This is a genomic window from Nocardia sp. NPDC005366 (assembly GCF_040606855.1).
Lineage (GTDB): Bacteria > Actinomycetota > Actinomycetes > Mycobacteriales > Mycobacteriaceae > Nocardia.
This window is the reverse complement of the sequence record NZ_JBEXFQ010000016.1, coordinates 1-57,284: the sequence shown is the minus strand read 5'-3', so window position 1 is coordinate 57,284 and position 57,284 is coordinate 1. Positions and strand designations below refer to the sequence as shown.

55 protein-coding genes and 1 pseudogene (1 of these 56 running past the window's edge) are annotated in these 57,284 nt (G+C 64.8%); 45 read left to right on the top strand and 11 right to left on the bottom strand.

All coding sequences use genetic code 11. The annotated features are described in order from the left end of the window. Together ABZS43_RS19545 and ABZS43_RS19540 are read right to left on the bottom strand one after the other, a co-directional pair. Positions 1 to 777 carry the 5' portion of an acyl-CoA dehydrogenase family protein gene (locus ABZS43_RS19545; RefSeq protein WP_355037330.1) on the bottom strand. The gene continues 351 nt to the left of window position 1, outside the view, so only the first 777 of its 1,128 coding nucleotides appear in the window; it begins with the start codon at positions 775 to 777; its stop codon lies beyond the left edge, outside the window. A 27-nt stretch (positions 778 to 804) separates the two neighbouring features. After that, positions 805 to 2,040 carry an acyl-CoA dehydrogenase family protein gene (locus ABZS43_RS19540; protein ID WP_355037329.1) on the bottom strand — a complete coding sequence of 412 codons (1,236 nt, stop codon included), beginning with the start codon at positions 2,038 to 2,040 and terminating at the stop codon, positions 805 to 807. 178 nt (positions 2,041 to 2,218) lie between these two features. Between ABZS43_RS19540 and ABZS43_RS19535 the strand changes: the two genes are divergently transcribed. The 6 genes and pseudogenes from ABZS43_RS19535 (at position 2,219) to ABZS43_RS19510 (ending at position 6,549) form a co-directional block, all read left to right on the top strand. Next, positions 2,219 to 2,443, top strand: a complete 225-nt coding sequence (locus tag ABZS43_RS19535) for a hypothetical protein (protein WP_355037435.1) — start codon at positions 2,219 to 2,221, stop codon at positions 2,441 to 2,443. A 5-nt stretch (positions 2,444 to 2,448) separates the two neighbouring features. Beyond that, positions 2,449 to 3,564, top strand: coding sequence for an acyl-CoA dehydrogenase family protein (locus ABZS43_RS19530; RefSeq protein WP_355037328.1), 1,116 nt, complete (start codon positions 2,449 to 2,451; stop codon positions 3,562 to 3,564). Positions 3,565 to 3,650: 86 nt separating this feature from the next. Further along, the gene (locus ABZS43_RS19525) at positions 3,651 to 4,934 is read left to right on the top strand and encodes a MaoC family dehydratase N-terminal domain-containing protein (RefSeq protein WP_355037327.1); all 1,284 of its coding nucleotides are present in this window, start codon (positions 3,651 to 3,653) and stop codon (positions 4,932 to 4,934) included. 41 nt (positions 4,935 to 4,975) lie between these two features. Then, positions 4,976 to 5,941: an LLM class flavin-dependent oxidoreductase gene (locus tag ABZS43_RS19520; protein WP_355037326.1), complete on the top strand. Its 966-nt coding sequence runs from the start codon at positions 4,976 to 4,978 to the stop codon at positions 5,939 to 5,941. Between the two features lie 112 nt (positions 5,942 to 6,053). Further along, positions 6,054 to 6,248 (top strand): annotated as a pseudogene (locus ABZS43_RS19515) (SDR family NAD(P)-dependent oxidoreductase); the annotation flags it as partial. Between the two features lie 7 nt (positions 6,249 to 6,255). Then, on the top strand, positions 6,256 to 6,549 hold the full coding sequence (locus ABZS43_RS19510) for an SDR family NAD(P)-dependent oxidoreductase (RefSeq protein WP_355037427.1): 294 nt from the start codon (positions 6,256 to 6,258) through the stop codon (positions 6,547 to 6,549). Here ABZS43_RS19510 and ABZS43_RS19505 read toward each other — a convergent pair. After that, a complete protein-coding gene (locus tag ABZS43_RS19505; protein ID WP_355037325.1) occupies positions 6,522 to 6,743 on the bottom strand; it encodes a hypothetical protein in 222 nt (73 codons plus the stop codon). The genes ABZS43_RS19510 and ABZS43_RS19505 overlap by 28 nt on opposite strands. A gap of 72 nt (positions 6,744 to 6,815) precedes the next feature. Between ABZS43_RS19505 and ABZS43_RS19500 the strand changes: the two genes are divergently transcribed. Further along, a complete protein-coding gene (locus ABZS43_RS19500) occupies positions 6,816 to 7,676 on the top strand; it encodes an acyl-CoA thioesterase domain-containing protein (RefSeq protein ID WP_355037324.1) in 861 nt (286 codons plus the stop codon). A gap of 12 nt (positions 7,677 to 7,688) precedes the next feature. On the opposite strand, the gene ABZS43_RS19495 is transcribed toward ABZS43_RS19500, so the two are convergent. Then, entirely contained in the window at positions 7,689 to 9,236 is a 1,548-nt protein-coding gene (locus ABZS43_RS19495) for an AMP-binding protein (protein ID WP_355037323.1), read from the bottom strand. A gap of 10 nt (positions 9,237 to 9,246) precedes the next feature. Continuing rightward, positions 9,247 to 10,248: a nitronate monooxygenase family protein gene (locus ABZS43_RS19490; protein ID WP_355037322.1), complete on the bottom strand. Its 1,002-nt coding sequence runs from the start codon at positions 10,246 to 10,248 to the stop codon at positions 9,247 to 9,249. A 74-nt stretch (positions 10,249 to 10,322) separates the two neighbouring features. Between ABZS43_RS19490 and ABZS43_RS19485 the strand changes: the two genes are divergently transcribed. Next, positions 10,323 to 10,760 carry an HAD family hydrolase gene (locus ABZS43_RS19485; RefSeq protein ID WP_355037321.1) on the top strand — a complete coding sequence of 146 codons (438 nt, stop codon included), beginning with the start codon at positions 10,323 to 10,325 and terminating at the stop codon, positions 10,758 to 10,760. Positions 10,761 to 10,980: 220 nt separating this feature from the next. Next, positions 10,981 to 11,787 (top strand): enoyl-CoA hydratase-related protein, encoded by an 807-nt coding sequence (locus ABZS43_RS19480; protein WP_355037320.1) that lies wholly within the window; start codon positions 10,981 to 10,983, stop codon positions 11,785 to 11,787. Between the two features lie 23 nt (positions 11,788 to 11,810). Here ABZS43_RS19480 and ABZS43_RS19475 read toward each other — a convergent pair whose 3' ends face one another. Beyond that, a complete protein-coding gene (locus ABZS43_RS19475) occupies positions 11,811 to 13,316 on the bottom strand; it encodes an FCD domain-containing protein (RefSeq protein ID WP_355037319.1) in 1,506 nt (501 codons plus the stop codon). 189 nt (positions 13,317 to 13,505) lie between these two features. Next, the gene (locus tag ABZS43_RS19470; RefSeq protein WP_355037318.1) at positions 13,506 to 13,787 is read right to left on the bottom strand and encodes an enoyl-CoA hydratase-related protein; all 282 of its coding nucleotides are present in this window, start codon (positions 13,785 to 13,787) and stop codon (positions 13,506 to 13,508) included. A 143-nt stretch (positions 13,788 to 13,930) separates the two neighbouring features. Between ABZS43_RS19470 and ABZS43_RS19465 the strand changes: the two genes are divergently transcribed. The 27 genes from ABZS43_RS19465 (at position 13,931) to ABZS43_RS19335 (ending at position 40,478) form a co-directional block, all read left to right on the top strand. Then, positions 13,931 to 14,710 (top strand): enoyl-CoA hydratase-related protein, encoded by a 780-nt coding sequence (locus tag ABZS43_RS19465; protein WP_355037317.1) that lies wholly within the window; start codon positions 13,931 to 13,933, stop codon positions 14,708 to 14,710. Between the two features lie 48 nt (positions 14,711 to 14,758). Continuing rightward, a complete protein-coding gene (locus ABZS43_RS19460; protein WP_355037316.1) occupies positions 14,759 to 16,267 on the top strand; it encodes a class I adenylate-forming enzyme family protein in 1,509 nt (502 codons plus the stop codon). Between the two features lie 124 nt (positions 16,268 to 16,391). Next, positions 16,392 to 16,538, top strand: coding sequence for a hypothetical protein (locus tag ABZS43_RS19455; protein WP_355037315.1), 147 nt, complete (start codon positions 16,392 to 16,394; stop codon positions 16,536 to 16,538). 103 nt (positions 16,539 to 16,641) lie between these two features. Next, entirely contained in the window at positions 16,642 to 17,778 is a 1,137-nt protein-coding gene (locus ABZS43_RS19450) for an amidohydrolase family protein (RefSeq protein WP_355037314.1), read from the top strand. After that, positions 17,775 to 18,971, top strand: coding sequence for a CoA transferase (locus ABZS43_RS19445; protein ID WP_355037313.1), 1,197 nt, complete (start codon positions 17,775 to 17,777; stop codon positions 18,969 to 18,971). Before ABZS43_RS19450 ends, ABZS43_RS19445 begins: the two co-directional genes overlap by 4 nt. A 3-nt stretch (positions 18,972 to 18,974) precedes the next feature. Beyond that, positions 18,975 to 19,907, top strand: coding sequence for an alpha/beta hydrolase (locus ABZS43_RS19440; RefSeq protein ID WP_355037312.1), 933 nt, complete (start codon positions 18,975 to 18,977; stop codon positions 19,905 to 19,907). After that, positions 19,907 to 22,243, top strand: coding sequence for a CoA transferase (locus tag ABZS43_RS19435; protein ID WP_355037311.1), 2,337 nt, complete (start codon positions 19,907 to 19,909; stop codon positions 22,241 to 22,243). Before ABZS43_RS19440 ends, ABZS43_RS19435 begins: the two co-directional genes overlap by 1 nt. Continuing rightward, positions 22,240 to 23,103, top strand: a complete 864-nt coding sequence (locus ABZS43_RS19430) for an aldo/keto reductase (RefSeq protein ID WP_355037310.1) — start codon at positions 22,240 to 22,242, stop codon at positions 23,101 to 23,103. The genes ABZS43_RS19435 and ABZS43_RS19430 overlap by 4 nt, the downstream gene beginning before the upstream one ends. Positions 23,104 to 23,149: 46 nt before the next feature. After that, positions 23,150 to 23,401, top strand: a complete 252-nt coding sequence (locus tag ABZS43_RS19425; protein ID WP_355037309.1) for a hypothetical protein — start codon at positions 23,150 to 23,152, stop codon at positions 23,399 to 23,401. Positions 23,402 to 23,478: 77 nt separating this feature from the next. Beyond that, positions 23,479 to 23,784, top strand: a complete 306-nt coding sequence (locus ABZS43_RS19420) for a hypothetical protein (RefSeq protein ID WP_355037308.1) — start codon at positions 23,479 to 23,481, stop codon at positions 23,782 to 23,784. Between the two features lie 253 nt (positions 23,785 to 24,037). After that, on the top strand, positions 24,038 to 24,814 hold the full coding sequence (locus ABZS43_RS19415) for an SDR family NAD(P)-dependent oxidoreductase (RefSeq protein ID WP_355037307.1): 777 nt from the start codon (positions 24,038 to 24,040) through the stop codon (positions 24,812 to 24,814). A 14-nt stretch (positions 24,815 to 24,828) separates the two neighbouring features. After that, positions 24,829 to 25,995, top strand: coding sequence for a thiolase family protein (locus ABZS43_RS19410; RefSeq protein ID WP_355037306.1), 1,167 nt, complete (start codon positions 24,829 to 24,831; stop codon positions 25,993 to 25,995). 57 nt (positions 25,996 to 26,052) lie between these two features. Continuing rightward, positions 26,053 to 26,589 carry an HtaA domain-containing protein gene (locus ABZS43_RS19405; protein ID WP_355037305.1) on the top strand — a complete coding sequence of 179 codons (537 nt, stop codon included), beginning with the start codon at positions 26,053 to 26,055 and terminating at the stop codon, positions 26,587 to 26,589. 121 nt (positions 26,590 to 26,710) lie between these two features. Continuing rightward, the gene (locus ABZS43_RS19400; protein WP_355037304.1) at positions 26,711 to 27,535 is read left to right on the top strand and encodes an enoyl-CoA hydratase-related protein; all 825 of its coding nucleotides are present in this window, start codon (positions 26,711 to 26,713) and stop codon (positions 27,533 to 27,535) included. Next, positions 27,535 to 28,521 (top strand): nitronate monooxygenase family protein, encoded by a 987-nt coding sequence (locus tag ABZS43_RS19395; protein WP_355037303.1) that lies wholly within the window; start codon positions 27,535 to 27,537, stop codon positions 28,519 to 28,521. Before ABZS43_RS19400 ends, ABZS43_RS19395 begins: the two co-directional genes overlap by 1 nt. Before the next feature lie 21 nt (positions 28,522 to 28,542). Next, a complete protein-coding gene (locus ABZS43_RS19390) occupies positions 28,543 to 29,397 on the top strand; it encodes an alpha/beta hydrolase (protein WP_355037302.1) in 855 nt (284 codons plus the stop codon). 16 nt (positions 29,398 to 29,413) lie between these two features. After that, positions 29,414 to 30,181, top strand: a complete 768-nt coding sequence (locus ABZS43_RS19385; protein ID WP_355037301.1) for an enoyl-CoA hydratase-related protein — start codon at positions 29,414 to 29,416, stop codon at positions 30,179 to 30,181. A gap of 182 nt (positions 30,182 to 30,363) precedes the next feature. After that, a complete protein-coding gene (locus tag ABZS43_RS19380) occupies positions 30,364 to 30,966 on the top strand; it encodes a PaaI family thioesterase (RefSeq protein ID WP_355037426.1) in 603 nt (200 codons plus the stop codon). Next, positions 30,963 to 31,394, top strand: coding sequence for an acyl-CoA thioesterase (locus ABZS43_RS19375; protein WP_355037300.1), 432 nt, complete (start codon positions 30,963 to 30,965; stop codon positions 31,392 to 31,394). The genes ABZS43_RS19380 and ABZS43_RS19375 overlap by 4 nt, the downstream gene beginning before the upstream one ends. Positions 31,395 to 31,554: 160 nt before the next feature. Beyond that, positions 31,555 to 33,822: an acyl-CoA dehydrogenase family protein gene (locus ABZS43_RS19370; RefSeq protein ID WP_355037425.1), complete on the top strand. Its 2,268-nt coding sequence runs from the start codon at positions 31,555 to 31,557 to the stop codon at positions 33,820 to 33,822. 19 nt (positions 33,823 to 33,841) lie between these two features. After that, the gene (locus ABZS43_RS19365) at positions 33,842 to 34,351 is read left to right on the top strand and encodes a DoxX family protein (protein WP_355037299.1); all 510 of its coding nucleotides are present in this window, start codon (positions 33,842 to 33,844) and stop codon (positions 34,349 to 34,351) included. Positions 34,352 to 34,463: 112 nt separating this feature from the next. Next, positions 34,464 to 35,513, top strand: coding sequence for an aldo/keto reductase (locus ABZS43_RS19360; RefSeq protein ID WP_355037298.1), 1,050 nt, complete (start codon positions 34,464 to 34,466; stop codon positions 35,511 to 35,513). Continuing rightward, complete coding sequence (locus tag ABZS43_RS19355) at positions 35,510 to 37,123, top strand: AMP-binding protein (RefSeq protein WP_355037297.1); 1,614 nt, start codon at positions 35,510 to 35,512, stop codon at positions 37,121 to 37,123. The genes ABZS43_RS19360 and ABZS43_RS19355 overlap by 4 nt, the downstream gene beginning before the upstream one ends. Positions 37,124 to 37,193: 70 nt before the next feature. Further along, positions 37,194 to 38,729, top strand: a complete 1,536-nt coding sequence (locus tag ABZS43_RS19350) for an acyl-CoA synthetase (RefSeq protein WP_355037296.1) — start codon at positions 37,194 to 37,196, stop codon at positions 38,727 to 38,729. Positions 38,730 to 38,792: 63 nt separating this feature from the next. Next, positions 38,793 to 39,161 (top strand): hypothetical protein, encoded by a 369-nt coding sequence (locus ABZS43_RS19345; protein ID WP_355037295.1) that lies wholly within the window; start codon positions 38,793 to 38,795, stop codon positions 39,159 to 39,161. Further along, on the top strand, positions 39,158 to 40,021 hold the full coding sequence (locus tag ABZS43_RS19340; RefSeq protein WP_355037294.1) for an alpha/beta hydrolase: 864 nt from the start codon (positions 39,158 to 39,160) through the stop codon (positions 40,019 to 40,021). The genes ABZS43_RS19345 and ABZS43_RS19340 overlap by 4 nt, the downstream gene beginning before the upstream one ends. A gap of 76 nt (positions 40,022 to 40,097) precedes the next feature. Next, entirely contained in the window at positions 40,098 to 40,478 is a 381-nt protein-coding gene (locus ABZS43_RS19335) for an SgcJ/EcaC family oxidoreductase (protein ID WP_355037293.1), read from the top strand. A gap of 186 nt (positions 40,479 to 40,664) precedes the next feature. On the opposite strand, the gene ABZS43_RS19330 is transcribed toward ABZS43_RS19335, so the two are convergent. Next, entirely contained in the window at positions 40,665 to 41,426 is a 762-nt protein-coding gene (locus ABZS43_RS19330) for a 3-hydroxyacyl-CoA dehydrogenase (RefSeq protein WP_355037292.1), read from the bottom strand. Between the two features lie 747 nt (positions 41,427 to 42,173). Here ABZS43_RS19330 and ABZS43_RS19325 point away from each other — a divergent pair. Further along, positions 42,174 to 43,232 (top strand): phosphotransferase family protein, encoded by a 1,059-nt coding sequence (locus ABZS43_RS19325; RefSeq protein WP_355037291.1) that lies wholly within the window; start codon positions 42,174 to 42,176, stop codon positions 43,230 to 43,232. Continuing rightward, entirely contained in the window at positions 43,229 to 44,404 is a 1,176-nt protein-coding gene (locus tag ABZS43_RS19320) for an acyl-CoA dehydrogenase family protein (RefSeq protein WP_355037290.1), read from the top strand. Before ABZS43_RS19325 ends, ABZS43_RS19320 begins: the two co-directional genes overlap by 4 nt. Before the next feature lie 248 nt (positions 44,405 to 44,652). Here ABZS43_RS19320 and ABZS43_RS19315 read toward each other — a convergent pair whose 3' ends face one another. Further along, on the bottom strand, positions 44,653 to 45,486 hold the full coding sequence (locus ABZS43_RS19315; protein WP_355037289.1) for an enoyl-CoA hydratase-related protein: 834 nt from the start codon (positions 45,484 to 45,486) through the stop codon (positions 44,653 to 44,655). A gap of 70 nt (positions 45,487 to 45,556) precedes the next feature. Between ABZS43_RS19315 and ABZS43_RS19310 the strand changes: the two genes are divergently transcribed. The 4 genes from ABZS43_RS19310 to ABZS43_RS19295 all read left to right on the top strand — a co-directional run bounded on the left by ABZS43_RS19310 (position 45,557) and on the right by ABZS43_RS19295 (position 49,599). Beyond that, complete coding sequence (locus ABZS43_RS19310) at positions 45,557 to 46,366, top strand: enoyl-CoA hydratase (protein ID WP_355037288.1); 810 nt, start codon at positions 45,557 to 45,559, stop codon at positions 46,364 to 46,366. A 213-nt stretch (positions 46,367 to 46,579) separates the two neighbouring features. Next, positions 46,580 to 47,362 (top strand): enoyl-CoA hydratase/isomerase family protein, encoded by a 783-nt coding sequence (locus tag ABZS43_RS19305; protein ID WP_355037287.1) that lies wholly within the window; start codon positions 46,580 to 46,582, stop codon positions 47,360 to 47,362. A 43-nt stretch (positions 47,363 to 47,405) separates the two neighbouring features. Continuing rightward, entirely contained in the window at positions 47,406 to 48,593 is a 1,188-nt protein-coding gene (locus tag ABZS43_RS19300) for an acyl-CoA dehydrogenase family protein (protein ID WP_355037286.1), read from the top strand. A gap of 175 nt (positions 48,594 to 48,768) precedes the next feature. Continuing rightward, on the top strand, positions 48,769 to 49,599 hold the full coding sequence (locus ABZS43_RS19295; RefSeq protein ID WP_355037285.1) for an SDR family NAD(P)-dependent oxidoreductase: 831 nt from the start codon (positions 48,769 to 48,771) through the stop codon (positions 49,597 to 49,599). 149 nt (positions 49,600 to 49,748) lie between these two features. On the opposite strand, the gene ABZS43_RS19290 is transcribed toward ABZS43_RS19295, so the two are convergent. Both ABZS43_RS19290 and ABZS43_RS19285 read right to left on the bottom strand, forming a co-directional pair. After that, positions 49,749 to 51,158, bottom strand: coding sequence for a sialidase family protein (locus ABZS43_RS19290; RefSeq protein ID WP_355037284.1), 1,410 nt, complete (start codon positions 51,156 to 51,158; stop codon positions 49,749 to 49,751). Positions 51,159 to 51,287: 129 nt separating this feature from the next. Further along, complete coding sequence (locus tag ABZS43_RS19285) at positions 51,288 to 52,721, bottom strand: hypothetical protein (RefSeq protein ID WP_355037283.1); 1,434 nt, start codon at positions 52,719 to 52,721, stop codon at positions 51,288 to 51,290. A 1,206-nt stretch (positions 52,722 to 53,927) separates the two neighbouring features. Between ABZS43_RS19285 and ABZS43_RS19280 the strand changes: the two genes are divergently transcribed. From ABZS43_RS19280 to ABZS43_RS19270, 3 genes are all read left to right on the top strand, one after another. Beyond that, positions 53,928 to 54,779, top strand: a complete 852-nt coding sequence (locus ABZS43_RS19280) for an IS630 family transposase (RefSeq protein ID WP_355037424.1) — start codon at positions 53,928 to 53,930, stop codon at positions 54,777 to 54,779. Continuing rightward, a complete protein-coding gene (locus tag ABZS43_RS19275; protein WP_355037282.1) occupies positions 54,716 to 54,955 on the top strand; it encodes a transposase in 240 nt (79 codons plus the stop codon). The genes ABZS43_RS19280 and ABZS43_RS19275 overlap by 64 nt, the downstream gene beginning before the upstream one ends. 617 nt (positions 54,956 to 55,572) lie before the next feature. Further along, positions 55,573 to 57,201, top strand: a complete 1,629-nt coding sequence (locus ABZS43_RS19270) for a sialidase family protein (RefSeq protein ID WP_355037281.1) — start codon at positions 55,573 to 55,575, stop codon at positions 57,199 to 57,201. The last annotated feature ends 83 nt before the right edge of the window (positions 57,202 to 57,284 follow it).

Below are 57,284 nucleotides of genomic sequence, written 5' to 3'. Positions count from 1 at the left end.
GACCCGCTCCTTGAGGTAGCTCAGGGTGAGGGTCAGTGTTCGCTCGGCGAGGCCGAGGCTGTCGCACGCGGTCGCGAGTGCCGCACGCTCGTTGATCAGGGTCCCTGCGGCGGTGGCGTCTGCTCCTGTGCAGAGCACTGCGTCGGCGGGGAGGGCAACTCCACGAGCGTCGACCTTGCCGAATCGACGCGTCTGGTCGTGCATCTCGGTTGCCGTGCGGGTCAAGCCTGCCGCATCGCCGAGGACCAGCACCAGGGCGTCGCCTCCGGCCGCGTCGGTTGCGTGCACAACCAGAAAATCGGCTTCAGGGGCATCAGGGACGTAGGACCACGACCCGTCGAGGATGACCTGGTCGTGCTCTATTCGTAGTCGGCCGCCGGCGGGCGCGCTGCGCTCGGCCACCGCCGCCGTGCCGACAACGCTGCCCTCGGCGAGCAGCGGCAGCCAGGCGGAGCGCTGGGTCTGCGAGCTCCCGGCGAGCAGCGCAGTGGCGGCCAGGACGGAGGAGGCGAGTAGCGGTCCGGGGCTCAGATGGGAGCCTATCTCGACCAGCACCACGGCCAGGTCGGCGAATGAGGCGCCGGCTCCGCCATATTTCTCGGGGATGTCGATCCCGGTCCAGCCGACCTGCGCGATCTGGTCGCGGAAGACGCGGAGGGCGACCGGATCGACCGGATCGACCATCGCGCGGACGGCTTTACTGCTCGATGCGCTACCGAGTACCTGCTGGACGGCTGCCCGCAACTCGTCACGGTCGATTTCGAGACTATCGGTCACAGTGAGTTCCATTTCGGACATGACAGGTCAAGCCTGCGGTTCGCGAGGGAGCCCGAGGACCCGCTCGCTGATGACGTTGCGCTGGATGTTGTTGGTGCCGCCGCCCGTGATCCAGGTCCAGGAGCCGATGTACTCCAACATCCACGAGCCCGGCTCGGAGCCTTCGGTGGTGGTCTGCTCGACCAACTCCTGGGTCGGCAGTCCGGCCAGTTCGGTACCGAACTCGGCGATCTGCTGTACGAGTTCGCTGTAGGACACCTTGATGATCGACGCCTCGGGTCCGGCGCCACCGCGCCGGACCAGATCGTTGACGACCTTGTGACACAGTCGCTGGATGATCGTCACCCGGGTACGCAGGTCGGCCAGGCCCTCGCGGATCGAGAGATCGTCGATGGCCTTGCATCCGGGGACGATCTCACGTGTTCCGGCCTTTCGGACCAGCTGATCCATCGATTGGCCGAGGCGAGCGGCGAGCTCGAGCAACGTCGGCCCGCGCTCAGCGGTCAGGGTGCTCTGGGCGATCCGCCAGCCGTTGTTCTCCTCGCCGACGCGCATCGAGACCGGGACGCGGACGTCGGTCAGAAAGATCTCGCAGAACTCGGATTCGCCGGTGGACTGCTTGATCGGGCGAATCTCCACGCCCGGAGTGCGTAGGTCGAGCAGAAGGAACGTGATGCCCTTGCGCTTGGGCGCGTCTGGGTCGGTTCGAACGAGGAGCAGGCACCAGTCGGCCACGGTCGCGTAACTGGACCAGATCTTCTGGCCGTTGACGACGTACTCTTCGCCCTCGAGCACGGCCCGAGTGCGCAGCGCGGCGAGGTCCGAGCCTGCGCCCGGCTCGGAAAAGCCCTGGCACCAGATGTCCTCGCCACGCAGGATCCGCGGCAAGAAGCGTTCACACTGCTCCTGCGTCCCCCACTCGGTCAGCGTCGCGTAGCAATGGTTCAGCCCGACGAAGAAGTTCTTTGCCAACGGGGCGTCGGCACGCATCAGCTCCTCGAAGAGGACGACCTGATGCTCGAGGTCCAGGCCCGCGCCACCCCAGGTCGGCGACCAGTGCGGTGCTGCGACGTTGCCGCTCTGGGCGGTCCGGATCCACTGCCGTTGAAAGTTCGCGTACTCCTTCCGGGAGGCGTGCGCGAACTCTTCGGCCCACCCGGAGGGGACGTTCTCATCGAGCCATGCCCGGGTGCGTGCCCGGAACTGCCCGAGGCTCCCCGCCTCGGTGCCGAGGTGGTTACGCGGGGTCTGGGTAGCCGTCACTGCTGATTCCTCCGCATGGCGTTGTGTGTAGGGGGTGTTCTCCACTGCCCTGGCTAATTAGGTGCACTGAAAATAGAATAGAACCTTTTTTCATGGGAGACTAGCGCCAATCTATCTAATTGGGGATACTTAATTGCGGGATGCAACGATGCGTACCCTTGGCGGGCTGGGAGGCCACGTGACGACCCCACGCGAGAGCGCTGACACCGATCTCGAGACGTTCCGCGCTGGTGCGCGGCGGTGGCTCGCCGGCAACGCGACGCAGAACAGCTGGCTGCGTGGTGCCGATGATGTCCTCAGGAACATCATCGAGGAGCGCGTGCTCGGATTGCCCCGTGAGCCACAGGTCGATCGTGACCAGCCCTTTCGTGAGCTGGTCACCGCAGAAGGGATAGGCCGATAAGCCTCGTGTTGAACGCAGAGCAAGAGGAACTGGCCACCTCGGTGCGCCGATTCTTCGAGTCCACATCCGACAGCGGTGTCGTGCGCGCGCTGATCGAGAAGCCCAGCGGCAATGACGCCACGTTGTGGCGCCGGATGGCGAATGAGCTGGGCTTGCAGGGCCTGGCGATCCCGGAGAAGTTCGGCGGAGCCGGGGTCGGCTTCAACTTCCAGACCATCGTGTTCGAGCAGATGGGCCGGGCCTCGGTGGTGGCGCCCTACTTCGCCACGATCGGGCTCGCCGCCAGCGCACTCCTGGCTGCCGACGACGACAACGCGGCGACTGCGTACCTGCCCGGCATCGCCGACGGCACCATCACCGCGACTCTCGCCTTCGTCGAGGACGGCGGCCGATGGGATCTCTCCGAGAACACCACCGTCGCCACGGCCGACGGCGGCGGGTTCCGCCTGCACGGTCACAAGAACTTCGTCACCGACGGTGCCCACGCCGACGTGATCCTGGTGCTCGGCGCCACCGGGGACGGGCCGACCGTCTTCGCCGTCGAACAGGACGCCGCAGGTCTGACCCGTACGGCGCTGGACACCCTCGACCTGACCCGCCGACAGGCTCGCCTGCAGTTCGAGGACACCCCCGCCGTGCTCGTCGGGGCGAGTGGGCGCGGCACGGAGATCGTCACCGCGGCCCTCGACGTCGCTGCCGTCGCCCTCGCCGCCGAACAGGTCGGCGGCGCCCAGCGCTGTCTCGACATGAGCGTCGAGTATGCCAAGGTCCGCACCCAGTTCGGCCGCAAGATCGGCAGTTTCCAGGCGATCAAGCACAAGTGCGCCGACATGCTCGTCGCGGTGGAATCGGCTCGATCGGCCGTCTACTATGCCGCCTCCCTGCTCGAGGACGGCATCGAGGGCGGGCCTGAGCTCGGTATCGCCGCGGCGATGGCCCAGGCGGTTTGCTCCGAGGCGTTCGTCGAGGTCGCCCAGGAGACCATCCAGATCCACGGTGGCATCGGCTTCACGTGGGAGCACGATGCCCACCTGTACTACCGACGTGCCCAGGCCTCCGCCGTACTTCTGGGCGACGCGGTGTATCACCGCGAGTCGCTCGCCCAGCGACTCGGATTCTGAGCAAAGAGTTCTCAGCATTACCGGCCCGGGCGCCCACGCCCGCGGACGTTGATCCATCCACCAGACGAGAGATGTGAGGGACCGCCATGGTCGACATCGACAAGGAATTCGCGGAAGCGACGAACTATACGTTCGACGACAAGGACATCGAGCGCGCCAAATTGCTGATCGGCGTCGACACCGCCAAGAAGCAGCTGGAACACATCAGCACCGCCTCCTACGATTCCATCCGCAACTTCGCGTGGGGCCTGGGCGACGACAACCCGCTCTACTGCGACGAAGAGTACGGCGACAACACCCGCTGGGGCTCGCAGATCGCGCCCAATTCGATGGCTCAGATCATCGGCGCGCCGATGCTCGGCGACCGGATGCCGGAGGAGATCAAAAGCCAGACCAAGGGCCTCTTCCGCGGCATCCACGTCTTCGTCTCCGGCGGCTCCACCGAATGGTACCGCCCCGTCTACCCCGGCGACCGGCTCTACGCCTTCAGCGGCCAGGAGACCCTGGACGTCAAAGAGTCGGAATTCGCCGGCCAGTCGATCATCCAGGTCAACCGCGAGGTGAAGGTCAACCAGCGGGGTGAGGTGGTCTACGTCCACCGCGTGCTGAGCGTCCTCACCGAGCGCAAGGCGGCCCGCGATCGCGGCAAGTACAGCCAGATCGAGCCGACCAGTTACACCGACGAGGACATCGAGAAAATCGATGAGATCTACGCGGCCGAACAGCGTCGCGGCGCCGAGCCCCGCTACTGGGAGGACATCACGGTCGGCGACGCGCTGCCGGCGATGGTCAAGGGTCCGCTCACCACGACCGAGGTCGTGGCGTTCCATGCCGGTGGCTACGGCTTCGTGCCGTACGGCCTGAAGTCGTCGCGACTGGCCTACCTCAATCGCAAGCGGATCGCCCCGTTCTTCATCAAGAACGAGCAGGGCATTCCCGACGTCGCCCAGCGATTGCACTGGGACTCCGCGTGGGCGAAGGCGATCGGCAACCCCATGGCCTACGACTACGGTGTGATGCGCGAGACCTGGTTCCACCACTACGCCACCGACTGGGCCGGCGACGACGCGTTCGTGATCAAGCAGAGTGACTCGATTCGCAAGTTCAACTACCACGGCGACGCGCAGTTCCTCTCCGGCGAGGTCACCGGTAAGCGCGAGGAGAACGGACTGACCCTGGTCGACATCAAGGTGAAGATGGTCAATCAGCGCGATGTCGAGACCGCCTTCGCCGACATCACCATCTCGCTGCCCAGCCGCACGAGCGGACGGGCCGTGCTGCTCGACCCGCCGCTCGACCTGGCCCGCAAGTCGGGTGCGATGTGGGACCGCCACATCGAGCTCACCGCGCAAAAGCGCAACGCTCGCTGATCGATGGGCTCCAACCGTGGAGCCGACCGCAGGTGAGTCGGGTGAAGGTCGGGATCTATTTCGACCTGCGCAATCCGCCGCAGTGGCGCGGTGACTGGTCGCGCCTCTATGGGTTCACCCTCGAGATGTGCGAAGAGGCGGAGCGCCTCGGGGCCGACTCGGTCTGGTTCTCGGAGCATCATTTCTTCGAGGATGGCTACCTCCCGCAGCCGCTGACGATGGCCGCGGCCGCTGCCACCCGCACCCGCAGGGTGCGGGTGGGCACGGCCGTGGTCATCGCGCCTCTTCGACGCGCTGTGCAGCTCGCCGAAGAGGCGGCCATCGTTGATCTGATCAGCAACGGCCGACTCGAGCTCGGCGTCGGAGCCGGCTACCGGCCGGTCGAGTTCGAGGCGTTCGACGCCGACATGGAACAGCGCTACCGCACCACTGACGCCATGGTCGGCCGGCTCCGTGAGCTCTGGTCGGGTGGGAAAGTCCTGCCGCCACCGGCCCAGGACCGGATGCCGATCTGGCTCGGGTACGGCGGTCCGCAGGGCGCTCGGCGTGCCGGCCGGATGGGGGAGGGCCTACTCTCTGTGGACCGCGAGCTCGTCGAGCCCTACCTCGCCGGCCTGGCGCAGGGCGGACACCCGGCCGAGGCGGCCCGGATGGCCGGAAGCCTGCCGGTCTTCACCACCGACGACCCTGAGCGTGACTGGGCGACGGTGTCGCGTCACCACGCGTATCAGTGGGACTCCTACCGCCGCTACATGACCGAGGGCAGCGCCGCCGCGCCGCCGCGCGCGATCGATCCGGAGCGCTCCCGCGCCCACGGCCTGGCTCCCGGCATGGGGAACCTGCTCTACGGCACCCCGGAAGACAACGCGCCTGCGATCCGAGCCCACCTGGCGGGCATGCCTGTCGAGACGGTGTTCTTCTGGGTCTCGCTGGCCGGAATGTCCGAGGAGATGGTGGCAGCGCACGTGCGGACGATCTGCCGCGACCTGCGCCCCCTGCTCGCCTGATCCCGGATCCGGCGAGCAGAGTGCGGTCAGCGCGCAGGTCTTCCTATTGCCTCGTTCGAAACGAGGACACTGAAACAAACAGCCCGTGCGGGTTCGCGGTCAGGAGAGCTCGATGCGTTTGAAGGACAAGGTCGCTGTGGTGACCGGCGCGGGGACCTGGCTGGGTGCGGCCACAGCTCGGCTGTTCGCTCGCGAAGGTGCGGACGTGGTGGCTGTCGGGAGGCGGCAGGCGAAGCTCGACGAGCTGATCGCAACCTCGGCGGCGGAGGGGGCGGCGGGCACGATCGTTTCTCTCGCGGGCGATGTCGCGGGCCCTGCCACCGCCGCACGATGCGGCGAGATCTGCTCGGCCGTTTCTCTTCACGCGAGCATCGCTGCCCGCGATGCTCGCCCGTGGCGGCGGGGCGGTGGTGAACATCGGGTCGATGGTCGGCATGGTCGGGTTCGAGTACTCCGCCGCCTACTCGGCGTCCGGTGGTGGACCGCTCATCTCGCGGGTGGCTCACGTCGACGAGGTAGCGGAACTGGTTCTCTACCTGGCCGGCCCCCGGTCGGGATCGCTCACCGGCGCCGTGATCCCCTATGATGCCGGCTTCATCGCACACTGAGCATTGCTCAGGGCTGCGCTGTGAGTTCGTCGCTCCGCGCGGCGGTACACCATCGCGCCGATGAAGGTCGGCGGGGCCGGGACCCCATCGCGGAGATCGTCGAGCGCGCCGAGAGAGCGCTCGTCCGTCTCGCCGACAGCACGCGCGAATTGAAGGATGTGCCCCGCTTCGACGGGGAACCGCCTTGCAGTCATAAGGTGTACTCAATAGGCCGCTGGGATTGTTGGCGAGTGTCCGGCCGCATTGAGTTCGGAGAGGTGTCCGCGATGTCACGCATATCCAGGTTGCTCACGCTCGATCGGGTCGATGACGACCACTTTCGGGCTCACCCCGCCGCTGCCGGTCCGACCCGTGTATTCGGGGGCCAGTTGGCAGCACAAGCCTTGATGGCAGCCGGTCTGACCGTTGCCGACGATCGAGTCGCGCACTCGCTGCACTGCTATTTCCACGCGCCGGGCGACCCGGTAGCGGGAATCGACTACCTGGTCACCACGATCCGCGACGGCAGGTCCTTCTCCGGGCGTCGGGTCGAGGCCAGGCAGGGGGACAGGGTGATCTTCTCGGTGATGGCCTCGTTCCAACGGCCGACGCCGGGCCAACTGGAGCACCGGCCGGAGTCGGCTGACGTACGGCCGCCGGAGGAGTCGCCGCCGCCGGACGCGGCGTCGGTAGTCATCAGCGAGACCGCCCGTGCATGGTTCGCGGGGCTAGGCCGGCGGCACCCGATCGAGTTCCGCCTCGTCGAAGGCGCTCCCTTCGATCCGCGGCGTACCTCCGTGCCGAGGATGTGGATGCGGCTCAAGGAGTCCTTGGGTGCGGACGTGCTCGCCCACGCCGCTGCCGCGGCGTACGCCTCGGATCAGTTACTGCTCGGGGCTGCCGCCTTCCGGCACGGCATCGAGGTCGGGGATCCCGGCCTCGTCGGGGCCAGCCTCGACCACGCGGTCTGGTTCCATGAGTCCTTCCGCACCGACGAGTGGTTCCTCTACGAGGTGGACTCGGCGTGGGCGGCCGGTGGCCGGGCGTTGTCCACCGGGCGGATCTTCGATCGGTCCGGTCGGCTGGTGGTCAGCGCCGCGCAGGAGGGGGTCATGCGCCCGGTGACCGCGACCGCGGACCAGGTCTGAGCTCGTCCGGACTCAGCCGTCGTGCTCGGCGACTATCACCCGCCGCAACAGCTTGCCTGTGGGCGAGTACGGAAGCGCCTGACGGAACTCGATCGTGCGAAACAGCTTGAAGCGGGCCAGCGTTCGTGCGGCGTGCGCACGAAGCTCCTCGGCGAGACCCTCCCCGTCCGCGGTCCCGGACTCGGTGACGACGACGGCGTGGACCCGCTTGCCCCACTCCGGATCGGGCAGGCCGACCACCGCGACCTCAGCGACGGCCGGGTGGGAGATCAGCGCCCGCTCGACCTCGGCCGGATAGATGTTGACCCCGCCGGACAGGATCATGTCCGTGCGCCTGTCGGCGATGTACAACCAGCCCTCGGCGTCGATGTACGCCTGGTCGCCGGCGGTGTAGAAGCCGTCGCGCTGACTGCTGCGGGTCTTGGCCTCGTCGTTCAGGTATTCGGACAGGATGCCGCGAGGATTTCGGATCCACAGGGTGCCGATCGCACCGTGGGGGAGCTCTTGCCCGTTCTCGTCCAGCACCGTCATCTCCGCGCCGTCGGCATTGACATGGCCGACGGATCCCGGGTGCGCCAGCCACTCCTGCGCCGTGATACTGGTGCCGAAGCCCTCTGAGCTGGCGAAGTACTCATAGAGCACCGGCCCCCACCAGTCCATCATCGCCCGCTTGGTCTCCACCGGGCACGGCGCGCCGGCATGGCTGACGACGCGGAGCCGCTCATGTCCGTAGCGGGACCGTACGTTCTCGGGCAGCTGGAGGAGACGGTGGAAGTGGATCGGTGCCATCTGGGTCGTCGTGACGCCGTACATCTCGATGAGGCCGAGAACCCGTTCGCTGTCCCAGCTGCCGGCGAGCACGACGGTGTGACCGTTGTGTAGCCCCTGCAGACCCCAGGTTCCCGGTGCCCCGTGGTAGAGCGGCCCTGTCACCAAGGTGACACCGTCGGGGTCTGTGCTCATCCCGCGCCGGATCATCATCGGCTCGGTTCCTGCGAGACCCTCCTCCGGCAAGACCGGGACGGATGACATGGGGAAGGTGACGCCCTTCGGGCGACCGGTGGTCCCCGAGGTGTAGAGCATGACGTTGGACCAGATCCGCTGAGTCGGCGCGGTCGAAGCGTAGGCGTCGAGGAGTTGCTCGTAGTGGCGCGCCGCAGGGGCGTCGGGAGAGCCCAACACGACCCGTCGATCGGCCGGGTAGTCGATCGCGTCCAGGGCGGCCAGTCCCGTCTCGGTGAACGTCGCTTCGATGATGACCAGTCCGGCGTCGCAGTCACTCACGATGTGGGCGATCTCGTCGGGGGCGAGGTGGGTGTTGATCGGGACCGGATGGACCCCGATCTGCTGGGCGCCGAGGGCGAGCTCGAAGAACTCGTGGCGGTTGCCGACCAACAGGGCGATCCGCGAGTGCGGCGCGACGCCGCGAGAGCGCAGCAGGTGCGAGAAGCGATTCGCGCGCTGGGCCAGCTCGCCGGCGGTGATGGTGCTGCCGTCCGGGTTGATCACGGCGACATGCGCGGGGCGCCGGGTCGCCCATGCCCACAGGCCGTCGGTCACGGCGGCTCCCTCAGACGCCGGTCGCGCTGGCCTGCTCGGCGAGACGAGCCGCCTCGGCCAAGTCCGGTGTGGCGCAGGCCGCGATGTACTCGCGGCGCAACCTGCTGACCAGTTCGGCGACAGGCGGGATGTCATGGATGAGTTCGATGCCCTGGCCGGCGCTCCACAGGTTGCGCCATGGTTTGACAGCCTCGGGCAGGTGATCGTGGCGCATCGGGCCGTTGGGGACCGGCAGGTTCTCGGGGTCGAGGCCGTTGCGGCGCATCGACTCGACCAGCCAGTTGGCCGGTACGCCCGCAATCGCGGGGGTGTAGCTGAGCCCGGTCGCTGACTCGTCGACGAGCATCTGTTTGTACTCCTCGGAGGCGCCGGACTCCCGGGTCGCTATGAAGCGGGTGCCCAGGTAGGCCAAGTCGGCACCGAGCACCTCCGCCGCTCGGATCGCGGCGCCGGTCGAGACCGCGCCGGCCATCACGATGGTGCCGTCGAACATCTCGCGCACCTTGGGGATGAGGGCGAGGTGGCTGACCGTCCCGGAGTGGCCGCCGCCTCCCGCGCCGATGCAGTTCAGCCCGTCGGCACCGGCGGCGATCGCCGTCTCTGCGAAGCGCAGTGACGTCACGTCGTGGTAGACGACACCACCCCAGTCGTGCACCTGCTTGACGGTCTCGGTCGGGTCGCCGGTCGCGGTCACCACGATCCGCACGCCGTACTTGCTGAACAGGCGCAGGTGCCGGTTCAGCACCTCGTTGTCGAGTCCGTTCGGCAGATTCACGGCGATCGGACCGACCTGGGCGCCGGGGTTCGCGTCCCGGTAAGCCGTGAGGTCGGCGTCGATCTGTGCCAGCCATTGCTCGAACTGCTCGAAGCCCCGGGCATTATGTCGCGGCAGCGCCGCGACGATGCCTGCCTTGCAGGCTGCACTCACCAACTCCGGCGTGCTCACGAGAAACATCGGCGCGCAGAACGCAGGCAGGGTGAGCGAATCTCGGATGCTGGCGTCCAGAGCCACGTTTCCTCCACGGGTCATAAGCGGTAATATCTCACTATAGAGGATACTCAATACTTTTCGAAAGGCTCTGTTCGATGGAAGCGACCGTCAATGCGACCTCGGGTGAGGTGTGGGCCTTCGATGTCGACGGCTGTCTGATCGACCTCCTGGGAGGCGCCAGCCTGCGGCCTCATGCCCGGGAGCTCTTGACAGCACTGAATGAGCGCGGTGTTCGGTGCGTGCTGTGGAGCGGCGGAGGAGCCCGCTGGGCCCAGGGCAAAGCCACTCAGTTCGGTCTCGGTGAACTGCTCGACGGCTATTACGGCAAGCCGTCGCGCGGTCCCGATGGCCGCTGGCGCTTCGACCACCTGCCTCAGCGCCACAGGCCGGCGGTGTGCGTCGACGACTCGCCTGGCGAGGTGCCGCTCGGGGTGCGGATCATCGGGGTGAGTCCCTACACGGCACCGAACGATCACGATCAGGAGTTCGTCCGGTTGTGTGCACAGATCGCCGCGACAAGTTCGGTGTATTGATGACACTCAAAGGCGATTCATCGGCCGGTCCATCGGCGAACGCTTCTCCGTGAAGGCCAGGACGCCCCCCTGGCGTCCTCGGACATCACCACCTCGTCGTCGCTGTGGATGAGCGCCAATGATGGTCCTTCTCTTACGTCGATCTTAATAGAGGATACTTAAAAGAACTTCGGAGCGGTACTGTGTTGAGAGTTGGATTTCATCTCGTGAGGAGAGCGCAGTGGCTGTGGAGAGTTGTGATGGACTGAGGATCGAGTGGGGCGGGCCTGTCCTGAGGATCACGATCGACCGTTCCGACGCGGGCAGTACGCTGACCGGTGAGATGGTGGCGACCATGATCAGCGCCCTGAAAGAAGCTCCAGAAGACCCGGAGATCCGGGTCGTGGCGCTCGGTTCGAGCGGCAAGGATTTCTGCACGGGGGTAGATCTCCGGGCGGCGAACGCGAAGTCCGACGCGAGGCCGCGGATCGGACACCATCATCGCCGGATCGACGGAGGTGTCAACGAGATGATTCGGGCCTTGTCCGACGTCGAGTTGCCGGTTGTGGCGGGGGTGCGAGGCTGGGCTGCTGGAGCAGGCCTTTCGTTGGCCTTGTTCTCGGACTACATCGTGGCGAGCGAATCAGCCAAGTTCTGGGCACCCTTCACTCCGCGCGGATTCACTCCCGACAGCGGAACGACCTATCTGATCCCGCGCCTGATCGGCGTCGCTCGCGCCAAGGAGATGCTCCTACTCGGCAAGCCGGTGGGGGCAGCGAAGGCCGAGGCCTGGGGGATGATCAACGAGGCGGTCCCCGAGGCGGCGTTCGATCAGACGTTCCATGAGGCGGTGGGAATGTTCGCAGAGACCGCTACAGTCGCTGTCGGGCTGGCCAAATCATTGATCCGCCGCAACCTGGATCAGCCTCTCACCCAGGCGCTCTACAACGAGTCCTTCGCCGAGGAGGTCGCGCTGCGCAGCAGTGACTTCAAGGTGGGCATCGCGGCATTGATGAAGCGCGGGGACGCGAACTTCACCGGAAGCTGACCGATCCGAACGGACGCTGGTGGTCAAAGCCACCACTGGCCGAGCGCGCTGAGATGCCGCGCCATCCGGTGTCGGGCGAGCCCAGCGTCGCCCGCCTCGATCGCGTCGAGGATCGCGTCGTGCGCGCGGACCAGGTCTCTGCGCATGTCGGTGCTCGGGTCCACATTTACGTCCGGCGGCAGGTGGCGACGATAGAGCGAGGACAGGATTCGCAGAAACATGTTCAGTACGGGGTTTCCGCTGATTTCGGCCAACGTGTAGTGCAGGTCATGTTTTCCGAGAATCGGGCTCCCTGGCTTCAGCTTCTGTTGGTTGGCTGCCCGGGTGGCCTCGATCCAGGCCACGACGTCGGCATCGGTGGAGCGCTGGGCTACCCGTACGACGCACTCCAATTCGATCGCAGCACGAACCGCCCAAACCTGAGCCAGGGTGGTCCGTCGGTAGTCGAGCAGCAGTGCCATCGACTCGGTGCTCGCCCCCGGATTCGGCTCGGTCGCGATCAGTCCACCCCCTGGTCCCCGTCGCATCCGGGCAATGCCATGGTGCTCCACCAGCCGGATGGCCTCGCGCAGCACTGCGCGGCTGACACCGTAACGCTCCAGCAGGTCGGTCTCTGAGCCGATGAAGTCTCCGACCGCGACATCCTCGCCGATGATGTCGTCGCGGATCCGCAGCGAGACGTATTCGGCCAGCTTGGAGCCGGGTATGCGCTCCGTCGGGGTGCTCGTCCGGGCTCGCTTACGGGCCTGGCGGGTGGTGGTCACGCCCCCGGATTTCGATACCAGCCAGGTTGCCATCGCATGGAGATGAACCTCGGCCCGGTGCTGCGCCTGTCCGGGGTTGCCGCAGAGAATCGAGTCCACGATGGCGGCATGCGCAGCGCGTACCGCGGCGAGGATCTCGGACCGCTCGTCCCGCTGCACTGAGGGAGCTACACGGGCGTATCGCTCGGTCAACTGGGTGAGGACGTGGACGAAGATCTCGAGGACCGGATTGCCGCTCGCTCGCGCGATCGCCGCGTGGACGATATCCTCCTTCACCGAACCGTCGGTGGAATCCATGGGGCCTGCGCGCTCGTGCTCGGCGGTGAGAGCGTCCCGCAGATCGGCGATCTCGTCCTCGGTGAGCGCCTCGGCTGCCCACGCTGCAGCCACCGGTTCGAGAATCGTGCGCGCATCGATGATGTTTTCGTATGAGGTGCCGATGTGCTCGAGGAACATCGTCATGGCCGTGAGCGTCGGTGTCGCATCGGGCTCTTGCACGATCAGGCCGCCCGCTGGGCCGCGGCGCATCGTCGCCACTGTCTGGTGCTCGAGTAGTCGTACCGCCTCCCGGAGGATGGCACGGCTCACGCCGTACCGCTCCATCAGATCCTGCTCCGACCCGATGCTCTCGCCGATCGGCCAGCCTCGAGCGGCGATGTCTTCGCCGATCCTGCGTGCAACCGCGACGGCACGCTTCACCTCTGGTTTTTTGGTGGTCTCGACAGCGTGCGCGGTGGCTGCAGTCTGTTCTGGTACGACGGTCATCCAACGTCCCCTGGAGCTTCCGCCAGGGTTCGAGCCCACACACTGGTGATTTCGAGTCCGCTTGGCTTTCGTGAATGGAGCGTCTGTGCGGTAAAGAATAGCCGCAATACATGGCCTGCGACCAATTCAGATCTGTGGCGTGGTGCTCACTCGACGTCCGCCAAGGCCGGGAAATGTGGAGACCTTCGCTCACCGAAGGCGTGAAGCCCTTCCGTGAAATCTGGCGAGGCAAAGGCTACGCAGGTAGCGACTCCTGCTGTCGAGGACGCCCTTGGTGCCGCCTGCGGAATCGATGGCGTCGAGTACGGCAGTGTCGGCACCTGCGTAGAACGCGTCGCCCGATCCGGTGACCACGACCACGCGAACATGCTGGTCGACTCTAGCTCGCCGCAGGGCCCGCCCGTAGGCCGTCTCCAAGGCGTTGAGCCGCGCGGGCCGGTTGAGGGTGACGACGGTGACCCCGTCGCGCACGTCGTAGAGCAGGATGTCCTCGGGTTGGCTATGATATTAAGGATACTGAAAAGCTTCACGACTGGGCAACCGTCATGATAATTCTGGGGTTGCCCTGCCCGGCGCTGCGCCGGTGGATCGATACGGAAGCGAGAACGATCACCATGGAATCCCTCGAAGTGGAAAAGGCAGGCGGCATCGCTACCGTCACCTTCCACCGTCCGCCGGTCAATGCTTTGACGAGGCGGGTGATGCACGACCTCACCACGATCTTCGACGGTTTCGCGGATGACCGCGAGGTCATCGTCGCGGTGTTCCGCGTCGTGCCCGATCGGGCCTTCGTCGCCGGTGTCGACCTCAACGACGTCTCCGGCCCGGACGAGGAGTCGACGCCTGCCGCGATGACCGACCGCGGGAAGGTCGCGCGCGAGATGTTCCGGTCGATCCACGAGTGTGCGGTTCCGGTCATCGCGGCCGTCGACAAGGCGGCCATCGGGGGTGGGTTCGCGCTCGCGTCGTGCTGCGACATGATCATCGCCACCGAACGCGCAACTTTCGGGATGACCGAGATCAACATGGGCCTTCTCGGCGCGAGCTCGCACCTGGTCCGGATGCTCGGCCCGTACCGTGCTCGCGACATGTTCTTCACCGGCCGGATGGCGACAGCTGCCGAGCTCGCCGCGGCCGGAGTGATAGTTCGGGTCGTGGCCGACCCTGCCGACCTCGACGCGGTCGCAGACGAGTACGCGCGCGCCCTGGCGGGGAAGAGCCCGTTGGCGTTGCGTCTGGCCAAGGAATCGATGAACCGAACCGAGGACCTCCCCTTCCAGGAGGGCTACCGGGTGGAGCAGGACTACACCGCTCGGATGGTCACGTTCGAGGATTCGGCCGAAGCACGCCAGGCCTTCTTCGACAAGCGCGACCCTGTGTGGAAGTGGCGTTGAAACCGAATAGGTTAGCGCCCTGCTCTCATAGAGGATACTCTATTGCTCATGAGTCCTCTTCGACGTCTGCCCGATGTCCTCACCGTTCGCGCTCACACTTCCCCCGACGCAGTGGCGCAGGATGACACCCACCGCGCCATCACGTTCGCAGAGTGGGACGCCGAGGCGGCGGCGATCGGGGGCGGGCTGACGGCGAGCGGTGTCCAGGTCGGCGACCGGGTGCTGCTGCCTATCACCAATAACCACGGGGTCGACATGGCGGTGGTCTTCATCGCCGTGCAACGGGCGGGTGCCATCGCGGTCCCGCTCAACACGCGCCTCACCCAGGAGGAGATGAAGTACTTCGCTCAGCTGACCGGCGCCGCCTGGATCGTCACCGACGTGCCGGATAAACTGCCGGAGCTGCAAGTGAAAGCGATCTGGACGGTCGAGGACGTTCCGCGCGATGTGAGCAGTCTGTTGGACCAGAGCGCGCTCGACCCCGAGGGTGATCTCGATATCATCTCCACCTCCGGCACGACAGGCCGGCCGAAGGGCGTCGTCTTCACCCATGCGGACCTGGTCTCGAAGATCGGCGACGGCACTCGGACCACCACGTCGAAGGTTATTCTTCACGCGCTCCCGTACACCGGGTTCGGTGGTTGCCACGGGTTGATGCTCTCGCCCCTCAACTTCGGCAGTACGGTGATCGTGCAACCGCACTTCGACCCGGCGGGCATGGTCGAATTGATCGAGACCAAGCGTCCGGACACCCTGCATTTGGTGCCCTCGATGTTGCGCCTCATCCTCGACCAGCCAGGCATCGAAGACAGGGACTTCTCCAGCGTCCGCTTCGTCATCACCGGCACCGCGCCGCTGCCCGCCGACACCGTCGTTCGGGTGCACGACCTCTGGCCCGATATCCGCGTCGTCAACGTCTACGGTCAAACCGAGTCGCAGGCCCGGGTCGCGACCCGCTCGCAGGCCTCGGTGCTCAAGCCGGGCTCGGTCGGCAGTCCCGACGACCCGTCCACCGTCGAGATCCGCGATGCGAACGGCGTCGCGGTCGCCACGGGGGTCGACGGCGCGATCTGGACCAAGGCGGCCGTTCCCCGCCGGTATTGGGGCGATGAAGAAAATACCCGCAAGACGTGGACCGGTGGGTGGCTCGACACCGGCGACATCGGGCACTTCGATGAGGACGGCGACCTGATCCTCACCGGGCGTTCCAAGGAGATCATCATCCGCGGCGGTTACAACATCGGGCCCGGTGAGGTCGAGAACGTCCTGCTGGCCCATCCCGCGGTGGCCGATGTCGCGGTAGTCGGTGTTCCCCACTCGGTGCTCGGGGAGGACGTGGCCGCTGCCGTCGTGTTCCACGACGGTCATGTCGCGACCGCCGAGCAACTGGCTGCGTTTGCAGGCGAGCATCTGGCAGCCAACAAGATTCCGAGGACTTTCGTGGTGATGGATGCGCTGCCGTACAACCAGAACCTCAAGGTGGTCAAGCGTGACCTGATTCCCGAGCTCACTGCGGCGGCCGACGCTGACCGAGCTCGCCGTGCGGCCGCCCGATGATGGACCAGCGGCCAGGGCCCGGTGGGCTGCCATCCTGGCTCGTGGCTACCTGCGGACCAGCTCCATCCGGAACTGGATGTGACCCGGGTCTCCCTTTCTGAGAAAATTAGAGTATCCTGAATTTATGACCGGACCACTCGGCGGATACACCGTCATCGAGTTAGCGGGCATCGGCCCAGGCCCGTTCCGCGACACGGAAGCCGTGCTCGGCGTTGCAGGCTGGACCGCCACCGGGGTCGGGAGCCCGAGGGCCTCGGGCGCGGTCACCTGAGAAAGCTGAGTTTCCGGCGCGGGGACGTGCGTTGTCCGAAATTAAGGATACTGCTTGATACGCGCCTATGGCGTGGCTCACATTACGAAGGGACTATGGGCACATGTACGAGCTGATCAGCGTCGATGACCACATCATCGAGCCCCCGAGCGTGTGGGTGGACCGCCTGCCTGCCAAATACAAGGATATCGGCCCGCACGTCATCGACGATGGCACCCGCGAGTGGTGGGTCTACGAGGACAAGCGCGTCGACACGATGGGGCTCAACGCCGTCGCCGGCAAGCCGTTCGAAGAGTGGAACATGGACCCGGTGCGCTTCACCGACATGATCCAGGGCTGCTGGGACCCGAAACAGCGCGCCAAGGACATGGAGATGGACGGCGTCGTCGGCACTGTCTGTTTCCCCACTCTGCCACGATTCGCCGGCACCCTTTTTCTGGACTTCCAGGACAAGGAGCTCGCGGACCTCAGCGTCAAGGCCTACAACGACTGGCTGATCGACGAGTGGTGCGCAGCGGCGCCCGACCTCTACATCCCGATGGCGATCACGCAACTGTGGGACCCCGAGAAGGCGGCCGCCGAGGTACGCCGCATGGCGGCGCGCGGGGCCCGCTGCATCACCTTCCCGGAGACGCCGGCGCCGCTGGGGCTGCCGTCGTTCTTCACCGATCACTGGGACCCCGTCTTCCAGGCTTGCGAGGAGACCGGCCTGGTGATCAACATGCACATCGGCACCAGCGGTTCGCTCGCCTCGCCGGCGCCGGACGCGCCGTTCCACGTGCTGATCATGCTCGCCCAGGCAAGTGCGTCGATCGGCATGGTCGGCATGCTCGAGAGTCCGGTCCTGCGCAAGTTCCCCGACCTGCAGATGGTCTTCTCCGAGGGCGGCCTCGGGTGGATACCCGCGCTGCTCGAGCGCTGCGACCGGATGTGGGAGCGCCACCGCATGTGGTCCGGCCTGGACGACCTGCGACCGTCGGATCTCTTCAAGCGCAACGTGTACGGCGCTTTCGTCGACGACCAGGTGGGTCTCGAGCTCCGCCACCGCGTCGGCGTCGACCGCATCTTGTGGGAGAGCGACTTCCCGCACGTCGAGTCGGTCTGGCCGCACTCGCAAGAGATCGCCAAGCGGGTGGCAAAGGATCTGCCCGAGGACGAGGTCCGCAAGGTGTTCGCCGAAAACGCGCGGAAGCTCTACAACTGGCCGGCCAAGGTCGACGCCAAGGTCGCCGTCGCGTGATCAAACTCCTCGAAGGCGTTCGCGTCGTCGAGTGTGCTGTCCTCTTCAATGGTGACCAGACCGGACGGCTCCTCGCCGATCTGGGCGCCGATGTGATCAAGGTGGAGGCCCCCGGGGTGGGGGACTATCTGCGCGACTTCCTCGGCCAGATCGTTCCCCACCACAGTCCGGCGCACATGTTCGTCAATCGCAACAAACGCAGCATGACGCTCAACCTGAAAGCGGAGGAGGGCCGCGAGGTCTTCTTCGACCTGCTGAAGACCGCGGACATCTTCATCGACGGATTCGCGGGGGATGCGTGCGCCCAGCTGGGCATCGGCTATGAGCAACAGAAGGCGGTGAAGCCCGACATCGTCTATGCCCAGTGCAGTGGTTTCGGTGCGTTCGGTCCGCTCTCGAACATCCCTACACATGGTCAGATGATGGGCTCGCTCGGCGGCGGGGCCAAGCTGAGCGTCGGTGACGATGGGCTCGTGCAGGAGCACGGGGGCCTCACCGACGGCACTGTTCCCGGTGCCCTGTTCACGGCTCTCTCCGCGGTGGCCGCGCTCGAACAGGTGCGTCGTACGGGTGAAGGTGTCTACATCGATGGTGCCGGCTCCGATGCGGTTCTGGGCACGCAGTGGATCGATGCCCTCTACCACTGGAACGCGAGTCGGCTCGTTGGAGGGACAGGTCTCGGCGGTGGCGAAAGCAACCCCAAGTACCACTTCTACGAGACCAAGGACGAGCGGTTCGTGCTCTTCTGCGCGATCGAGCCGAAGTTCTGGAGGAACTTCTGCCGGGCTGTCGAGCGCGACGATCTCTCGGGAACGGTCGACACCGCGACGCCTGTCGACTTCGGGGGCTCCGATGAGTTGTTGACCCAGGAGTTGGCCCGGATCTTCCGCGAGCGTACGCAGGCGGAGTGGGTCGAGATCGCCCGTGTTCACGACATCGCCATGGGGCCGGCCAACCAGGTCGGAGATCTCCGGGACGACCCGCAGTTGCGGGCCCGCGGCTCGATTCACGACTCTGTCCATCCTGTTGCCGGTCCGTTCACGGCACCCGGTTGGCCGGCGATGGTCTCGGGCCAGCCGTTCGACGTGATCAAGCCGGCGCCGTTGCTCGGTGAGCACACCGATGAGGTGCTGGTGGCGCTCGGATACGACGCCGAGAACATCGCGACGCTGCGCGCGGCCGGAGCATTCTGAGACATGTCCGCCGTACACCAGATCGAGTTCGGCGTCGGTGGGCTCACCCTCTCCGCGGTGGCCGGTGAGCCCTCCGGGGAGTGCCGGGGAGCGCTGCTGGCACTCCACGGTGGCGGTGCCCGTGCCGCGTACTGGGACTCACCCGTCAGCAGCGCCGACTCCCTGGTGAGGTTGGCCTCGGAGCTCGGGTGGCGGGTGCTCGCGCCCGACCGGCCGGGTTACGGCGCCAGTTACGGGATCGGTCTGGACACCGGGGCCCAGGCTGAGCTCGTCGAGCAGGTCGTGGCGACCTGGTTGGAGTCCGAGGCAGCCGCGATCCCGGAGACTCCGGTAGTCGTCGTCGGCCACTCGCTCGGTGCGATCGTCGCGTTGCGGGTCGCGGCGCGGGCCCGCATCGGCGGACTCGCCGGAGTGGCAGTCGGTGGCGTACCGCTGCTCTACACCAAGCAGCAGACCCTCGGGCTGCGGAGCGCGATCACCGATGGCGTTCATCTGCGTCACGAGCGCCCGCTTGAGGCGCGCAAGGTGTCCCCGGGGGACTGGTACGGCCCTGCGGGCAGCTTCGACGAGCGCATCCTGGAGTTCCGTGGCGACCTGGTCTCGTCGACGCCCAGCGCCGAATTCGTAGACGCCCGGGATGCGCCGGACCTGCTGCCGAGGCTGATGCGTGACATCTCCGTACCGGTGCAGTGGGCGGTGGCCGAGCACGAGCTGACCACAGCGCCCTCAGGCGAGCTACTGACCGCCGCGCAGTCCCACCTGCGGCGGGCCGCGTCGGTCGACTACGTCACGGTGCGCGGATCAGGCCACAACCTGTCACTCGGTGGCCGCGCTCGTTCGTACCACCTTCGCGTGCTGGCGTTCGCCGAGGCGGCACGCGCGAGCTTCCTCGGTGCGGGTTCTTCCTTTTCCAACAATGTGAAAGCAGTCTCGTAATGGGTCCTCTTGCCGGTTTGAAAATCATCGACTTCACCCGGGGTACCGCAGGTGCCTTCGCGACGGGCATGCTCGCCGACTACGGCGCGACCGTCATCCGGGTGGAGCCGCTCGAGGGCGACCCGTGGCGTGACGAGCTCAAAGTTGCCTACTCGGTCTACAACCGGGGCAAGTACGGGGTGAGCCTGGATGTGCATTCCGGCGCCGGCCGCGCGCGGCTCCAGGAACTGCTGTCCGGTGCCGACGTCCTCGTCGTCAGTGGCCGACCCGAGCTGCCGTCCTCACTCGGGCTCGACTTCGAGACGCTGCATCAGCAACTGCCCGGCCTCATCGTGGCGTCCATCACCGGCTTCGGCCTCGACGGTCCCTATGCCCACGTACCTGGTTACGAGTCCTTGGTTCAGTCGTTGGTCGGCACCTTCGGCGAGCAGCGAGGACACCGTGACACGCCCAACTACGAGGGCTGGCCATTCGCCGGCGTCGGTGCCGGCTACCTGACCGCCATCGCTGTCTTGGCTGCTGTGCATCGGCGCGCCGAGGACAGCGTGGGACGCCAGGTGGAGACCTCGCTCTACGACGGGGCCCTGGCCTATCTCTCGATGCTGTGGTCCGACGACGATGTCGATGCCCCGTTCGGCTCGGCCGGCGCTCGGCGACTGGTCTCGCGGGCCTTCCTCGCGGAGGATGGGGAGTACTTCGAAATCCACACCGGCGCGGTCGGCGCCTTCGACCGCCTGATGGAGGTGGTCGGGCTCACCGAACACTTCCAGGGCGAAGACGACAACGTCGGCTCCTGGCTGACCGACGCGCAGCGCGAGATCATCGAGTTCCGCCTGCCGGAGATCTTCGAGACCAAGACGCGTAAGGCTTGGCTCGACGTGCTGGAGAAGGCCGACATCTGCGCGATGCCCGAGCTCTACCCGACCCAGGTGTTCGACGAGCCCCAGGTCAAGCACAACAAGATGGTCGTCGAGATCGATGACCCGGTATTGGGCATGGTGGAACAGGTCGCCCCGGCCGCACGCTTCGGCGACGGCACCTACGACACGCCCGCGCCGGCACCGACCGTCGGTCAGCACAACGATCGGCTCGACCAGCTGATCGACCAGCAGCCCTGGCATGACCCGCGCCGGTCGCCGCCCGCGGTCGCCGCTGATGTGCCGCTGCTCGCCGGCGTCAAGGTGCTCGACTACGGCGCGTTCTATGCCGGTCCGTACGCCTCGCGGTTGCTGGCCGACCTCGGCGCCGACGTCATCAAGCTCGAACCGCTTCGCGGTGACCAGCTGCGCGGCCTCAAGCCACCCTTCGGATCGGCCCAGGCCGGCAAGCGCGCGATCGCGGTCGATCTGAAGAAGACCACGGCGCAGGAAATCGGTCAGGCACTCGGCGCATGGGCCGACGTGGTCCAGCACAACATGCGGCCCGGTGCGGCCGAGCGCATCGGCCTGGGCTACGAGGACATCAAGGCAGTCAATCCGGAGGTCGTCTACGCCTACTCACCCGGCTGGGGATCCACCGGTCCCGACCGGTTGCGCCAGTCCTTCGCCCCGCTGGTCTCCGGCTATGTCGGCATCAACTTCGAGGTCGCGGGCCGCTACAACCAGCCGATGTTCCCGGCCGGCAACGAGGACCCGGGTAACGGGCTGCTGGGCGCAGTCGGGATCCTGATCGGCCTCCTCCAGAAGCAGCGCACCGGCCGGGGCACCTACCTCGAGCACCCGCAGCTCAATGCCGCGATGGTCCATGCTGGACACATCGTTCGCACCGCCGATGGCGAGGCGGTCGGCGCAGGTCGCCTGGATCCCCTGGCCTACGGACTCGACGCGCTCGACCGCCTCTACGAGACCGATGACGGTTGGATCTGCCTCTATGCACGGCGCGAGGATCAGTTCGCGGCGTTGTCGACCGCGATCGCGCCGATTGCGGGCGTGGTACTCGCAGCGCAGGTCGAGTACGCGGACGCAGCCGCCCGTGCCGAGAACGACGACCTTCTCGCCTCGGTCATTTCCGACGCGCTGACGAAGGTCAGCACAGCGGAAGCCCTGCGGCTACTCGGGGGTGCCGGCGTACCTGCCGTCGAGCCGAAGCAGCAGCGTAACGACCGTGACTTCCTTCGTGATCCCGAAAACCAGCGCACGGGGCGCGCAGCCGTCATCCCGCACGCCGTGCGCGGCCACGTCGGCGAGCTCGACAAGCTGGTCCGGGTCAGCGATGCTCGGGTCCCGGAGCACCGCCTCGCACCCGAACTCGGTGAGCACACCGACGAGATCCTGCGTCTGATCGGCTTCGACGAGAGCCGGATCAGCGCGCTTCGGGCCGAGGGTGTCGTGGGATGAACGCGTCGGCCGTCCCGGCTCCGGCTCGTGTCACGCTGGGTGATCTCCAGGTCAACCGCCTCGGCTTCGGCACCATGCGGCTCGTCGATCACACCGGCTCCTGGCCGCGCGATGTCGATGCCGCGATCGCGGTGCTCCGCGGAGCAGCCGAGGCCGGGGTGACATTCTTCGACACTGCCGACATCTATGGTCTCGGAGTCGCGGAGGAACTGCTGGCCAAGGCGCTGGCACCCTACGACGGCCTGGTCATTGCCACCAAAGGCGGATTCGTCGGAGATTTCAGCAAGGGCATCCCACTGCCGGCCGACGGCAGGCCCGAGGCTCTGCGGACGGCCTGCGAGGGAAGCCTGCGCCGCCTCGACGTCGAGCGGATCGATCTCTATCAGCTGCACACCCCGGACCCCACGGTGCCGATCGAGGAGTCGATCGGCGCGCTGGCCGAACTGCAGCGGGAGGGCAAGATCCGCCATATCGGTGTCTCCAACGTCGGCTGTCGTCATCTGAAAGCCATCGAGGGGATCGCCGACGTGGTGTCGGTGCAGAACCGGTACGGCGTCGGTGATCGTACGGCCGCGGGGGTGTTGTCCTGGTGCACCGAGCGGGGCATCGCCTTCATCCCGTGGTCCCCGCTGAACTCGAGCGTCGCGGTCCGCGACGTCGTGACTCGGGTCGCCGCAGACGCCGAAATCACTGCGCAGCAGGCCGCACTTGCCTGGCTCCTCGCGCAGAGTCCGTGCATGCTGCCCATTCCGGGCACATCGAGTCTCCAGCATCTGAACGAGAATCTCGGCGCCTCAGGTATACAGCTCACCGACGAGCAGATCGCCCGCCTCGACGCGGCGCGGACCGCCGCAATGTGACCCTCATGATGCCGTAGTTCAACTCATCAATAGTGGAAGGAACCCCATGGCTACTGAGTTCGCAGAGCGTCCGCAGCATGATCCGGTCTCCGAGGACGCCGACCTGATGACCATCAAAGAAGGCGTCGCACGCGTGTACGACGGCCTCGAGATCGCGCGCAACAACGTCACGGCGCTGGAGGCGGCCGGTGCGCCGCAGGAAGACATCGACTTCGCGCGGCGCCGGGTGGAACTCTTCGTCGAGGGTCTGGAGCGCGCCCAAGAGCGTGTCGAACCGGACTACAAGCGCCGCGTATAAAAGAGTATCCTCTAGATAATTGTCGGCAGCACGCCGCAGGGCGTTCGCTCCGAGGTCGGCTAGCAAGGAGAAATATCATGGAGCTTCGGGTCGGACTGGCTCTCGCCAGCGCGGTCGACGCCACCAATGTCATCGTCACCAAAGTGGTTGCCGGCGACTACGACCTGACCTGCGGCGGTGTGGCCATGACACCCAAGGGGGCTCCTGCCGCGCAGGTCGTGGGTGATCCAGATGCCATGCGCGGCAGTCTGCTCGGCAAACGCTATGTCACCGAGGGCGGCACACTCGAGTTGCTCGTTACCAAGGCGGGCGAGGGCTCGCTGGCCGTGGGCGGGCAACTGCTGCAGCAGGCGGGCGCGAAGGCGCTGCCCGCCTCGGACTGAGACAGTCGCGAGCACGGTGCCGGACGAGATCGTCTTATGAGCCAAGTTTCCGCGCCTGGAGACCGGCAAGCTCGTGCGACGTGACGTCCTCGGGCAGTTCAATTCCGAGTCCGTCTGAGTCACATCCGACAGTCAGCGCCGAGACTGTCGAAAGTCTCGAATCCACCCGCCATAAGAGTATCCTGTATTGGTCCTGGTTTAGGGCCCCGAGTGTGGCACCTCCGCCCGCGGAGGTCGAAGAGGAGAAGTTTTCATGGATCTGACAGGCGTTTCAGCGATCGTCACCGGCGGGGCCGGCGGCTTGGGCGAGGGCACCGTTCGGCGTCTTGTGGAGGCGGGCGTGAAGGTCGTCATCGCAGACCTGTCCGACGAGCACGGGAAGGCGCTCGAAGCCGAGCTCGGCGCGGAGAACGCGAGGTTCGTGTCCACGAACGTCCTCGACAGCGACTCCTTGCAGAACGCGATCGACGTGGCCGCCTCCCTCGGTGCTTTTCGCATCGCCGCTGCGGCACACGGCGCCACCGAGGGCGGCCTTTCGCGCATCCTCGACCGCGAGTGCAACCCGTACGATCTCGACTCCTTCCGCAGGACGATCGACATCTACCTCACCGGTACGTTCAACGTCACCCGCCTCGCGGCTGCCGCGATCGCCAAGACCGAACCGATCGCCTCCGACCAGCGCGGTGTGATCGTCAATACCGCCAGCATCGCCGCCTTCGAAGGTCAGCCGGGCCAGTCGGCGTACTCCGCGGCCAAGGGTGGCGTCGTCGGCCTCGGCCTGGTGGCGGCACGCGACCTTTCCAAGCTGGGTATCCGCGTGATGACCATCGCGCCGGGCACGTTCTTCACTCCGGCTTTCCGGATGGAGCGAGAGGACGCCGAAGCCCGCTTCGGCACCGCGGTCCCCAACCCGCGCCGAATGGGCAGCCCTGACGAATACGGCCTGCTCGTGCGTCAGATCGCCGAGAACGACTATCTCAATGGCGAGTGCATCCGTCTCGACGGCGCGCTTCGCTTCGCGATGAAGTGACCAGGAGCGACCACATGACCGAAGCCGTCATCGCCAGCGCAGTCCGCACCCCTATCGCGACAGCCTTCAAAGGGTCCCTCCGCGACACACCGCTGGAGGACCTCGCACCTCTGGTGGTAATCGAGGCGCTGACCCGCTCGGGCCTCGACGCCGACCTGGTCGACGACATCATCCTGGCGGAGGCAGGCTATGGCGGCGGTGATCTCGCGCGCTACGCCGCAGTGCGCGCAGGGCTGACTCAGGCGCCCGGCCAAGCCGTCAACCGGCATTGCGCCGGCTCGCTCACGGCTGTCAGCAACGCCGCCGCTTCGATCCGTGCGGGCATGGATCGCGCGATCATCGCCGGTGGAGTGCACTCCTCGTCGATGACACCGCAGGTGCTGTGGCGGGTCCCCGGTCAGGAAGAGCTTGTCAAGCGGATGGCCTCGACCTTCCCGCACACCGACCGCGCGACCGACGATGTCACGATCACGACCGGTTGGAGCACCGCGCAGGAGGTCGGCCTGACCCGCGAGGACATCGATGCCTGGGCATTCCGGTCCCATCAGCGTGCCATCGCTGCCATCGATGCGGGCACGTTCAACGATGAGATCGTGCCGGTCAAGACCACGCTGGCGGACGGTTCGGTGATCGAGTTCGCGGTCGACGAGCACCCACGCCGCAACACCACCCTGGAGAAGCTGGGCTCGCTGAAGCCGTTGCACCCGGAGATCGCCGGCTTTTCGACCACGGCCGGAAACGCTTCGGGTATCAACGACGCTGCAGCAGCGCTGATGCTGCTGTCGTCCGAGCTCGCCGCCGCGCAGGGGATCGAAAGTCTCGGCAAGGTTCGGGCCTGGGCCTCGGTGGGTGTCGATCCGTATCGCACCGGTATGGGTGCCGTCGAGGTGCTGCCGAAGGTCCTGCAGCGCGCAGGTCTCACCGTTGCCGATGTCGATCTGTGGGAGATCAACGAGGCCTTCGCCTCGGTGCCGCTCGCCGCGTGCAGGGTGCACGACATCTCGGAGGAGAAGGTCAACATCTACGGCTCGGGTTGTTCTCTCGGCCATCCCATCTCGGCGTCCGGTGCGCGGATGCTCGCCACGCTCGTCCACGAGCTTCGCCGCCGTGGTGGTGGTATCGGTGTCGCCGCGATGTGCGCCGCGGGCGGCCAGGGCGGCGCCGTGGTCGTCGAGGTCTGATCGGCGCTGGCTCGGTCGGGCGAGATAGAGGTGGCAACGGACCGAAACGGTGAGTGCATGATCGAACTCGGCCTTGATTGGGGAATCAAACTCAGTTTTGTCCAGTACATCGCGAAGTTGCCTGACGGGCAGGCGTCTGCCAGCAGCGGAGTCCGTCCGACCGAGACCAATGGTCTGTTTTTCGAAGCCGACCCTGACACGCCGCCGACACCAGCCGGTGCCGACGCCGTCTACGCGTTTCGGGGCGATGTCAGGTTCGGTGGACATTTTGGAATGCTCTATGTGCGAATCGCCGATCCGTGGATCGTGCGCCGGGGAAACCAAGCGGAGCTGACTGTCCTCGATCCACACGAACCGAAGAAGGCGCCTCGTAAGCGTCTGGTGACATTCGCTCTGTCGCAGCCGCGTTCGGAAGGCGATATCCAGATCTGGGATGGCACCGACGTGATACTCACAGCCGAGGCGTGTTCGGTCTTCAACGATGTCTACGCGGCCGGTGAACGTTTCGAGTCGTTGGTCTTTGCTGTTCACCGGGGGGCCGCTGAGGGCTTCGGCGGCTGCGCGAGCGGATCTGGGTCCACTGGGTGCGTATAGACCGGTGCCCTGTGGGCCCTGCGGCGGAATGAACTGTGCGGGTGGATGACACCGCGAAGCTTGCTCCCGCTAACATAGTAAACTATGTTAGCTATGTGATAGTCATTCGAGGTTGCCGGTCGTGACCGGTGGAGAGGTGGGCAGCGTGGAAACGCTGAAAGTCGAACGTCGCGATGGTGTGGTCACGGTGGTCCTGTCCCGGTCCGAGAAGAAGAACGCCGGCAACCCGACCATGTGGCGAGAACTCGCCGAGACTTTTACCGAGATCGAGCGCACGCCCGGCGATCGCGTGATGGTAGTGACCGGCGCCGGCGGAGACTTCTGCTCGGGAGCCGATTTGGAGGGCATCTCCGGCGACGCTCTCGACTACATGAAGCGGGCAAGTCATGCGGCCGAAGCACTGTCGGCACTGACCATTCCCACCATTGCGAAGGTCGACGGGGTCGCTGTCGGCGCCGGGTGGAACCTCGCGCTGGGATGCGACCTCGTCGTGGCGACCGACCGTGCGAGATTTTCCCAGATCTTCATTCGCCGCGCGCTCTCGCTCGACTTCGGTGGCAGCTGGTTGCTGCCCCGGCTGGTCGGCCTACAGAAGGCCAAGGAACTCGCCTATTTCGGCGAGATCCTTTCGGCCGCGGAGGCGTCGGAGATGGGTTTGGTGACTCGTATCGTGGCTGTCGACGAGCTCGATACCGTCGTCGAGTCGATGGCCCGGCGCTTGGTTCACGCTCCTGCCCAGGCTCTCTCGTTGACCAAGCAACTGCTGGACGCGGCCGCCGACGGCGGCAGCGTCGAAGCAGCGCTGCAGCGAGAGAACCACGCTCAGGCGATCAACATGCTGGGCCCAGACGCTGTGGAGGCGAGAGCGGCGTTCGTGGAAAAGCGTGAGGCTGTCTACTATCGAGCCGATTCGGCATCGGCTCCCGCACCAGTTCAGGAGTCATGATGTTGAAGACCCGATTTACCGAAGAATTCGGCGTCGAGCACCCCATCGTCCAAGGCGGGATGATGTGGGTCGGTCGCGCTGAGCTCGCCGCCGCCGTCTCCGAGGCCGGAGGCCTCGGCGTCATCACCGGGCTGACACAGCCTACGCCGGAAGATCTCGTGAAAGAGATCGCGCGGGCCCGGGAGATGACCGATAAGCCGATCGCGGTCAATCTCACTCTGACGTTGTCGATCAATCCGCCGCCATACGAGGAGTACCGGCAGGCGATCATCGACTCCGGTGTGACGATCGTCGAGACGGCCGGTTCCAACCCTCAGGTGCACGTCGAGCATTTCAAGCAGCACGGCATCAAGGTCATCCATAAATGCACCAGCGTGCGTCATGCTTTGAAGGCGCAGAGCCTCGGCGTCGATGCCGTCAGCATCGATGGTTTCGAATGTGCCGGACACCCGGGCGAGGACGACGTTCCGGGCTTGGTCTTGATTCCGGCCGCGGCGGACAAGCTGACGGTGCCGATCCTGGCCTCCGGCGGATTCGCCGACGGCCGCGGACTCGCCGCGGCGCTCGCTCTCGGCGCGGACGGGATCAACATGGGTACGCGCTTCATGTGCACGGTCGAGAGCCCGATCCACGAAAAGATCAAGCAGCAGATCGTCGAGGCGAGCGAACTCGACACCCAGCTGATCTTCCGGCAACTTCGCAACACCATGCGAGCGGCGAAGAACTCGGTAAGCGAAGAAGTCGTCGAAATCCTCGGCAAGGGCGGGCGGTTCCGGGACGTGCAAGAACTGGTCGCTGGTACCCGCGGCCGCAAGGTCTACGAGAAGGGGGATCCCGAGGCCGGCATCTGGACCGTCGGAATGGTGCAGGGGCTGATCAACGACATCCCGACGGCAGGTGACCTCGTCACCAGAATCGCTGCTGAGGCCGAGACGGTTCTGCGCCGGAATGTGGCGTTGATCTCGGACCCTGTTGTGGTCGCCTGAGGCCGGCGAGCGAGTACCGAGATGAACGTCGCCATTGCCGGCCCGGCGCAACGTACAGAGTTCCGCGGCAGCGGCGGACTACGTCTGGCGGCCGATTGCTGGGGCAACGACGATAACCCGGTCGTGCTCCTGCTGCACGGCACGGGGCAGACCAGACATTCGTGGAAGTCGGCCGGTATTCGATTGGCTGCCAACGGGTTTCGCGTGGTCGCGCTCGACACCCGTGGACACGGCGACAGTGCGTGGGCTCCGTCGCCCACCGAATACGCGCTGGATACCCTCGCTGATGACGTCTGCTCGGTGATCGATGAAATCGGTGGAACCGTCACCATTGTCGGAGCGAGCCTCGGCGGTCTGACCGGGCTACAGGTTGCAGGTGAACTCGGCGCGGCCCGCGTCCGCAAACTTGTGTTGGTCGACGTTGTTCCGCGAATCGAGAAGGGGCGCGGGGCCCGGCGGATCCGATCGTTCATGGAGGGTAACCCGGACGGCTTCGCCAGTCTCGAAGAGGCGGCCGATGCGATCGCGGCGTATCTGCCGCATCGGACACGTCCCCATAGCCCCGAAGGCTTGCGGCGCAACCTCAGGCAACGCCCGGACGGGCGATGGCGCTGGCACTGGGACCCCCAGTTTCTGCGCAGACCTGAGCAGGATCTGCAGGTGTGGGTACGCGAGCTCGAAACTGCGGCAGGCGAACTCGGAGTGCCGATACTCGTCGTGCGAGGTGCGCTATCCGATGTGGTCAGCAGGGAGGCCGTCGAGCAGTTCTTGGCCGTCGTGCCGAACGCGCAGTTCGTGGAGCTGAACGGCGCCGGCCACACGGCTGCCGGCGACGACAACGACGCGTTCACGAAAGCCGTAGTCGAATTCGTCTGAGACATAAGGAGAACCGATGCCGGACAGCAACGACGATCCCGTCCTGGTAACCCGTGAGGACCATGTCGCGATTCTGACGCTCAATCGACCGGACCGTCGCAACGCGATCAATCGCGCGATGCGCAAGGCGATCAAACGTGAGCTGTGGAAGGCCGACGCGGACGAGGATGTTCGGGTTGTGGTGATCACCGGGGCCGGAACGGCATTCTCCTCGGGTGTCGACCTGCCGGAGGCGCTGGCCGGCCCACCGCCGCGAACCGAGGGGCCCACGCCCACCCAGATTCTGCGTGCGATCAGCAAACCGGTTATCGCGGCGGTGAACGGCCCGTGCTATACGGGAGCGTTCGAGTTCGCGGTGAATTGTTCGTTCATCATCGCTTCGGAACAGGCGGTCTTCGCCGATACGCACGCTTCGATCGGGCTGCTCAACGGGTGGGGCGGTAGTGCGATGCTGCCGCGAATCGTTGGGTTGCCCGCAGCTGTTCAGATCATTCTCAGCGGTGATCCGATCGATGCCGCGACCGCTTTGCGCATCGGACTGGTCAACGAGGTCGTTCCCGGCGAACAGTTGCTGGAACGCAGTCTCGCGATTGCCGGATCGATCGCGACCAGCCACCCCGCCGCGGTGCAGCGAATGTTGCGTCTGCTGAAGGAAGGTGCCGGCGCATCGGTCGCCCATGCGCTGGGGCTGGAGGCCGAGGCCGTGGCGTCCTGGCGGTCGGACGGAAAAGATATCGGTGACCGCTTCGGTAAATCAGCGGCGAAGCAGAGACCCGATGCCTGAAGTGGCTGTCCCGGCAAGTCGGGGCGACTGGATCTCGATGCCCAGGTCGTGGTGACCGCGCACGGGCGCGTCATCGCTGAGCGAATCCATCGATCACTGTGCGCATCCGGAGCAGCGCTATGATCGAATGGACAGTACCTGCCCGTCGCAAAACCCTGTCACGCCACACACCTGGCGAATCGGTGTTGACAGCACCCTCGATCGACGACCCGGTGAACGACGCATCGATCGCAGTCCGGCGCATTATCGACGCCTTGGCGCGGACCGCTCCTGGCGATGGCGGCTTGCCGCCTGTGGTCGCCCGTTTGGAAAGGATCGCGGAGGTCCTGGAGACCGGGGCTCATCCGGTGGAGACGCAGCTGACTCGAATCTGGCGCGGCGAGGGTGTAGCACGACATGATCCGGCGACCGGCCCCGAGAATCCGATCGCACCGCCACTGACAATGTACGACCGCGGCGATGGTTGGGCCGAGGGCACGGTCGAACTGGGACTCCCGTATCAAGGACCGCCTGCGGTCGTGCACGGTGGTGTCTGCGCTCTGTTGCTCGATGGCGCCCTGGCCGTGGCGAACCAACTGTCGGGCGTCGGCGGAATGACTGCCGAACTGACCGTGTCCTACCACCTGCCGACCCCGTTGTACGTTCCCCTGAAGGTTCGTGCCCGGCAGGTCCGCCGTGACGGACGCAAGCTGTTCACGGTCGGTGAGATCGTTGCGGGAGATCGGGTGACTTCCTCCGCGCGTGGGCTGTTCATCGTCGCGGCCGGCGTAGCGGAGCACGCATGATCGAGGCGCCATCGCTGGAAATGTATCCGTGTCAGCGTGAGATCAGCCTGATCTTCGGCGACATCGACAGCGTCGGTCACGTCAACAACGTCGCCATCGCGCGATTCTTCGAAGAGGGCCGAGTCTTGCTGCATCGCAGGATCGGCGAACTGCGCTGTGCGAGTGCAGCTTCGAGGATGGTGCTGGTCCACGTCGAAATCTACTACCTTGCCGAAGTCGAGTATCCGGGGCACGTTCTTCTCGGGGCCGGGCTGTGCCGTGTCGGGCGCACATCGATCGAACATCGCGCAGGACTGTTCCAAGACGGTAAACCGGTGGCGGTTTCCCGGTCGGTCGATGTCAATACGGCCGCCGGCCGAGTTGGCGCCGAACCGCTGGGCGAGCAGTACCGTAACGCCGCTCGAAGAATGATCATGCCCAGCTGCTGAGGCGATGCGCAGCGGGCCGCATCTGGCGAGCTGTGGCCTGTGCGCGAGCACTTCCGCTTCGCCGCTACTATCGGTAATCTATTACTAAGTTAACCTAGTGAGTTTGATGAATTGTCGAGGAGGCGTGGTGGAAGGATCGACGACGGACCTGGTGGAGGGGTTGGGCGGAACGGGCGACTGGTGTGATCGCTTGTCCGCACTGCTCGCGTCCTATGCGGAGCGGCCACGCCCGAGGACCTCGCGAGAACGAGCCGAGGCGGCCCGTGCCTTTCAATCGGAGATGGTCGATGCCGGCGTCGCCGCGCCGGGATGGCCGAAGTCTGCGGGTGGTCTCGAACTGGGGCTGGAGGATCAACTCGACTACTACCGGATGACGACCGCGGCCGGGATACCCAAACATCCGAATCCGCTCGCATTCATCGTCGCGCCGACGCTGATCGTCTACGGCACCGAAGCCCAGAAGGAACGCTTCCTCGGACCGCTGCTGCGTGCGCAGGAATTCTGGTGCCAGGGCTTCTCCGAACCGGGCGCGGGCAGCGACCTCGCGTCGCTGTCCACGAAAGCGGTACGTGACGGCGACAATTACCGCGTCACAGGCCAGAAGATCTGGACCAGTCAGGCTTCCCAGGCCGATTGGATGTTCACGTTGGTGCGAACCGGTCCGGCTGGACGAGGTACCGCGGGCATCAGCTATTTGCTGATTCCCATGAGTTCGCCCGGTGTAGACGTCCGGCCGCTCAGGGATGCCTCCGGCGGATATCACTTCGCCGAGGTCTTCTTCGACGATGTAGTGGTGCCCGTGGAGAACGTGGTCGGGGACGAGGGGGCAGGCTGGTCGGTCATGCGCACCTCGCTCGGACACGAGCGTGCGACAGCCTTCCTCGCCGACGAATTCCGTTACCGAGGTCTGGTCGACAAAGTGTTCGCGCTCGCGATCGACCAGGGCTACGCCGACGATGCGCTGATACGTCAGGAACTCGCCTACATCGAGACCGGCGTACGAGCGATCGCCGCGAACAGTGCCAGGGCGTTGGATGCTGTTCTGCGTCGAGCTGATCCCGGCGGGATGGCTTCTGTGAACCGATTGGTGAAGTCGGAGTTCGAGCAGCAACTGCATCGGCTCGCCCAACGGCTGACGGGCTCCGGGGCTGCATTGAGCAATCGGTCAGACGGTGCGGTGGACAAAGGTCGCTGGACGTACGGGTATCTGATGAGTCGGGCCACGACCATTGGTGCCGGAACAGCCGAGATCCAGCGCAACGCGATCGCCGAACAAGTTCTCGGACTGCCTTCACATCGTGGCGAGGGAACACGCCCCGCCGCGGTTGAGCCGGGACGTCCGCTGAGTGAGCCCAGCGAGGATGAACTCGCGCTGCGACAGGTACTGGGCAAGGCATTGGCCCCGCATACCAGTACTGAGCAGCTGTTGTCCTGGGAATCGAAGACTGGCGACTACGACATCGGGCTCTGGGATGAACTGGTGCGCTTCGGATTGCCGGGACTCGCGGTTTCCGAGCAGTTCGGTGGCGGCGGTGCGGACCTGCGGTTGTTGATCGCCGCGGTCGAAGAGGCCGGCTATGCGGCCGCCCCGGTACCTTTGGTCCCGACTCTCATCGCGCTGGAAGTAATGCTGCATGCCGAGGCGCTGGAGGCAGTCGAAGCAGTGTGCGACGGTGCTACAGCCGCGTTCGTCGTTCCGGTCGATGACGATGGCTGGGTCCTCGACGAGCGATTGCCGAAATTGGAAGGAACGCGCCTGTCGGGTTCGGTCGTGCGCGTGCCGGGAGCGCCGGTCGCCGACCGACTGGTGATGGTCGCGCGCGACGCCGCCAGCGGCGAATTGGTTCTGGGTTTGGTCAAACCGATCGAAGTCGAGATCGAACGTCAGGAGTCGATCGACGTTACGGGCACTATCGGTGCGGTGGTGCTGGACGGTGTCGTACCGGAGATCATCGCCCGAGGTGACAAGGTGAATCGAATTCTCGATGCATCACGCAGGGGCGCGGAACTGGTGCTGGCTGCGGACTCGGTCGGTATTGCGAACAGGGCACTGGCGCTCGCGGTCGACTGGGCTGGGCAGCGTGCACAGTTCGGTCATCTGATCGGCTCCTACCAGGCCATTTCCCATCGGTGTGCGGACATGTTGGTAGCTGCCGAAGGGGCGCGGGCGCAGGTGCTGTCCGCCGCTGAGTTCGAGGCCGAACACCCGGAGGCGAAGCTATCTGCTGAGGTCGCTTTGGCCTCTGCGATCGATGCTGCCGTGTCGACTGCGGAGCGATGCATGCAGATCCACGGTGGCATCGGCTTCACTTGGGAGCACCCGGTGCATCTGCTCCTCCGCCGAGCGACGGCCAATCAAGTCGCCTTGGGGCGGCCCGAGAATCTGCGCGACCGAGTCGCCGGCGCGGTTCTGGCTGGACTTTCCTGACGACCGGCTGGGAGATCTGATGACTTCGATTGATGTAGGCGCAGCCCTACTTCGGGTGTGTCTAGGGCTGACCATGGCGGCGCACGGCTACGGAAAGCTGTTCCGCGGCGGGCGAATTCCTGGAACGGCGCGCTGGTTCGACAGCATTGGCATGCGCCCGGGCTTGTTGCAAGCGTGGCTCGCCGTTACCACCGAGGTCGGCGCTGGCATTTTGTTCGCGCTGGGCCTGCTCACTCCCTTCGCCGCGGCCGCCTTCGTATCTCTGATGCTGGTCGCCGCGTGGACGGTGCACCGCGAGCACGGGTTCTTCATCGCGGGAAACGGGTGGGAGTACAACCTGGTCCTGGCCGTCGGAGCTGTGGCGGTGGCGGTCGGTGGCGCTGGCAGGTTGAGCGTGGACTGGGCTGTTTTCGGTTCCGACATTCTGACCGGATGGGCCGGGTTCGTAGTGTCGGCGGTACTCGGGGTCGGGGCGGCAACCGCACTGCTGGGGGCGTGCTACCGCCCTCGCGAAAAGGCGATGTCGTGATTGTTTCGGACAACTGCCCGGCTCGCGATCGCGGATTCGAAACCGATGAGAGAGAGCGCACCCGGCGCATGTGTGTCGAGGCGCGTGGATCCGATTGGAAGGGACAGTAAGCATGGAGTTCAGACACCTCGGGCGCACCGGCGTCTCGGTCTCACGGCTGTGCCTGGGCGCGATGTCGTTCGGAGCGATGGGCAATGCCGACCACGATGATTGTCGAAAGATCATCCACCGTGCGTTGGACGCCGGTATCAACTTCATCGATACCGCAGACGCCTACTCCCGGGGCGAGTCGGAGGAAATCGTGGGCAAGGCGATTGCCGGCCGCCGCGAGGATGTCGTTCTGGCTACCAAGTTCTTCAATCCTATGAGCAAGGACCCGAACCATCGGGGCGCATCGAGGCGATGGATCGTGAGGGCGTGCGAGGACAGCCTTCGCAGACTCGGCACCGACTACGTCGATCTGTTCCAGGTGCACCGACTCGACGAAGCCACCGATCTGGATGAAACGCTCGGCGCGCTCTCCGATCTGGTGCGTGCGGGCAAGGTGCGGATGGTCGGTACCTCGACGTTTCCAGCGGAATCGATCGTCGAGACCCAATGGGTTGCCACCGACCGAGGCCACATCAAGCCGAGATGTGAGCAGCCACCGTACTCGATATTCGTCCGGGGGGCGGAACGCGATGTGTTCCCCACCTGCCAGCGTTACGGCATCGGCACGATCGTCTGGAGTCCTCTCAACGGCGGATGGCTGACCGGAAAATACCGGCGCGGCTCCCAGATCGGTGATGAGATGCGCTTCAATCGGCTGGGGCGTGGGTCGTGGCGTATCGATTCCGAAGGCGCGCAGCGCAAATTCGATCTTCTCGATCGACTGGACGGTGTCGCCGAAGGAGCGGACATCGACTTGACAACGCTGGCGCTCGGCTTCACCCTCGCACATCCAGCGGTTACCTCGACGATCATCGGTCCACGCACCATGGATCAACTGGAAAGCCAGCTGAGGGGCGTCGGCAACGTGCTGTCCGATGACGTACTCGACCTCATCGACGACATCGTGGCCCCTGGTATGAACGTCGAGCGAACCGATATCTCCTACGAGCCGCGCGCGTTGCGGCACAAGCACTTGCGCAGGTCCTACCGCGAGGCGCGAGCCCAGCAGTGACTACCTCCGACATCACAACCTACGATCCGGCCGCGTTGCGCGCGAGATGGTACCGAGAGGGTTGGTATTCCGACCGCACCCTCGTCACCGCCTTCGCCGAAGGCGTTGAAAGGAATGCGAGCACGACGGTTGTGTTCGCCGAGGCCGACACCTTGATCGAGACCTCGGTCGGTGAGATCCATCGAGAGGCTCGACGGATCGCCGCCTGCTTGCAGGGTATGGGCGTCGGACCCGGTGACGCGGTGGTGGTGCAATTACCCAACCAGTTCGAGTGCGCCGTCGCGTATGAGGCCGTGCTCCTCACCGGTGCGACGTTGGTCCCGGTGGTGCATATCTATGGGACCGCGGAGCTGTTGTTCATCCTCGAGCAAACCGCCGCGAAGGTTCTGGTCATGCCGGAGCGGTTGCGATCGACCCGCTACGCCGACCGGATAGCGCGGTTGTCCAGTGTGACCACGCTCCAACGAATCGTGGTGGTCGGCGCAGACTGTGCCGACGCGACAGCCTGGTCGAAGCTGGATCGGCATGGCGAGTATCGCACGCCGCAGGTGAACTCCGACGACGTATGCCTGCTCGTCTATACCTCGGGTACGACCTCGGCACCGAAAGGTGTTCAGCACAGCCACAATTCGGTACTCGCTGAACAGCGCACCATGCCCGATCTGCAGGACACGGGTGTGGGAGCGGTGCATCTGGTGTCGTTTCCGCCCGGTCATATCGCCGGTTTCGCCGGTATGTTGCGGCCGATCCTGCACGGAACGGCAATTGTGTATCTGCAGGACTGGGATCCGCGCATCGCGGTGGAGCTGATCGCTCGCTACCGTGTCACATCGACCGTCGGAACCCCCTTCCATCTCACAGGTATCCTCGATCTCGAGGACAGAGCCGAGAAATTGGCCAGCCTGACCGAGTTGATGGTCGGCGCTGCGACGGTCCCCGACGAACTGGGCAGGCGGGCCGCGGCCGCCGGCATCTCCACCTATCGGTGCTACGGCGCCACTGAACATCCGACCATCACCGTGTGCGGCGTGGACGACCCCGAGGACGCTCGAATCCGCACCGACGGGGCACCACTGCCCGGTGTCGATGTGCGGATCCTCGATTCGGACGGCCGCGATGTACCGGTCGGGGTCGACGGCGAGATCGTCACCCGAGGTCCGGATCAATTTGTCGGATACCGGGATTCGACGCTGAACCTGTCCGCGTTCACGCCGGACGGTTGGATGCGGACAGGAGATCTGGGCCACCTCGATCTCGACGGCCGGCTCTCGGTTACCGACCGGATCAAGGACGTCATCATCCGGGCGGGTGAAACGATTTCCTCGGGCCAAATCGAAGACGTGCTCAGTGCCCATCCGGCAGTTGTCGAGTGCGCTGTTGTGGCCGCACCCGATCCGCGATACGGAGAGGTCGCCGCTGCGGTCGTGGTTCTCGCCTCCGATATGGAACTCGACCTGAGCGAGATTCGCCGTCATTTCGCGGCGTCCGGCCTGGCGAAGCAGAAGACGCCGGAAAAGCTGGCTACCGTCGAAACACTTCCGCGGACCGCGGTGGGCAAGATTCGCAAGAACGAACTGCGGACATTCTTCACCGAGGTGGGCAGTACATGATCAACTGGAACTCACTCCGCGAGAAAGCCGGGCGATTGGCGAAAGACGTTGCCGGACCGCGGGAGGCCACATGAATCTCACGGAACTGGCTACGCAGTACGAGGACAAGACTGCGATTGCGATGGAGAACAGTGGCGCGACCCTGACCTATCGAGAGCTCGAGGAACGCTCGAACCAGATCGCCCATCTGTTCCGCTCACGTGGCCTGGGACCAGGCGACCATATCGCAGTTCTGATGAAGAACCAGCTCGAGGTCTTTCCGGTGGTCTGGGCTGCACAGCGATCCGGTCTGTTCTATACACCGGTGAATTGGCATCTGAGCACGGCTGAGGCGTCGTACATAGTCGCGAACTGCGGTGCGCGGATGCTCATTCACTCGGAGTCGCTCGGCGAGTTGGCCGCGGCCGCAGAAGCTGCGTCACCTGCTCTGAACTCGCGCCTGGTGGTCGGTGGCGATTTGGACGAGGTCGAATCCCTGGAGATTGCCATCTCGCAGTTGCCGACAACTCCGATCTCGGACGAGTCCGAGGGCTATTACATGCTGTATTCGTCTGGAACGACGGGGCGTCCGAAAGGGATTCTTCCGACACTGACGGGGGAGTCCTTCGGCGCCGGACTCGGCATCGATCATCTGGTGGGTTCGGAATTCGGATTCGGGTCGGACACCGTCTACCTCAGCCCGGGACCGCTCTACCATGCGGCACCGCTCGGCTGGACGATGGGAACCGTGCGCAACGGTGGCACCGCGGTCGTGATGAAAAGGTTCGACGCGGAACAGGCACTCCAATTGATCGACGAGTTCGCGGTGACTCACGCTCAGTTCGTACCCACGATGTTTGTGCGGATGCTGAAACTGCCTCGAGCGACCAGGAATCGCTACGACATTTCGAGTCTGCGGCTCGCGGTGCACGCCGCGGCCCCATGCGCGGTAGAGGTCAAGGAACGAATGATCGATTGGTTCGGCCCGATCCTCACCGAATTCTATTCCGGCAGTGAGGGAACCGGCTTCTTCATGATCGACACTCCGGACTGGCTCGGTCATCGCGGATCGGTGGGCCGGGCTGTTCTGGGCGTGGTCCACGTCTGTGATGATGACGGCAACGAACTGGAGCCCGGCGAGGTGGGAACCATCTGGTTCGGCGACGTGCAGCGATTTGAATATCTCGGTGATGACGCGAAGACCGCGGAAGCCTTCAATGACAAAGGCTGGAACACCCTCGGCGATCTCGGCCACGTCGACGAAGACGGCTTCCTCTATCTTTCCGCCCGCCGATCCGACCTGATCCTGTCCGGCGGGGTGAATATCTACCCGCAGGAAATCGAGGACGCACTGATTCTCCACCCCGCCGTCGAGGACGTTGCCGTGATGGGGCAACCGGACGACGAGATGGGCCAACGCGTGCATGCTATCGTCCAGCCGTCACCCGATGCCACAGCAGGTCCGGAACTCGAACAAGAGTTGATAGAGCACTGCCGGGCAAATTTGGCACACTTCAAGGCCCCGCGCTCGATCACCTTCGGTGAGGTTCCTCGGTTGCCGAGTGGAAAAATCCTGCGGCGCGATCTGATCGGAATCACCGCTGCCCCTGGCGCGGCGGAACATTAAGGCTGAAGTTCGACAGCGGAGCAGGCAATCGAATGAGCCCGGAAGCCCGGAAGGTAGAGACCGATGTTTGACCGCTGGGTCGAGTTAGCACAGCAGGACCCGGATCTCGTTCACCGGGGCCGGTATGTCACTGCCGTCGTCCTGGTCGATCGTCTGGACGACAGCTTCGTGCTGTCGATCCGCGACGGTCTCGTTCTGTCGATCGAGCCGAAACCGCGGGTGATGCCCGAGTGGACTCTCACGCTGCGTGCGCCCGCAGGGGAGTGGGCGGCGTTCTGGCAACCCGAACCGGCGCCCGGTTCGCACGACCTGATGGCGCTGCTGCGCCGCCGGGTACTTGTGGTGGAAGGCAACCTGCACCCGTTCATGGCAAACCTGCGCTACTTCAAGGACATTCTCGAGATCCCACGCCGAAAGGAGGTACTCGCGTGAATACCGGCATCGAGCCGATCGTCGGCCGTTATATTCACCTGAGCATCGAGGGCCGGAACTATCGGACATATTACGAGGAAGCCGGCCAGGGTATTCCGCTGCTGTGCCTGCATACCGCCGGGGCCGACGGCCGCCAATATCGACACCTCATGAACGACGCCTCGGTGACCGAACATTTCCGGGTCATTACCTTCGATATGCCGTGGCATGGAAAGTCCTCGGCACCCGCGGGGTGGCGGGATACCGAGTACGAACTCACATCGGAGTTCTATTCGGCACAGATTCTCGCAGTGTGTGATCAGCTCGATCTGCACGATCCGGTCCTCATCGGCTGCTCCATCGGCGGGCGAATCGTCCTCGATATCGCCCGGTCGCACACCGATCGGTTCCGTGCTCTCATCGGACTCCAGTCGGGTCCGCGGGTGGCTCCCTATTACGACCGCGAGTATCTCCACCGCCCGGACGTGCACGCCGGTGAACTGTGTGCCGCGCTCATGTCCGGACTCATCGGGCCTGCGGCGCCTGCGGCGGATCGGGACGAAACGCTGTGGCATTACGCGCAGGGCGGGCCCGGTGTCTTCAAGGGCGACCTGCACTTCTACAAAGACGAGTCCACCTCGGACGCAGATCTCGCGGCGATCGACACCGCAGCGTGCCCGCTGTTCCTGCTCACCGGCGAATACGATTACTCGTGTATGCCGGAGGACACACTCGAGCTCGCATCGCGCATCCCCGGCGTCGAAGCGGTGATCATGAATGGACTCGGGCACTTTCCCATGAGTGAAGACCACGATACCTTCATGGCATACCTGCGGCCGGTCCTGGACCGGATCCGGACATCGACGGACGCGACCGGATGAATCTCCGGCTCAGCACACGACGAAGTCGCTCGCCCGCTCAGATGAACAGGTATTTCTACCAGAAGGAGAGTTGACGATGGCAACGGTAAACCAGGAAGCCGCGGTCCAGCGCATTATGGACCGGATGATTGCCGGCTACCGCGCTGCGGATGCGAAGGCGATTCTGTCTTGTTACGAGCAGCAAGCGGTCTATGCGCTCGATGCCGGTTCAACAGCGGCGGGAGAACCTCAGCTTCGCGGCCTCTTTGAGCAGATAGTCGCGATGAACCCGCAATTCACGTTCGACAAGCACGAGATCGTGATCAGCGAAGATATCGCCTTGCATATCAGCGCCTACAATGCCGCCCTGCCCGACGGATCGATCCACCGTGGCCTCTCAGCGGCGGTCCTGCGTCGTCAAACGGATGGCGAATGGCGAATGGTCATCGACCATCCGTCGGCCGAACGACTTTTGTAGAACAGCGATCTCGCAGTGCCTGACATGGTGGAGCTGAACGACCACAGCTGGCGAAAGTTGTCGTCGACAGCCAATGACGTTCGCCACGTGGGCCGTTCGACGCGGGCGTCGCCTGGCAATCGTTGCGGTGGTCGAGCAGCTGGCCCGTTTGCTCTCGGCAGGACCAGCTGCTGTCAACCCTTTTCGTCAGCGTGGGGCCATACGAATCGCGCCGTCGAGGCGGATGGTCTCGCCATTGAGCATCGGATTCGCGACGATGTGCGCGGCCAGGGCGCCGTACTCCGACGGGTCACCGAGCCGTGAGGGGTGGGGGACCTGCGCGCCGAGCGACTTCTGCGCCGGTTCGGGCAGGCTGCCCAGCAGGGGGGTCTTGAACAGACCCGGCGCGATGGTATTCACGCGGATGAGCAGCGAGGCGAGATCGCGAGCGATGGGCAGGGTCATGCCCACAACTCCTCCTTTGGAGGCCGAGTAGGCGGCCTGGCCGATCTGTCCCTCGAAAGCCGCGACCGAGGCCGTGTTGATGATGACGCCGCGTTCGCCATCGACGGGTTCGGTCTTGGCGATGCGTTCGGCGGCGAGCCGAATGACGTTGAACGTGCCGATGAGGTTGACGGTGACGACCTTGGTAAAGCCGTCTAGCGGGAACGCGCCATCCTTCCCGACGGTTCGATGGGCATTTCCGATGCCTGCGCAGTTGACCGCGATCCGCAGTGGACCGAGAGATTCGGCGACGTCGAGCGCTGCGGCGACGGCATTTTCGTCGGTCACATCGGCGGCGGCGAACCGCACTCGGTCACCGAGCTCTTTGGCGACAGTCTCACCATCAGACGAAGGGAGGTCGATGATTACGACGTGCGCGCCGTCGGCGATCAGCACTTTGGTGGTGGCCAGGCCGAGGCCCGAGGCGCCGCCGGTGACTACAGCGACGCTGTTGCTGATTCGCATCAGAATGTCCTTTCGAGACGAATGAGGTTCTATACAACATAGCTCACTATGTTCACTATTTGAAGCAGGGCGGCCTTGGCTGTGGTTACAGGAGCGACGGCAAGAAGCGCGTCGCGGCGGTGGCCCGTGTGGTGAATTTCGCGATTCGCAGAATTCGGCGCGCCACCGACAACTCCGCCAGTCAAGCGCCCGAGTGAACCCGGAGTCGCTGCGCCGAGGACGCAGCCGCCGACGATTTCGACCGGAGTCGACACGGCCGTCGGCAGGGTCGGTGTGCCGCCGGTCAACGCCCCGAAAGGGCACTCCACGGCGATGCCTGCGGCCGTACCGACTACCTGGCGACTATGGACGTGCCGGCCCGGGCGCGGTCATTCGGCAGCAGGCTCAGGTATGACGCGCATCACTGTTGGAACGTCCGGTCGATGGATGTCCGCACCTTGAGATAAGTCAATAAGTCAGCGAGGTACACTAAGTGCTCCTCAAGTGGCTCGGCTGTTGGATGTAGGAGGAAGCGAATGTGTCTCGAGGGTCCCGTGCCTCTGGGGGAAGTCGCCCTGCGTCCGCTGGTGATCGCCGGCCAGGAGTTTCTGCTGGGTGGCACTTATCGCGCGGTGGATGGCGGTGTCGGTCATGAGTCGATAGTCGGTCGCGAAGGGCGGGCACATCCGTTTCGGGGCGGCTCTGCTCGACTCGACGGACGTCCGTGCCCGCATCGGGTCGTGCGACATGGGTAATGGTGGTGGCCGAATGGGCGTCGGCGAAGCTGCCGGGCTGACCGCTACAGAGGCGCGAGCCGTCGCGATGTGGTTGGCCGACAACGGTTTCGGTTGGGGCGAGGTAGAGAAGTTGTGTGCCGTCGGTGGCGGAACACAGAACATCATGGCGAGATTCGACTACGCCGGAGAGTCGTACATCCTCAGGCGCGGCCCGCGGCACTTGCGTCCCCGCAGCAACGACACCATTCTGCGCGAATGTCGCGTATTGCGTGCATTGGATGGAGCCGATGTGCCGCACCCGCGACTGATTGCGACCTGCGAGGACGCGTCAGTACTCGACGGAGCGGTGTTCTATCTCATGGAACCGGTCGACGGGTTCAATCCGAGTGTGGAGTTGCCGCCACTGCATGCGGGCAGCGAGGCGGTGCGGCACGCGATGTGTCTGCATTTGGTCGATGCGCTGGCAGCCCTCGGTGCGGTCGACCATCGCGCTGTCGGGCTGGACGGATTCGGAAAACCCGAAGGCTTCCTCGAACGTCAAGTCCCACGATGGTTGTCCGAGCTCGACGGTTACCGTCGCTATGAGGGTTACCCCGGCGTGGCGATTCCGGGGGTCGATGGGGTGGCGAAGTGGCTCGACCAGAACCGTCCGCGTGCGTGGCGCCCGGGCCTGATGCACGGTGACTTCCATTTTGCCAACGCCATGTTCAAGCCCGACAGTGCCGAGGTCGCTGCGGTCGTCGACTGGGAAATGTGCACGATCGGTGATCCGTTACTCGACCTCGGTTGGCTCCTCGCCACCTGGCAGCTGCCGGCCGTACCGGGAATGTTCGGGGCAGGTCTGATGGGCACAACCGGCCTTGCCACCGCACACGAGCTGGCCGATCGCTACGCCCGCGCCAGTGACCGCGATCTGAATTCGCTGTCCTGGTACGTGGTTCTCGCCTGTTTCAAGCTCGGCATCGTTCTGGAAGGCACCCATGCCCGAGCCTGCGCCGGCCAAGCGGACAAACGCATCGGCGACGAACTGCATCGCACCACGCTGCTTCTTTTCGAGCGCGCGAACGATATTATCAAAGGAGACAAATGATCGACTTCACAGTCCCGTCCGACGTCACCGAACTGGCCGATGAAATACGCGCTTTCGTGACGGAGGAGGTCATCCCGTACGAGACCGACTCTCGCCTCACCCGGCACGGGCCTACCGACGAACTTCGCACCGAACTGGTGGAACTGGCGCGCAAACGTGGACTCCTGACCTTCCAGGCGCCCAAGCGCTTCGGGGGCCGCGAACCTTCCCATCTGGATCAGGCCGTGTTGTACGAGGCCGCCGGGTGGTCGACTCTCGGTCCGGTCGCGCTGAACTGCGCGGCGCCCGATGAGGGAAACATGTTCTTGCTGAACCGAATCGCGAACGACGCCCAGGCGCAGGAGTTCCTGCGGCCGGTGATCGATGGACATCAGCGATCGGTCTTCGCCATGACCGAACCCGACGGGGCGGGTTCGGATCCCGCGCAGCTTTTGACGACGGCGCTCTTCGACGGTTCGCAATACGCGATCAATGGGCGAAAGTGGCTCATCACCGGCGCGAATGGGGCTCGCACATGGATCATCATGGCGAATGTCGTGCCGAATGACTTCGGGCCGAGTGGACCCACACTGTTCCTGTGCTCCGGCGATACGCCAGGGATCCACATCGATCGGGTGATGTCGACGATGGACCGCAACTATGTCGAAGGACACGGTGTCGTGACCTTCGACGATCTCCGGTTGCCGACGTCCAGTGTTTTGGGTGAGGTCGGAAACGCACTTCGGTATGCGCAGATCAGACTGGCTCCGGCACGGCTGACGCACTGCATGCGCTGGTTGGGGGCTGCCACGCGCGCACAGAGCATTGCCGTGGACTTCGCGCGGACCCGCACTTCCTTCGGCAAGCCGATCGGCGAACATCAGGGCGTCGGTTTCATGCTCGCGGACAATGAGATTGCGTTGCAGCAATGTCGCCTCGCGATTTGGTGGGCGTGCTGGCGGATCGACCAGGGAGCACGGGGTCGGCATGAAAGCTCGATGGTCAAAGCGTCTGTCTCCGAGGAGCTTTTCCGTGTGGCCGATCGCTGCGTGCAGGTGCTGGGAGGAATAGGCATTTCCGATGAGACCGTGATCGGGATGATCTTCACTGATATGCGTGCCTTCCGGCTGTACGACGGGCCGACCGAGGTGCACAAGTTTGCGATCGCCCGCGAGCTGCTCCGCGCGCCGTGAGGTGCCACGAGGAAACGTGAGAGCCGAAAACCGATACGGAATTTTCGAGTTCGATGAGACCAGTCGGTGTTGTGCGGCGGTGGCCGAGCCGGCTGATTGATTCAGACGGTTCGGGCAGGTCGAGGATTTCCGGGGCGGTGTCGGCGGAGAAGCGGTGTGGGTAATGGACGTGAACGCCGACGATGTAGCGTCCCTTCACCGGGGCCGCGAGCTCGGTGATGGAGCGGCCGATGCCGCGTCCGGGGCACTCACCGATTTCGGTAGACGGGGGCCCGGCGTTCGACGTACGCGGCCATCGCCTCGGGCTGATCCGCCGTCGCGGTGGTGAGTACCTGCTGCCGGTTCTCCATTTCGATCGCGGTGTCCAGCGAGGGTATTTCCAGTGCCAGCCACATGCCACGCTTGGTCAGGGCCAGCGACATCGGTGGCGCGGCGAGTAGCGCGTCGATCGCGATGTCCACTCGTTCGAGCAGTCGCTCGCCCGGTACGACGTCGGCGAGCAGGCCGATGCGCAGCGCCTCGGCTGCGTCGAAACGTCGCCCGGTGAGCATCAGTTCGTGAGCTCGGCCCGCCCCGACCAGCCGGGGCAGCATCCACGAGGTGCCGATATCGCAGCCGGAGAAGCCGACGCGGATGAACGAGACCGCGAATACCGCACTGTCGCTTGCGATTCGGATATCACAAGCGCTCACGAGCGCGAGACCGCCGCCTGCCGCCGCGCCGTTTACCGCCGCCACGAACACCTGCGGCAAGCGGCGGATCTTCTGTACAAGGGTAGCGATCCGCGTCTGTGTCAGCATCGAGGTCTGGACGGTGCCGAGTCCCTCCGACCCGGGAACCTCGCCGAAACCGCCGAGGTCGAGGCCCGCGCAGAAACCGCGGCCGGCCCCGGTCAGCACAACCACCCGGGTTCGGTTGTCGGTGGTGAGCCGGTCCAGCTCGGCGTGCATGGCGTCCACCAGTTCGACCGTCAGAGTGTTGAGCCGGTCCGGGCGGTTGAGCGTCAGGACGATCACGCCGTCTCTATGCTGTTCGACCTTGATCGGCGGTTCGGGTGCGGTGTGCATGCGAACACGATACATAGATAACCTAGATATATTGGTACGGCTGAACTGGTCGAAGGAATCGGCCGGAGCTCATTGAGGAGCGCACATGTCACACGCCGAACCAGCGACGGAATCGACCCTGCTCACCGAACAACGTGGTGGTGTCCGCATCCTCACCCTGCATCGTCCAGGGGCGCGAAATGCGTTGACCAGCAGTCTGATCGATGCGTTGCGCCGCGCGCTCGCCGCTGCCGACGCCGATGATCGGGTAGACGTCGTCATCCTGACCGGGGCCGACCCCGCTTTCTGTGCGGGATTGGATCTACGGGAGCTGGGCGCGACCGGGGGTAATGCAGCCCAGATCGCCGATGAGGTGCCGGTCGGCCACCCCTGGCGTCCGCTGTCGAAACCGGTGATCGGCGCTGTCAATGGTGCGGCGATCACCGGGGGCTTGGAATTGGCGCTCGCGTGCGACTTTCTCATCGCCTCGGATCGTGCTCGGTTCGCCGACACTCATGCCAGGGTCGGGGTGCTGCCCGGCTGGGGTCTGACGGCCCGGTTGCCCGCGGCGGTGGGCCGCGGCTTCGCTCGCCGGATGAGTCTGTCGGGGGACTTCGTCGATGCCGCGACCGCGCTGCGCGTGGGCTTGGTGACCGAAGTCGTGTCGCACGACCAGTTGCTGCCGACGGCGATGGAGGTGGCGGTGTCGGTGGTCGGCAACGATCAGGCCGGCGTCCGTACGTTGCTGGAGTCCTATCGGCGCGCCGAGGATCATCTCGTCGATCCGGCGCTGGCCGTGGAGGATGCGACTTCGCGAGCCTGGATGGCGAATTTCGATCCGACCCGGGTTGCCGATCGCCGGGCCGCCGTCACCGATCGAGGGCGTGCGCAAATTCGGGGCGGGCACTGCGGGTAAGGGGCCGTGGCAAAGGACCGCCGTCCGCTCGGGCATTGTTTGCTGCACGCAGGGCTTGAAGGCCACGAGCCCGCATCGGGAAGGGATGACGCTGTGCGCGCTGCCGGCGGCGCCCGGAAGGTCTTCGTCGCGCGCGTAGCCCCGGCTACAGACAGTTGAAGGATAACTTAGTAAGCTTTGTGGATATCAACGGCGAATGCAGGAGGAGCAACGGTGGATCTGAACGAGTTGACCACGGTCATCGCGGAGCTGAAAGAGCACGTCCTGACCATCACGCTCAACCGGCCGGATCGGTTGAACTCTTTCAACGACGCGATGCGCGCGGAGTTCAAGGCACTCTGGCGATTCGCCGACGACACCGACGACGTGCACGCGATCGTGCTGCAGGCCAACGGTGATCGCGCCTTCTGCACCGGAGTGGACGTGAAGGAGGGGACCTTCCTTGCCGACAACCCGTTCAGCAGGCAGGATCCCGGTGTCGATCTGTCACCCAAGCAGAATGGATGCTGGAAGCCGCTGATCTGCGCGGTGCACGGCATGGTGGCCGGTGGCGCACTCTACTGGCTCAACGAAGCCGACATCATCATCTCCAGCGATGACGCCCAGTTCTTCGACCCGCACGTCACATATGGCATGGTCGCCGCCCTCGAACCGATCGGGCTCGCGCACCGCATCCCGATCGGCGAAGTGCTGCGTATGGTTCTGCTCGGACTCGACGAACGGATGTCGGCCGAACGTGCCCACCAGATCGGTTTCGTCAGCGAGGTGCTGCCGCGCGCGCAACTGCGCGATCGTGCGCAGGACCTCGCCGCGCGAATCGCCGCCAAGCCCGCGGCCGCGGTGCAGGGCAGTATTCGCGCGATCTGGGAGTCCCGCGACACCGGGCGCTCGAACGCGCTCGCCACCGGCATGGCGTACACGGTGATCGGCAATCCGATCGGGCAGGCGCAGGTCGTGCGCTCTGACGTGACCACCCGTGAGTACGAGGTCCGCTGATCATCGGGTCGCCGCAAGCGCATTCGCAGAAGGAGTATCTGAGATGGACTACGGAATGAGCCCGGAGCTCGAACGGTTCCGCCTGGAGGTGCGGGAATTCATCGAGGCCAACGCGCCCGCGATTCCGCCGAAGGCCGGAGTGCGCAGTGCCGAGAATCGCGCCGAGCACACAGCGATCACCGAATGGATCGGTAAGCTGTTCGCCGCCGGGTACATGGGCGGTGACTGGCCGGAACAGTATGGGGGGCAAGGAAGTTCGTACCCCGCCGAGCGTGACGTGGTGGTGGGGGAGGAGATCGCGCGGGCTCGAGCCCCGCAGTTCGCGGGTGCGGGCCAACTGGTCTCGCATGCACTGATCGACTTCGGCACCGAGGCGCAGCGTCAACGCTACCTGCCCGGTATTCGTTCCGGCAAGAATACCTGGTGTCAACTGTTCAGCGAGCCCGGCTCCGGCAGTGACCTGGCGTCGTTGCGTACCAAGGCCGTTCGCACGGAGAGTGGGGGATTCCTGGTCAGCGGGCAGAAAGTGTGGACCACCAACGGGCAGTGGGCGGATTACGGCTACCTGCTGGCCCGTACCGATCGGGATGCGCCCAAGCACAAGGGCATCAGCGCCCTCATCGTCGATATGGGTCTGGCCGGCGTCGATGTGCGCCCGCTGCGCGAGATGACCGGCACGTCGGACTTCAACGAGGTATTCCTCGAAAACGTCGAATTGCCCGCTGACGCTCTGGTCGGTCAGCTCAATTCTGGTTGGGCAATCGCCAATTCGAGTCTGGGGCACGAGCGCAGTGGTGTCGCCACCAGCGTGGTACGGCTACGCCAGAACGTGGATGCGCTGAAGGATCTGGCCAAGCGGGTGAATCGCGGGGGGCGCCCGGCCATCGACGACGGCGCGGTCCAAGAGACGCTGGGCAAGTTCAGCGCGGAAGTCGAGGCGCTGTCCGCGCTGGTGTACGCCAACGTCAGCCGATGGTCGCGCGGCACCGAGCGGGTGCAGGACGGGCCGATAGCCAAGCTGATGTTCAGTGAACTGGGCGTGGAGATCGCACGGTACGCACTGGAACTGAGCGGTGAGACGGGCATCCTGGTCGAGGGTGACCCCGGTGCTGTCGAGCATGGCCGGTGGCAGGACGAATTCCTCTATGCCCGCGCTTACACGATCGCGGGCGGCAGCTCCGAGATCATGCGAAACATCATCGCCGAGCGTGGACTGAAAATGCCACGCTGAAACAGCGCGGGCCGGGGCACGCGGGACGTGCCCGGCCCGGGCATCTCGGCGCGCTACGACGCACAACGCCTGGCCGAGCTCCGCTACAGCACATCCCGAAGAGTCATCACCGGTGCCCTGCTCTGATCGGGCAGGCCTGTCCCGCGAGGACTTCGACCATGAAAGGACCACAACCGTGGCCGACAGGACCATCATCATCACCGGAGCGAGCGACGGCATCGGCGCCGCGGCCGCACGTCAGCTGTCGGCACAAGGCGAACGCGTCATCATCGTCGGCCGCTCTCCCGAGAAGACCAAGAAGGTGGCCGAAGAACTCGGTGCGCCCTACCACATCGCCGACTTCCAGGACCTGCAGCAGGTAAGGACCCTGGCCGCGACGCTATTGCAGGAATATCCGCAGATTGATGTGCTGGCTAACAACGCCGGCGGCGTTTTCACCAAAGAAACCACAAAGGACGGCTTTGATAAAACGTTTCAGGTCAATCACCTCGCACCGTTCCTGCTGACCGAGCTCCTGATCGATCGACTGATCGCGTCCAAGGCCTCGATCATTCAAACCTCCAGCTCCGCCGCGAAGTCGTTCGGCATCAATATCGACGACCTCAGCAACGAGCGCAAGTGGAGCGCCGGCAGGGCATACGGCGGTGCCAAGTTCGCGAACATCTTGTTCACGAAAGAGTTGCAGCGCCGCTACGGCGAGCAGGGCATTGCTGCGGTCTGCTTCAACCCTGGCGCCACGGCTACCGGCTTCGCGGCGGACGCCGCCAGATGGATTCGGTACATGACTCGCAACCCGATCGTTCGCCGCCTGCTGTTCACCACCCCCGACAAGGGCGCCGAGACCCTTATCTGGCTTGCTGAGGGTACGCCCGGTCAGACCTGGCAGCCCGCGGAGTTCTACGAGAACAAGAAAGCGAAGCCGGCCAACAAGCTCAACCCGCAATCCGACAATGCTGACCTTGCTCGACAGCTCTGGGAGCGCAGCGAGGAGATGCTTTGCGCTTGACCACAAGCCTCGAGAGTTGATTCGAGCAAAGAATACAAAGAAGACCATCGCAGTGAAACGTCGGAACTCCCTTACTCGAGGGACAGCCGGCGACGGCCCACCCCGCACACTCACAGAATCACCTGCGAGTGTGCGGGGTGGGCCGTGAGCTACCGAGGTGCGGTGTCGGGCAGCCGCAGCCGCCCACCGACCAGGTCACCGGGCGAGTCCGGTGAGGCCGAGTGGCGGGACACGACCATCCATGCCTCCCGGTCAGTCGGCATTGCCAGGTAGGCGTTCGTCTCATTACTTATTTCGGAAGGAGAGATGCTGGGCGAGCCGGGGGGGTCGAAGTCCAGCGTCGTGAAGCGCGGTTCGTCGGCCGTGGCATTCTCCGAATAGGTCACCTTCGTGTACCACTCTTGATTGAGCGGTGTAAGGTAGCCGAACCTGAACTGCGGGGGCAGATTCGAGGTCATGGTAGATATCACTATTCGACCAGGCGCGCCCGCCGCGATGCCCGCGAAGTTGTTGCTGCTTCGCGCACCGGCAGGGGTGACGTCCATCGGGGTCGACCACGTTCGGGCCTTGTCCCGAGAATGCGACAACATAATCTTGTCGGTCTGGTCTTCCACCCAGCTGACGTAGACGGTCCCCGCCGAATCGACGGCCGTCTGTTGCCCGCCGGCCCCCTGCTGGCACCCGTTACTCCCAGGTACTGGCACTTGACGCCAGGTTTCTGCGTAATCTTCGCTGACCGCCACCATGATCTTGCAGAGATTTTCCGTCTGAAAGGGATAGACGGTGCTGGTTAGACTCGACGGGTCCAACGGAAGATATGGGTACTCGAAGTAGATCGTCCCATCGGGTGCGGTCACTGGCATGCCGGCTTCGATCAGAACGGAAGCGGGCTGATGCATTTCTTCGAATGTCTGACCACCGTCGAGCGAACGAAAGACTAGCCGGCGGCCACCCAATGGACGATCACCCACTCCCATGAAGTACAGCACCGAGGGATAGGACGAGCCTGCCGGCGCGGGGCCCGTGGTCATCTGACCCCAATCCCAAGTCTTGCAGGTAATCGTGTTGCCCTGCCAGGAATGCCCAGCGTCATCGCTCCAGGAAATGACGGCCCCAGGACTGAGCAACGACACGGCTGGTAGGGGCCCTCCGCAGGACCGTACGCCAGTGTTGGTAACGTAAAAGAGTCGGTCCGTAATGGGATCGACCTGTACGAACGCGTGCAGTCCGGAGTTGTGATCGTCACCATTGGGCAGCGGCGGGACCGCGACGTCCTGCCACGTGGCCCCCCCATCGGTCGAGCGAATGATGCCGCCCGCCTTCCGGGAAATGAAGACCGCACCGGTCTTCTTCGACACTGCGATTGACGGCGACGTGTCCTTCTCGCCCGTCGGGTACTCGCAGAGCGAAGGCCCTTGCCGTGGATCCCCCGCCCCGCTCTGCGGTACTTGCCCGGCATCTGCGCTGCAGTCGGGGTTTCCCGGATCGGCTTCGGCGTGTATTGCACCTGCGGTGAGCAACACGATCGAACAACTGAGCACGATGGCAGCGGCCCGCATGCCAGATCTCACATAAACGGGGGGAAGCATTTTTGACAATATTACCTAGCTCGTTTCGAACTGTTGTGTGTGCACGCCACTCAACTACGAAGTTCAGGCCTGAATCGGTATACATTTCCCTGGGGAACCTCAGTGTCGAATGGTGGCGACGACGCCGACGAACCGGGTGCTGTCGTACATCAACTCGGAGTCGCACTGCGGCAGGGGAGACGCCTCGTTGATGACGCACGTGTCACGGGCGAAGGCTCCGACGACCGTTCCGTCAGGTGTGATGTCGGCGGTGGTGTACTCGGTCGGCTCGGCCGCACCATTGGGCAGCAGAGGTGCGCCGGGAGATACTGCGAGTGTGGTCAGGTGCGGCGTCGTCAGCGCGTTGGTCATCTCGCCGAGGTAGCCGTCGTAGTTGGTCGTGGTCAGGTCCTCGAGTCCGTAGTAGGCGATCGCCAGGTGGCCGTTGTCGCGGACCGAAATGTTGACATTCGTAGCTCGGCCGACCTCGGACGGGGCGAGTTCGATCTTCTCCCCCCACGCCTGCTGACCGCTCCGCCTGATCTTCAAGTACGGTCGTCCGTCCGCCGGATCGGTGTAGGCCAAGTAGAGATTGCCCGCGGAGTCGAGCTGGAGCGGCTGCCACAGATAAGCTTGGCTGACCGCTTCGCCGACGATTGAGCGAACAGGCTGCTGCGGTCGAGAGCCGTAGCCGCCGTTGTTGTCGAAGCCGGGATGTTGACCACTGAGCGGGTTCATGTAAGCGCGCATCTGGACGTCGGGGATGAAGGTCTTGTCCCACGTCTGGCCGTCGTCGCGACTCACGATCAACGAGGCTTTCCCGCACAAGTTGGTGACTGCGTAGATCACGCCCTCGGGATCGACCACAGCCTGTCCCTGGAAGAACGGGATCGGGTCGACCGAAGCCTCGACCTTGCAGTCGAGGGAACTCAGTATGATCCCCAAGGACTGGAAAGTGTTCGCGCCGTCCAGGCTCTTGAAGCAGGTGCGGGTCTGGCCCGTACCACCAGCGCAGTGGTAGATCACGTTGGGATATCCCGCCGCCTGCAGGGCGGCCCGATCCTCGTCCGTGCGCGGCTTACCCACGAACGACTTCCCGAGGTCGCTGGTGCCGCAGAACAGCGACGGAGACAGGTGCCAGCTGTCCCCTTGATCGTCGGAGTAGGTCACCCGGTCGCCTACGGGACACGTCGGCGTCGATTCGAGGGAGGATGCGATCAGACGTCCCGTCTCCTCGTCTTCGACGATCCAGCCCATGCCCGCGCTCGTCAAACCGTTCGGTGCAGTTCGATGGAAGGAACTACCACCGTCCGTGGACCGCAACACCGAGGATCCGCCGGAGGCTGCGAGCCCGACGTAGATGTTGCCGTCTCGCGCCGCGAGAGTGCTCAGCTCGGTGACGTGGGTTCCCGTCGGGGTGGTGCAGCCGAGGAGGCCGCCTGGCAGCTCTCGGCAGGACTCGACCGCGGCGGGTTCGGCCTGAGCAGGGGCGAACGCCGACAGAGACGCGCCGAGCAATGCCACAACGGTGACGACTTTGGCCGTCGAGGTCACGCTTCTCACCGGACGACGACGTGACGTTGTCCGGCGGTGGAGAACAGTCACGATTCGCACCCCTCTGAACATGGGACAATTACCAGCATCGTGCTCCTTCTTTCCCGAGCATCACCAGCCGCGGGGCCTGCGAACCGCGCCGACACAAACGGGACAGTCCCGAAAGATAAAGCGCACAGAATACCCCTTATGGCGTGACGAAGAGTTCCCCGAAACAGGAACGTCGGACAACAACTGCGATCAGTCATCCACGCGACCATCCCAGGCCTGCACCGCAACTTAGTACGTGTATAACTCAGTTGTCTATGGGCCGTTAAGTCCTGGCGAGCCGCTGTGTCGGCTGCTAGGTGGAAGGGACCACGTCGGAGCAGTCTTTGCCAGGAGTCGTTGCATTGGCCAATGAGCTACCGGGAAGTACCGGTGATCGAGATCAGCCCGGGTCCGCAGCCCGAAAGGCAAACCCGGCGTCGAACGCTGTGTCCCCTACGTGAGATCGAACTTCTTCGCCGAAGAACAGTTCCGAGACCTGTCCGACTGTCGCGCACGGGCAGCGCGCTGGTGCGCGCAGACGCGATCCACGGCACCACCCGGCTGCCCGGTCGAGGTGTTCGATGCCGACGAGTTGCCCGCCTTGAAGCCGTTGTCCGAGAAGCCGTTCGACATCTCGACCTGGGCTCATCCCCGGGTCGGGCCCGATCGGCATGTCAAGATTTTCCACGCCCTCTACAGCGTTCCGGGCGAACTCGTGGGCCAGCCTCGATGCCCGAGTGGATGTGTCCACGGTGAAATGTATGCTGACCTGAACATGATGCAGCGCAGAGCATCCGGACACGGCGAGCATGTCGCAGTCTATGCCGCCGCCGTGCTCGAGCATCCGTCGCCCTGGGCGAAGATGCGAGGTCTATCGGTTTCTCGGACTGGTGCGTCGCTATGGTCCGGCCGCGGTCGAGGATGCCTGCCGCCGCGCCCTGGATGCGGAGGTCGTCGACGTCGGCGTCATGGAGCGCATGCTCGCCCGCGGCGCCGCCTCGTCGTCGTCGAACCGCATCTCCAGGAAGTCGTGGTGCGGCCTCGCCATGGGCCCGGTAGGCGTCGGAAAAACATTCCTGGCCAACGCATTAGGACATATTGAGGGAAAGGTAACGTTTGCGAGGGTGGGTCGGTCTCGAGTACGAATGTCGGGTGGTCGATGATCTGAGGGTGGACATGCGGAAGCTCCCGCCGAGGGAGCAGGAGGCGGTGCGCCGACGTGTGGTCGGCGCGCTGCGGGACGGCATGTCGGGTGCGGAGGCCGTACGGGTATTCGGGGTGTCGGAGAACTCGATCCGGAACTGGAAGGCCCGCTACGCGTTCGGTGGCGTGGAGGGTTTGGAGTCTGGTCGTGGTGGCCGTAAGAGCGGTGAGCAGCGGAAACTGACTGCGTCGCAGGAGGCGGCGTTGATCGGGGCGATCGTCGATTTCGAGCCCGAGCAGTTGGGGTTGGGGTTGGGTGGAAAGTTGTGGACGCGGCGCCGTGTCACGCAGCTGGCACGCCAGTTGTTCGGGGTGTCGTTCACCGATCAGGGTATGGGGGTCGTGTTGCGGCGCAACGGGTTGTCGTTCCAGCGGCCCGACCGTCGTGCGATCGAGGCCGACCCCGAGGCTATGGCCGAGTGGGTGGCGTTCACCTATCCCGCGCTGGTGAAACGAGCGAAAGCCGAGGACGCGGCGATCGTGTTCGCTGACCAGGTCGGGATACGCTCGGATCATCTGTCGGGGTCGACGTGGGGCTGGGTGGGTGAGACACCCACGGTGACGCGGACGGGGAAACGGTTCTCCCTCAACGCGATGTCGGCGATCTCGACCCGTGGTGACATGCGGTTCACGGTGTTCGCGGGCCGGTTCGACACGAACGAGTTCCTCACCTTCTGCATGCGGTTGATCAGCGGCTACGACCGCAAGATCCACCTCGTCGTGGACGGGCATCCCGTCCACCGGTCGAAAGCGGCCAAGGCGTGGATGTTGAGCATGCCGCCGAGATCGAGTTGCACCATCTACCCGCCTACGCCCCGCACCTGAACCCCGACGAACTGGTCAACGCCGACCTGAAACGCGCCCTGGCCGACAAAACCATCACCACCCACGGCCAGATGGAACTCGCGGTCCGGTCGTTCTTCCGGCGGGTCCAGAAGCTGCCCGACCATGTCCTGGGCTACTTCGGGGGGCCACACACCATTTACGCTTCAACCGTTTGATTTCTGGTCAATATCACGGTCCGCCGCAACTACACCGTCCACACCGAACGCGCCGACAAACTGTTCGAACGCCTACGCGGCGCGCGCCTGGACGGCGGCTACGAAGACGAGATGCGCAAACTCCACCGCACGGCCTCCACCCGAAATCCTGACCATGATGGCCGACTCGCTGCTGGCCCGCTCGGCTATGTTGCTGGAGCGCAGATCGTTCCCCGAGCGCACCGGCATCGCCGATGTCGTGTACACAACTCACCGAAGATTTGACGTGAGTTTCTCTCTGTCGCAAGAATAATTACTGACGGGCTTTGTTCAAGATCAACCTGGGGCAGCCACGAAATCGCCGGTCGATACTCCAGATGCCTCGCGGTAGCCGCAACGTCGGCACGGGCCCGTGGGATCGGCTTGCCGGTGTCGATCGACACCGGCACGGCAAATTGCTTTCGCATGTGCGGACTGGATTCACGCAAAGTCCTTCGTGTCATTGAGGATACTTCACACTAGCGCGTGCAATAGAGGCTACTTCACACTAGCGCGTGCAATTGAGGATACTTCACACTAGCGCGTGCAATTGAGGATACTTCATACTGTCGCGGTACCGCTTCAACTTTGGAGGAAGTATGTCGTTATACCCGGCGAGACGTCGCATGCCGACCCTGCCGACGTTCGGCGCGCCGTGGCGCGCACGCTTGAGAAAGATCGCCGTAGGGCGTCATCTGGTGATCGCGGCGGCGCTCATGGGCGGAGTACTCGTTGCGCCCACTCAGGCGGTGGCAGAGGCGCCGGTGTCCTCGGGCCCGGGCTGTGTCGAGCCTCAGCAGGCCACCTTCGCCGGCGGTGCGACCGCGCCGTGGCAGGCCTGCAGCTCGCCCACCGGCGTCATCGGCATCGAGGGCGGCAATAGCATCAACAGCCGGGGAACGATCTTCATGGGGGTTTCGGTCAAGGACGCGGAGGGTCGCGGTGGTATCGTGCGGTCCCGTGACGGGGGCGAGTCCTGGCAGCGGGTGGCGCTGCCACCCCCGCTGCAGGACCTCATCGGTTCCCTGCGGGTGGACCCGGCGACGGACCGGCTCTTCTACGTCAGCATCGGCCCGAGCTTGACGCAGCTGGTGCCGAACCAGATCGGCTACAGCGATGACGACGGGGACACCTGGCACATCACCCAGGTCGGCGGGCATCCGTCGGAGGGGGATCCCATCTTCACCATCGGTGATGTCCATCAGATGTACATGGGCTCGCCTCCAGCGGGTGTTCAGACCTCGGGTTACCCCAACGTGGTCTACTACTGCGCCTTGACCCCGATTCCGAGCTTCGGGCCGTTCACCAAGTGCTGGCGATCCCTCGATGGTGGTGACAGCTACCAGCCCACCTCGCCGGTGGGGAACTTCAGCCAGCTCGACTGCGACTGGGCCGCGAAGGTGCCCGGGGTGCCGGGCGGCGATACCCAGTTCCTCCCAGACGGGTCGGTGACGGCGCAGTTGCCGTTCGTCACCCCGATGCGAGGGGTCGTCGCCTCGGACGGCACGGTATACCAGCCGATGAACGCGTGCGGTGCGTACATGGTGGGGGTCAGCAAGGACGCGGGCGCGACGTTTACTTGGTCGAGGGTTCCCGACGCGCGCATCGATATGAACACGGGGGTTTTCGCCGACCAGCAGGCGAACTTCCCGGGCTGCGCCGACACTATCGCCTTCGCCGGCTGCCCCGAGGTGTTCAAGGGCTACGGTTCCGACAACCTGACCATGGACGACAACGGCACGCTCTACTTCATCCACAGCAACCCGCAACTGTTGCTGTCGGTGTCCAAAGACGGCGGACAGTCCTGGACACAGCCCGAGACGCTGTCGGCGCCGGGGATCAGCACGACGGTGTTCACCTCCGTCGTCGCACGGGGAGACGGCGAACTCGGACTGGCCTACCTCGGTAACAGCGAGGGCAGCCCCGCCTGGCACGGCTACATGGCCGTGGTCAAGAACGCCGACGAGCCGAGCCGCACCATCGCCACGGCATCGATCAGCAACCCCGACAATCCGCTGAACCCCTACCGGTGCTGCGGCTCGTCATCGGGGCAGAACTTGGACGGGTCGAGCACTTTCTACAACCTGCACGAGTACGGCGGGGTCAGCTTCGCACCGGACGGTAGCCTGTGGGCCACCTTCTTCCGCGACACCACCCGCGACCCCAACAACAAGACGTTCGCGCTCTACGAGATCACCGGCGGCCACATGTACCCGGCCGCGGGCTAGATTCTGTCTCGAAGTGAGTGATGGGGGGCCGCGGGCTTCGTCCCTGTCGAATCCACCCGGCACAGCACGATCGAGTTCAACGG

What these genes read in the sequence shown, in the direction of transcription:
- ABZS43_RS19525 (WP_355037327.1), top strand. Translation starts at nt 3,651, where the DNA reads ATGGTCGACATCGACAAGGAATTCGCGGAAGCGACGAACTATACGTTC.
- ABZS43_RS19505 (WP_355037325.1), bottom strand. Translation starts at nt 6,743, where the DNA reads ATGACTGCAAGGCGGTTCCCCGTCGAAGCGGGGCACATCCTTCAATTC.
- ABZS43_RS19500 (WP_355037324.1), top strand. Translation starts at nt 6,816, where the DNA reads ATGTCACGCATATCCAGGTTGCTCACGCTCGATCGGGTCGATGACGAC.
- ABZS43_RS19485 (WP_355037321.1), top strand. Translation starts at nt 10,323, where the DNA reads ATGGAAGCGACCGTCAATGCGACCTCGGGTGAGGTGTGGGCCTTCGAT.
- ABZS43_RS19475 (WP_355037319.1), bottom strand. Translation starts at nt 13,316, where the DNA reads ATGACCGTCGTACCAGAACAGACTGCAGCCACCGCGCACGCTGTCGAG.
- ABZS43_RS19465 (WP_355037317.1), top strand. Translation starts at nt 13,931, where the DNA reads ATGGAATCCCTCGAAGTGGAAAAGGCAGGCGGCATCGCTACCGTCACC.
- ABZS43_RS19460 (WP_355037316.1), top strand. Translation starts at nt 14,759, where the DNA reads ATGAGTCCTCTTCGACGTCTGCCCGATGTCCTCACCGTTCGCGCTCAC.
- ABZS43_RS19455 (WP_355037315.1), top strand. Translation starts at nt 16,392, where the DNA reads ATGACCGGACCACTCGGCGGATACACCGTCATCGAGTTAGCGGGCATC.
- ABZS43_RS19450 (WP_355037314.1), top strand. Translation starts at nt 16,642, where the DNA reads ATGTACGAGCTGATCAGCGTCGATGACCACATCATCGAGCCCCCGAGC.
- ABZS43_RS19440 (WP_355037312.1), top strand. Translation starts at nt 18,975, where the DNA reads ATGTCCGCCGTACACCAGATCGAGTTCGGCGTCGGTGGGCTCACCCTC.
- ABZS43_RS19435 (WP_355037311.1), top strand. Translation starts at nt 19,907, where the DNA reads ATGGGTCCTCTTGCCGGTTTGAAAATCATCGACTTCACCCGGGGTACC.
- ABZS43_RS19430 (WP_355037310.1), top strand. Translation starts at nt 22,240, where the DNA reads ATGAACGCGTCGGCCGTCCCGGCTCCGGCTCGTGTCACGCTGGGTGAT.
- ABZS43_RS19425 (WP_355037309.1), top strand. Translation starts at nt 23,150, where the DNA reads ATGGCTACTGAGTTCGCAGAGCGTCCGCAGCATGATCCGGTCTCCGAG.
- ABZS43_RS19420 (WP_355037308.1), top strand. Translation starts at nt 23,479, where the DNA reads ATGGAGCTTCGGGTCGGACTGGCTCTCGCCAGCGCGGTCGACGCCACC.
- ABZS43_RS19415 (WP_355037307.1), top strand. Translation starts at nt 24,038, where the DNA reads ATGGATCTGACAGGCGTTTCAGCGATCGTCACCGGCGGGGCCGGCGGC.
- ABZS43_RS19410 (WP_355037306.1), top strand. Translation starts at nt 24,829, where the DNA reads ATGACCGAAGCCGTCATCGCCAGCGCAGTCCGCACCCCTATCGCGACA.
- ABZS43_RS19405 (WP_355037305.1), top strand. Translation starts at nt 26,053, where the DNA reads ATGATCGAACTCGGCCTTGATTGGGGAATCAAACTCAGTTTTGTCCAG.
- ABZS43_RS19395 (WP_355037303.1), top strand. Translation starts at nt 27,535, where the DNA reads ATGTTGAAGACCCGATTTACCGAAGAATTCGGCGTCGAGCACCCCATC.
- ABZS43_RS19390 (WP_355037302.1), top strand. Translation starts at nt 28,543, where the DNA reads ATGAACGTCGCCATTGCCGGCCCGGCGCAACGTACAGAGTTCCGCGGC.
- ABZS43_RS19385 (WP_355037301.1), top strand. Translation starts at nt 29,414, where the DNA reads ATGCCGGACAGCAACGACGATCCCGTCCTGGTAACCCGTGAGGACCAT.
- ABZS43_RS19375 (WP_355037300.1), top strand. Translation starts at nt 30,963, where the DNA reads ATGATCGAGGCGCCATCGCTGGAAATGTATCCGTGTCAGCGTGAGATC.
- ABZS43_RS19365 (WP_355037299.1), top strand. Translation starts at nt 33,842, where the DNA reads ATGACTTCGATTGATGTAGGCGCAGCCCTACTTCGGGTGTGTCTAGGG.
- ABZS43_RS19360 (WP_355037298.1), top strand. Translation starts at nt 34,464, where the DNA reads ATGGAGTTCAGACACCTCGGGCGCACCGGCGTCTCGGTCTCACGGCTG.
- ABZS43_RS19350 (WP_355037296.1), top strand. Translation starts at nt 37,194, where the DNA reads ATGAATCTCACGGAACTGGCTACGCAGTACGAGGACAAGACTGCGATT.
- ABZS43_RS19345 (WP_355037295.1), top strand. Translation starts at nt 38,793, where the DNA reads ATGTTTGACCGCTGGGTCGAGTTAGCACAGCAGGACCCGGATCTCGTT.
- ABZS43_RS19335 (WP_355037293.1), top strand. Translation starts at nt 40,098, where the DNA reads ATGGCAACGGTAAACCAGGAAGCCGCGGTCCAGCGCATTATGGACCGG.
- ABZS43_RS19330 (WP_355037292.1), bottom strand. Translation starts at nt 41,426, where the DNA reads ATGCGAATCAGCAACAGCGTCGCTGTAGTCACCGGCGGCGCCTCGGGC.
- ABZS43_RS19325 (WP_355037291.1), top strand. Translation starts at nt 42,174, where the DNA reads ATGGGCGTCGGCGAAGCTGCCGGGCTGACCGCTACAGAGGCGCGAGCC.
- ABZS43_RS19320 (WP_355037290.1), top strand. Translation starts at nt 43,229, where the DNA reads ATGATCGACTTCACAGTCCCGTCCGACGTCACCGAACTGGCCGATGAA.
- ABZS43_RS19315 (WP_355037289.1), bottom strand. Translation starts at nt 45,486, where the DNA reads ATGTATCGTGTTCGCATGCACACCGCACCCGAACCGCCGATCAAGGTC.
- ABZS43_RS19310 (WP_355037288.1), top strand. Translation starts at nt 45,557, where the DNA reads ATGTCACACGCCGAACCAGCGACGGAATCGACCCTGCTCACCGAACAA.
- ABZS43_RS19300 (WP_355037286.1), top strand. Translation starts at nt 47,406, where the DNA reads ATGGACTACGGAATGAGCCCGGAGCTCGAACGGTTCCGCCTGGAGGTG.
- ABZS43_RS19290 (WP_355037284.1), bottom strand. Translation starts at nt 51,158, where the DNA reads ATGCGGGCCGCTGCCATCGTGCTCAGTTGTTCGATCGTGTTGCTCACC.
- ABZS43_RS19280 (WP_355037424.1), top strand. Translation starts at nt 53,928, where the DNA reads ATGCGGAAGCTCCCGCCGAGGGAGCAGGAGGCGGTGCGCCGACGTGTG.
- ABZS43_RS19270 (WP_355037281.1), top strand. Translation starts at nt 55,573, where the DNA reads ATGTCGTTATACCCGGCGAGACGTCGCATGCCGACCCTGCCGACGTTC.